The 51,063-nt window shown below is 72.0% G+C and carries 57 protein-coding genes, 1 pseudogene and 1 riboswitch (1 of these 59 cut by a window edge); of the genes and pseudogenes, 33 read left to right on the top strand and 25 right to left on the bottom strand.

Annotated elements, in window-relative coordinates:
* The 4 genes from ACFY1P_RS30155 to ACFY1P_RS30140 form a co-directional block, all read left to right on the top strand.
* The coding region (locus ACFY1P_RS30155; RefSeq protein WP_390752418.1) for a transglycosylase SLT domain-containing protein at positions 1 to 518 on the top strand (518 nt) is incomplete at its 5' end.
* A 110-nt stretch (positions 519 to 628) separates the two neighbouring features.
* Positions 629 to 874 carry a hypothetical protein gene (locus tag ACFY1P_RS30150; protein WP_390752417.1) on the top strand — a complete coding sequence of 82 codons (246 nt, stop codon included), beginning with the start codon at positions 629 to 631 and terminating at the stop codon, positions 872 to 874.
* A gap of 115 nt (positions 875 to 989) precedes the next feature.
* The gene (locus tag ACFY1P_RS30145; protein ID WP_390752416.1) at positions 990 to 2,042 is read left to right on the top strand and encodes a chitinase; all 1,053 of its coding nucleotides are present in this window, start codon (positions 990 to 992) and stop codon (positions 2,040 to 2,042) included.
* Between the two features lie 139 nt (positions 2,043 to 2,181).
* Complete coding sequence (locus tag ACFY1P_RS30140; protein WP_361529085.1) at positions 2,182 to 3,306, top strand: amidase domain-containing protein; 1,125 nt, start codon at positions 2,182 to 2,184, stop codon at positions 3,304 to 3,306.
* A 49-nt stretch (positions 3,307 to 3,355) separates the two neighbouring features.
* Here the strand turns inward: ACFY1P_RS30140 and ACFY1P_RS30135 are convergent, their stop codons facing one another.
* On the bottom strand, positions 3,356 to 4,357 hold the full coding sequence (locus ACFY1P_RS30135; protein ID WP_390752415.1) for an aldo/keto reductase: 1,002 nt from the start codon (positions 4,355 to 4,357) through the stop codon (positions 3,356 to 3,358).
* 221 nt (positions 4,358 to 4,578) lie between these two features.
* Between ACFY1P_RS30135 and ACFY1P_RS30130 the strand changes: the two genes are divergently transcribed.
* The 3 genes from ACFY1P_RS30130 (at position 4,579) to ACFY1P_RS30120 (ending at position 8,288) form a co-directional block, all read left to right on the top strand.
* Positions 4,579 to 5,217: a hypothetical protein gene (locus tag ACFY1P_RS30130; RefSeq protein ID WP_390752414.1), complete on the top strand. Its 639-nt coding sequence runs from the start codon at positions 4,579 to 4,581 to the stop codon at positions 5,215 to 5,217.
* Between the two features lie 94 nt (positions 5,218 to 5,311).
* Entirely contained in the window at positions 5,312 to 6,682 is a 1,371-nt protein-coding gene (locus tag ACFY1P_RS30125) for a cryptochrome/photolyase family protein (protein ID WP_390752413.1), read from the top strand.
* 82 nt (positions 6,683 to 6,764) lie between these two features.
* Positions 6,765 to 8,288 (top strand): SDR family oxidoreductase, encoded by a 1,524-nt coding sequence (locus tag ACFY1P_RS30120; RefSeq protein WP_390752412.1) that lies wholly within the window; start codon positions 6,765 to 6,767, stop codon positions 8,286 to 8,288.
* A 21-nt stretch (positions 8,289 to 8,309) separates the two neighbouring features.
* On the opposite strand, the gene ACFY1P_RS30115 is transcribed toward ACFY1P_RS30120, so the two are convergent.
* Positions 8,310 to 8,864: a PH domain-containing protein gene (locus tag ACFY1P_RS30115; RefSeq protein ID WP_361529070.1), complete on the bottom strand. Its 555-nt coding sequence runs from the start codon at positions 8,862 to 8,864 to the stop codon at positions 8,310 to 8,312.
* A gap of 48 nt (positions 8,865 to 8,912) precedes the next feature.
* Positions 8,913 to 9,263 (bottom strand): zinc ribbon domain-containing protein YjdM, encoded by a 351-nt coding sequence (locus tag ACFY1P_RS30110; protein ID WP_390752411.1) that lies wholly within the window; start codon positions 9,261 to 9,263, stop codon positions 8,913 to 8,915.
* Between the two features lie 389 nt (positions 9,264 to 9,652).
* Between ACFY1P_RS30110 and ACFY1P_RS30105 the strand changes: the two genes are divergently transcribed.
* Positions 9,653 to 9,862 (top strand): hypothetical protein, encoded by a 210-nt coding sequence (locus ACFY1P_RS30105; RefSeq protein ID WP_390752410.1) that lies wholly within the window; start codon positions 9,653 to 9,655, stop codon positions 9,860 to 9,862.
* Between the two features lie 224 nt (positions 9,863 to 10,086).
* Here ACFY1P_RS30105 and ACFY1P_RS30100 read toward each other — a convergent pair whose 3' ends face one another.
* Together ACFY1P_RS30100 and ACFY1P_RS30095 are read right to left on the bottom strand one after the other, a co-directional pair.
* The gene (locus ACFY1P_RS30100; RefSeq protein WP_390752409.1) at positions 10,087 to 10,806 is read right to left on the bottom strand and encodes an MBL fold metallo-hydrolase; all 720 of its coding nucleotides are present in this window, start codon (positions 10,804 to 10,806) and stop codon (positions 10,087 to 10,089) included.
* A gap of 62 nt (positions 10,807 to 10,868) precedes the next feature.
* The gene (locus ACFY1P_RS30095) at positions 10,869 to 11,354 is read right to left on the bottom strand and encodes a hypothetical protein (RefSeq protein ID WP_390752408.1); all 486 of its coding nucleotides are present in this window, start codon (positions 11,352 to 11,354) and stop codon (positions 10,869 to 10,871) included.
* A 143-nt stretch (positions 11,355 to 11,497) separates the two neighbouring features.
* Here ACFY1P_RS30095 and ACFY1P_RS30090 point away from each other — a divergent pair, with 143 nt between their 5' ends.
* Positions 11,498 to 12,040 carry an FHA domain-containing protein gene (locus ACFY1P_RS30090; protein WP_390752407.1) on the top strand — a complete coding sequence of 181 codons (543 nt, stop codon included), beginning with the start codon at positions 11,498 to 11,500 and terminating at the stop codon, positions 12,038 to 12,040.
* Positions 12,041 to 12,098: 58 nt separating this feature from the next.
* On the opposite strand, the gene ACFY1P_RS30085 is transcribed toward ACFY1P_RS30090, so the two are convergent.
* The 3 genes from ACFY1P_RS30085 to ACFY1P_RS30075 form a co-directional block, all read right to left on the bottom strand.
* On the bottom strand, positions 12,099 to 12,566 hold the full coding sequence (locus ACFY1P_RS30085; protein ID WP_390752406.1) for a hypothetical protein: 468 nt from the start codon (positions 12,564 to 12,566) through the stop codon (positions 12,099 to 12,101).
* A gap of 79 nt (positions 12,567 to 12,645) precedes the next feature.
* Complete coding sequence (locus ACFY1P_RS30080) at positions 12,646 to 13,233, bottom strand: GNAT family N-acetyltransferase (RefSeq protein WP_361529046.1); 588 nt, start codon at positions 13,231 to 13,233, stop codon at positions 12,646 to 12,648.
* A 22-nt stretch (positions 13,234 to 13,255) separates the two neighbouring features.
* Entirely contained in the window at positions 13,256 to 13,867 is a 612-nt protein-coding gene (locus ACFY1P_RS30075) for a flavodoxin family protein (RefSeq protein ID WP_390752405.1), read from the bottom strand.
* A 102-nt stretch (positions 13,868 to 13,969) separates the two neighbouring features.
* Here ACFY1P_RS30075 and ACFY1P_RS30070 point away from each other — a divergent pair, with 102 nt between their 5' ends.
* The 5 genes from ACFY1P_RS30070 (at position 13,970) to ACFY1P_RS30050 (ending at position 17,151) form a co-directional block, all read left to right on the top strand.
* A complete protein-coding gene (locus ACFY1P_RS30070) occupies positions 13,970 to 14,320 on the top strand; it encodes a MerR family transcriptional regulator (protein WP_361529040.1) in 351 nt (116 codons plus the stop codon).
* A 262-nt stretch (positions 14,321 to 14,582) separates the two neighbouring features.
* Complete coding sequence (locus ACFY1P_RS30065; RefSeq protein WP_361529037.1) at positions 14,583 to 15,098, top strand: N-acetyltransferase; 516 nt, start codon at positions 14,583 to 14,585, stop codon at positions 15,096 to 15,098.
* Between the two features lie 127 nt (positions 15,099 to 15,225).
* Positions 15,226 to 15,474 carry a cupredoxin domain-containing protein gene (locus ACFY1P_RS30060; protein WP_390752404.1) on the top strand — a complete coding sequence of 83 codons (249 nt, stop codon included), beginning with the start codon at positions 15,226 to 15,228 and terminating at the stop codon, positions 15,472 to 15,474.
* A gap of 58 nt (positions 15,475 to 15,532) precedes the next feature.
* The gene (locus tag ACFY1P_RS30055; protein WP_390752403.1) at positions 15,533 to 16,483 is read left to right on the top strand and encodes an NAD-dependent epimerase/dehydratase family protein; all 951 of its coding nucleotides are present in this window, start codon (positions 15,533 to 15,535) and stop codon (positions 16,481 to 16,483) included.
* A gap of 164 nt (positions 16,484 to 16,647) precedes the next feature.
* Complete coding sequence (locus ACFY1P_RS30050; RefSeq protein WP_361529028.1) at positions 16,648 to 17,151, top strand: LURP-one-related family protein; 504 nt, start codon at positions 16,648 to 16,650, stop codon at positions 17,149 to 17,151.
* An 11-nt stretch (positions 17,152 to 17,162) separates the two neighbouring features.
* Here ACFY1P_RS30050 and ACFY1P_RS30045 read toward each other — a convergent pair whose 3' ends face one another.
* Positions 17,163 to 17,732, bottom strand: a complete 570-nt coding sequence (locus ACFY1P_RS30045) for a TetR/AcrR family transcriptional regulator (protein WP_390752421.1) — start codon at positions 17,730 to 17,732, stop codon at positions 17,163 to 17,165.
* Positions 17,733 to 17,931: 199 nt separating this feature from the next.
* Between ACFY1P_RS30045 and ACFY1P_RS30040 the strand changes: the two genes are divergently transcribed.
* Positions 17,932 to 19,152, top strand: a complete 1,221-nt coding sequence (locus ACFY1P_RS30040) for a cytochrome P450 (protein ID WP_390752402.1) — start codon at positions 17,932 to 17,934, stop codon at positions 19,150 to 19,152.
* A 20-nt stretch (positions 19,153 to 19,172) separates the two neighbouring features.
* A complete protein-coding gene (locus tag ACFY1P_RS30035) occupies positions 19,173 to 19,364 on the top strand; it encodes a ferredoxin (protein WP_390752401.1) in 192 nt (63 codons plus the stop codon).
* Positions 19,365 to 19,413: 49 nt separating this feature from the next.
* On the opposite strand, the gene ACFY1P_RS30030 is transcribed toward ACFY1P_RS30035, so the two are convergent.
* Positions 19,414 to 19,893 carry a DUF6314 family protein gene (locus ACFY1P_RS30030; protein ID WP_390752400.1) on the bottom strand — a complete coding sequence of 160 codons (480 nt, stop codon included), beginning with the start codon at positions 19,891 to 19,893 and terminating at the stop codon, positions 19,414 to 19,416.
* 215 nt (positions 19,894 to 20,108) lie between these two features.
* Between ACFY1P_RS30030 and ACFY1P_RS30025 the strand changes: the two genes are divergently transcribed.
* Positions 20,109 to 21,791 (top strand): enoyl-CoA hydratase-related protein, encoded by a 1,683-nt coding sequence (locus ACFY1P_RS30025; RefSeq protein WP_390752399.1) that lies wholly within the window; start codon positions 20,109 to 20,111, stop codon positions 21,789 to 21,791.
* Between the two features lie 201 nt (positions 21,792 to 21,992).
* Here ACFY1P_RS30025 and ACFY1P_RS30020 read toward each other — a convergent pair whose 3' ends face one another.
* From ACFY1P_RS30020 to ACFY1P_RS29985, 8 genes are all read right to left on the bottom strand, one after another.
* Positions 21,993 to 22,634, bottom strand: coding sequence for a DUF4360 domain-containing protein (locus tag ACFY1P_RS30020; protein ID WP_390752420.1), 642 nt, complete (start codon positions 22,632 to 22,634; stop codon positions 21,993 to 21,995).
* A gap of 149 nt (positions 22,635 to 22,783) precedes the next feature.
* Positions 22,784 to 23,440, bottom strand: a complete 657-nt coding sequence (locus tag ACFY1P_RS30015) for a DUF4360 domain-containing protein (RefSeq protein WP_361521955.1) — start codon at positions 23,438 to 23,440, stop codon at positions 22,784 to 22,786.
* Between the two features lie 145 nt (positions 23,441 to 23,585).
* Positions 23,586 to 25,181 (bottom strand): hypothetical protein, encoded by a 1,596-nt coding sequence (locus tag ACFY1P_RS30010; RefSeq protein ID WP_390752398.1) that lies wholly within the window; start codon positions 25,179 to 25,181, stop codon positions 23,586 to 23,588.
* A gap of 192 nt (positions 25,182 to 25,373) precedes the next feature.
* On the bottom strand, positions 25,374 to 25,778 hold the full coding sequence (locus ACFY1P_RS30005; protein WP_361521961.1) for a hypothetical protein: 405 nt from the start codon (positions 25,776 to 25,778) through the stop codon (positions 25,374 to 25,376).
* Between the two features lie 53 nt (positions 25,779 to 25,831).
* Entirely contained in the window at positions 25,832 to 26,350 is a 519-nt protein-coding gene (locus ACFY1P_RS30000; protein WP_361521963.1) for a hypothetical protein, read from the bottom strand.
* Between the two features lie 454 nt (positions 26,351 to 26,804).
* Positions 26,805 to 28,067 carry a CAP domain-containing protein gene (locus tag ACFY1P_RS29995; RefSeq protein WP_390752397.1) on the bottom strand — a complete coding sequence of 421 codons (1,263 nt, stop codon included), beginning with the start codon at positions 28,065 to 28,067 and terminating at the stop codon, positions 26,805 to 26,807.
* A gap of 186 nt (positions 28,068 to 28,253) precedes the next feature.
* Positions 28,254 to 30,917 carry a pyruvate dehydrogenase (acetyl-transferring), homodimeric type gene (gene aceE, locus ACFY1P_RS29990; protein WP_390752396.1) on the bottom strand — a complete coding sequence of 888 codons (2,664 nt, stop codon included), beginning with the start codon at positions 30,915 to 30,917 and terminating at the stop codon, positions 28,254 to 28,256.
* Positions 30,918 to 31,200: 283 nt separating this feature from the next.
* Entirely contained in the window at positions 31,201 to 31,899 is a 699-nt protein-coding gene (locus tag ACFY1P_RS29985; RefSeq protein WP_361521969.1) for a DsbA family protein, read from the bottom strand.
* A 417-nt stretch (positions 31,900 to 32,316) separates the two neighbouring features.
* Between ACFY1P_RS29985 and ACFY1P_RS29980 the strand changes: the two genes are divergently transcribed.
* The 5 genes from ACFY1P_RS29980 (at position 32,317) to ACFY1P_RS29960 (ending at position 35,971) form a co-directional block, all read left to right on the top strand.
* A complete protein-coding gene (locus ACFY1P_RS29980) occupies positions 32,317 to 33,471 on the top strand; it encodes an aminotransferase class I/II-fold pyridoxal phosphate-dependent enzyme (RefSeq protein ID WP_390752395.1) in 1,155 nt (384 codons plus the stop codon).
* Positions 33,461 to 33,958, top strand: a complete 498-nt coding sequence (locus ACFY1P_RS29975; RefSeq protein ID WP_361521975.1) for a DUF6190 family protein — start codon at positions 33,461 to 33,463, stop codon at positions 33,956 to 33,958. Before ACFY1P_RS29980 ends, ACFY1P_RS29975 begins: the two co-directional genes overlap by 11 nt.
* The gene (locus ACFY1P_RS29970) at positions 33,945 to 34,769 is read left to right on the top strand and encodes a dihydrodipicolinate synthase family protein (RefSeq protein ID WP_390752394.1); all 825 of its coding nucleotides are present in this window, start codon (positions 33,945 to 33,947) and stop codon (positions 34,767 to 34,769) included. The genes ACFY1P_RS29975 and ACFY1P_RS29970 overlap by 14 nt, the downstream gene beginning before the upstream one ends.
* Positions 34,770 to 34,864: 95 nt before the next feature.
* Positions 34,865 to 35,695: an iron-containing redox enzyme family protein gene (locus ACFY1P_RS29965; protein ID WP_361521981.1), complete on the top strand. Its 831-nt coding sequence runs from the start codon at positions 34,865 to 34,867 to the stop codon at positions 35,693 to 35,695.
* On the top strand, positions 35,696 to 35,971 hold the full coding sequence (locus ACFY1P_RS29960) for a Rieske (2Fe-2S) protein (RefSeq protein WP_390752393.1): 276 nt from the start codon (positions 35,696 to 35,698) through the stop codon (positions 35,969 to 35,971).
* 72 nt (positions 35,972 to 36,043) lie between these two features.
* Here the strand turns inward: ACFY1P_RS29960 and ACFY1P_RS29955 are convergent, their stop codons facing one another.
* From ACFY1P_RS29955 to ACFY1P_RS29945, 3 genes and pseudogenes are all read right to left on the bottom strand, one after another.
* On the bottom strand, positions 36,044 to 36,313 hold the full coding sequence (locus ACFY1P_RS29955; protein WP_361521987.1) for a DUF1876 domain-containing protein: 270 nt from the start codon (positions 36,311 to 36,313) through the stop codon (positions 36,044 to 36,046).
* 66 nt (positions 36,314 to 36,379) lie between these two features.
* Positions 36,380 to 37,012, bottom strand: a pseudogene (locus tag ACFY1P_RS29950) (phosphoribosyltransferase); the annotation flags it as partial.
* 70 nt (positions 37,013 to 37,082) lie between these two features.
* Positions 37,083 to 37,493, bottom strand: coding sequence for an HIT family protein (locus tag ACFY1P_RS29945; protein WP_361521990.1), 411 nt, complete (start codon positions 37,491 to 37,493; stop codon positions 37,083 to 37,085).
* A gap of 53 nt (positions 37,494 to 37,546) precedes the next feature.
* Here ACFY1P_RS29945 and ACFY1P_RS29940 point away from each other — a divergent pair, with 53 nt between their 5' ends.
* From ACFY1P_RS29940 to ACFY1P_RS29925, 4 genes are all read left to right on the top strand, one after another.
* The gene (locus tag ACFY1P_RS29940; RefSeq protein WP_361521993.1) at positions 37,547 to 38,311 is read left to right on the top strand and encodes a DUF72 domain-containing protein; all 765 of its coding nucleotides are present in this window, start codon (positions 37,547 to 37,549) and stop codon (positions 38,309 to 38,311) included.
* A gap of 118 nt (positions 38,312 to 38,429) precedes the next feature.
* Complete coding sequence (locus ACFY1P_RS29935; protein ID WP_390752392.1) at positions 38,430 to 39,836, top strand: serine/threonine-protein kinase; 1,407 nt, start codon at positions 38,430 to 38,432, stop codon at positions 39,834 to 39,836.
* Between the two features lie 203 nt (positions 39,837 to 40,039).
* On the top strand, positions 40,040 to 41,338 hold the full coding sequence (locus ACFY1P_RS29930) for a DUF6777 domain-containing protein (protein ID WP_361521998.1): 1,299 nt from the start codon (positions 40,040 to 40,042) through the stop codon (positions 41,336 to 41,338).
* Positions 41,339 to 41,408: 70 nt separating this feature from the next.
* Positions 41,409 to 42,719: a TerD family protein gene (locus tag ACFY1P_RS29925; RefSeq protein WP_361522000.1), complete on the top strand. Its 1,311-nt coding sequence runs from the start codon at positions 41,409 to 41,411 to the stop codon at positions 42,717 to 42,719.
* Positions 42,720 to 42,725: 6 nt separating this feature from the next.
* Here ACFY1P_RS29925 and ACFY1P_RS29920 read toward each other — a convergent pair whose 3' ends face one another.
* Positions 42,726 to 43,895, bottom strand: coding sequence for a glycosyltransferase (locus ACFY1P_RS29920; RefSeq protein WP_390752391.1), 1,170 nt, complete (start codon positions 43,893 to 43,895; stop codon positions 42,726 to 42,728).
* 111 nt (positions 43,896 to 44,006) lie between these two features.
* On the opposite strand from ACFY1P_RS29920, the gene ACFY1P_RS29915 reads away from it, so the two are divergent.
* The 5 genes from ACFY1P_RS29915 (at position 44,007) to ACFY1P_RS29895 (ending at position 47,878) form a co-directional block, all read left to right on the top strand.
* Positions 44,007 to 44,804 carry an aspartate/glutamate racemase family protein gene (locus ACFY1P_RS29915; RefSeq protein ID WP_361522006.1) on the top strand — a complete coding sequence of 266 codons (798 nt, stop codon included), beginning with the start codon at positions 44,007 to 44,009 and terminating at the stop codon, positions 44,802 to 44,804.
* A 79-nt stretch (positions 44,805 to 44,883) separates the two neighbouring features.
* The gene (locus ACFY1P_RS29910) at positions 44,884 to 45,489 is read left to right on the top strand and encodes a hypothetical protein (RefSeq protein ID WP_361522009.1); all 606 of its coding nucleotides are present in this window, start codon (positions 44,884 to 44,886) and stop codon (positions 45,487 to 45,489) included.
* A 39-nt stretch (positions 45,490 to 45,528) separates the two neighbouring features.
* A complete protein-coding gene (locus ACFY1P_RS29905; RefSeq protein WP_361522011.1) occupies positions 45,529 to 46,008 on the top strand; it encodes an NUDIX domain-containing protein in 480 nt (159 codons plus the stop codon).
* Between the two features lie 507 nt (positions 46,009 to 46,515).
* Entirely contained in the window at positions 46,516 to 46,716 is a 201-nt protein-coding gene (locus ACFY1P_RS29900) for a hypothetical protein (RefSeq protein WP_361522014.1), read from the top strand.
* Positions 46,717 to 46,834: 118 nt separating this feature from the next.
* Complete coding sequence (locus ACFY1P_RS29895) at positions 46,835 to 47,878, top strand: cation diffusion facilitator family transporter (RefSeq protein WP_390752390.1); 1,044 nt, start codon at positions 46,835 to 46,837, stop codon at positions 47,876 to 47,878.
* 30 nt (positions 47,879 to 47,908) lie between these two features.
* On the opposite strand, the gene ACFY1P_RS29890 is transcribed toward ACFY1P_RS29895, so the two are convergent.
* Positions 47,909 to 48,673, bottom strand: a complete 765-nt coding sequence (locus tag ACFY1P_RS29890) for a CbtA family protein (RefSeq protein WP_390752389.1) — start codon at positions 48,671 to 48,673, stop codon at positions 47,909 to 47,911.
* A 21-nt stretch (positions 48,674 to 48,694) separates the two neighbouring features.
* Positions 48,695 to 48,919, bottom strand: coding sequence for a CbtB domain-containing protein (locus tag ACFY1P_RS29885; protein ID WP_361522020.1), 225 nt, complete (start codon positions 48,917 to 48,919; stop codon positions 48,695 to 48,697).
* Positions 48,920 to 48,982: 63 nt separating this feature from the next.
* Positions 48,983 to 49,066: riboswitch (cobalamin riboswitch) on the bottom strand.
* Positions 49,067 to 49,216: 150 nt separating this feature from the next.
* Between ACFY1P_RS29885 and ACFY1P_RS29880 the strand changes: the two genes are divergently transcribed.
* Together ACFY1P_RS29880 and ACFY1P_RS29875 are read left to right on the top strand one after the other, a co-directional pair.
* Positions 49,217 to 49,804: a histidine phosphatase family protein gene (locus ACFY1P_RS29880; RefSeq protein ID WP_361522023.1), complete on the top strand. Its 588-nt coding sequence runs from the start codon at positions 49,217 to 49,219 to the stop codon at positions 49,802 to 49,804.
* Positions 49,805 to 50,028: 224 nt separating this feature from the next.
* Positions 50,029 to 50,895: a 3-hydroxybutyryl-CoA dehydrogenase gene (locus tag ACFY1P_RS29875; RefSeq protein ID WP_390752388.1), complete on the top strand. Its 867-nt coding sequence runs from the start codon at positions 50,029 to 50,031 to the stop codon at positions 50,893 to 50,895.
* Here ACFY1P_RS29875 and ACFY1P_RS29870 read toward each other — a convergent pair.
* Positions 50,792 to 51,063, bottom strand: the 3' portion of a protein-coding gene (locus ACFY1P_RS29870; RefSeq protein WP_390752387.1) for a Rieske (2Fe-2S) protein. 250 nt of this gene lie beyond the right edge of the window; 272 of the gene's 522 nt are visible here — the last part of the coding sequence; its start codon lies beyond the right edge, outside the window; it ends in the stop codon at positions 50,792 to 50,794. The genes ACFY1P_RS29875 and ACFY1P_RS29870 overlap by 104 nt on opposite strands.

Below are 51,063 nucleotides of genomic sequence, written 5' to 3'. Positions count from 1 at the left end.
ACCAGCGCACCACCACCGCCGCCACCCAGGCCAAGACCGAAGCCGCCACCAAGGCCACCGACACCGCCAAGGCAGAAAAGGCCGCCAAGGCCAAGACCGAAGCCGACAAGGACCGCGCCAGCCGCTCCGAAGCGCGCAAGCCCATCCAGGCCCCCGCCCCCGCACCGGCCACCCCGGCCCCCGCCCCCAAGGCCTACAGCGACAACCTCGACGGCTGGATCAACCAGGCCCTCGACATCATGCACACCAAGGGCATACCCGGCACCTACGACGGCCTCAAGCGCAACATCATGCGCGAGTCCACCGGCAACCCCCAGGCCATCAACAACTGGGACTCCAACGCCACCGCCGGCATCCCCTCCAAGGGCCTCCTCCAGATCATCGACCCCACCTTCAAGGCCTTCCACGTCGACGGCACGTCCTGGAACATCTACGACCCGGTCGCCAACATCGTCGCCTCCTGCAACTACGCAGCCCACACCTACGGCTCCATGGACAACGTCAACTCCGCCTACTGATCCAGAGCGGTTGAGCGCGACACCCGAGGGCGGCAGCACCACCAGGTGCTGCCGCCCTTCGGTCTTGATCGGCCGGGACCACAGGTGTTTGATCGCTCCGGGGGCGGCCTGTGACCCGCGGTTTCGGCCGGCCCACTGCCGGGGTTCCGACCGGCAACGCGACCTATAACGTCGCCGACGGCGCCTTGATCGCCTTGACCGAGGCCCGGGAGGCCGACCGGACCGGGCGTGTCCACGACGGGCCGATCGCGCCTGACGAAGGCGTTCCCGAGGCTACGTCGAGAACCCTTCAGGACCGCACCCTCGATGCCGCCGTCCGCTGGCTGGCCGCGCAACACCCGCGCCCCGCCACCTGAAGCGCCTTGGTCCAGACCTATTGACGCCCCATCCGCCCCGTCCTACCTTCTCGGAAAACCGGGACACGGGCGCGACGTGCGGTCGCCCGTGGCCGGTCGCGGGAGGGGGTTCCGCATGAACCGTCGCGTGTCGCGTCTGCTGGGGGTTGCCCTGGCCGTCGCCTTCGTCGCGCAAGTGCCGGTCGCCGGTGCGGTGGACGCGCCGCGGGAGGACACCTGCGCGGTCAAGCCGAGACCGGCGGGCAAGGTCCTCCAGGGGTACTGGGAGAACTGGGACGGCGCCGCGAACGGCGTTCATCCGCCCCTCGGCTGGATCCCGGTCACCGATGCCCGTATCCAGGGCCACGGTTACAACGTCGTCAATGCCGCGTTCCCCGTCATCCGTTCCGACGGCACCGCCGTGTGGGAGGACGGCATGGACGCGACCGTGAAAGTCGCCACCCCCGCCGAGATGTGCCGGGCGAAGGCGGGCGGAGCCACGATCCTGATGTCCATCGGCGGCGCGGCCGCCGGAATCGACCTCGGTTCCAGCGCTGTCGCCGACCGCTTCGTCGAGACGGTGGTGCCGATCCTGAAGGCGTACAACTTCGACGGCATCGACATCGACATCGAGACCGGCCTCACGGGCAGTGGCGACATCACCAGGCCGTCGGAGTCCCAGGCCAATCTCATGCGCATCATCGACGGCATCCTCGACCGGATGCCCGCGGGCTTCGGTCTGACCATGGCACCCGAGACCGCCTATGTCACCGGAGGTAGCGTGACATACGGCTCGATATGGGGCGCATACCTGCCGATCGTGAAGAAATACGCTGACAACGGCCGGCTCTGGTGGCTGAACATGCAGTACTACAACGGCAGCATGTTCGGCTGTTCCGGGGATTCGTACGAAGCCGGCACGGTCGAGGGATTCACCGCGCAGACCGACTGCCTGGACAAGGGGCTTGTCGTGCAGGGCACCACCATCACGGTTCCCTACGACAAACAGGTCCCCGGATTGCCCGCCCAACCTGGCGCGGGCGGCGGTTATATGTCCCCGGATCAGGTCTCTCAGGTCTGGACCAATTACGGCGGAGCGTTGAAAGGCATGATGACCTGGTCCCTCAATTGGGACGGCTCGCGAGGCTGGTCGTTCGGCGACAACGTGAAGGCGCTGCAAGGCCGCTGAAGCCACCGGGACGGGCGCCGCGCGGGCAAGGGGATCCGGTGTCCGATCCGTGATACGGGCATGCGTCCACAGTCGCGGAAATCTGTGCGAAGATCCCTTTTCCCCGGTCCGCCCGGACCGGGGGTAAAGGGGAAACACGTTGAAAGCAAACACGCTGAGAATCGCCGTCGGCGCCGTATTGGCAGCGACCATCTCGACCGCGTTCCTGCCCTCGGGCGCGGGCGCCGCGGAGCCGAAGTCCGCGGACAGCAAGACGGTGAAGTCCTTCGGCCGCGTCGCCGGCGCCGTGCTCGAAGAGCGCACCGCCGCGCTGCTGGACAACCGCTCCACACGGCGAATAGCCGCGCCGCTCCACGACGGGAACGTGAGCGTCTCGTCCGGTCTGACCCGCAGCGAGGACAGCGCGCTGTCCTCGCTGCGCAGCCGCAAGGCGAAGCTCGCCTCCCTGGGTGAGGCGTACACCGCCTCCGACACCCAGGTGTCCGTGGACAGGACCCAGGTCAAGCACGGGCGCGCCACGGTCGAGGTCACCGAGACCACGACGCTCACCTACAAGAAGGTCCGTGGCGACGAGCCCACGACGACGGGCTTCAAGGCCCACCACGAGCTCAGCTTCTCCGGCAACGCGAAGGGGAAGTGGGAGCTGACGGGCATCAGGCCCACGGACGGCGGCCCCCGGGCGATCAACGAGCCCCGCACCGCGGTCGCCGCGGACAACGGCGTCGCCCCCACCGGGACCCCCGCCGACATCTCGTGGCCCGCCCCGGCGAAGCCGAAGAAGATGAGCGGCACCGGTTACAACTACGCGGCCATGGCGGCCTACGCGGAGAAGTACTGGCGGAACTACAACCCGGACTACCGGCAGTTCAACGCCGCGGGCGGCGACTGCACCAACTTCATCAGCCAGTCCCTCAAGGCCGGCGGCTGGAAGGCGGCGCCCGGTTCGTACTCCGACTACCACAACTGGGCGTACGGGCCCTCCGGGCAGACGGATTCCTGGGTGGGTGCCAACGAGTGGGCGTGGTTCACGCTGTCGTCCAAGCGGGCGTCCAACCTCGCCAACGTCTATCAGATGGACGTCGGCGACATCCTGCAGATGGACTTCGACGACGACGGGTCCAAGGACCACTCGATGATCGTCACTTACCGGAGCCGGATGGGCGTCCCGTATCTGACGTACCACTCCACGAACACCTACCGGAAGTCGGTGGCGAGCATCATCGCCTCCAACCCGGACGCGGTCTACTACGCCTACCGCACCTGATGAACCGACGGGCCCCGGCCACGGGCCGGGGCCCGTCGCGCGGTGGAATTCAGTGCCCGAGCCGCGAGAGCGCCTGCTCGGGATAGCGGGTTCCCGACACGGAACCGTCGGGCACCGCTCGCCGCAGCAGTTCGGCCTGCTCGGCGGTCAGGGAGATTCCGGCGGCCGCGGCATTCTCGGCGAGATAGCGGCGCTTCTTGGTGCCGGGGATCGGGACGATGTCGTCGCCCTGCGCGAGAAGCCACGCCAGTGCCGCCTGGGCGGGGGAGCATTCCAACTGCGCGGCGACACTCCGCACGGCATCCACGAGCGCGAGATTGCGATCGAGGTTCTCCTCCGCGAAACGCGGCCAGCGCCTTCGGTTGTCCCCCTCGGCCAGATCGTCGCGCGAGGTGACGGATCCGGTCAGCATGGCGCGCCCCAGCGGCGAATACGCCACCACGCCGATTCCCAGCTCCCGGCACACCTCCAGCATTTCCCCCTCCACGACATCGCGCGTGAAGAGCGAGTATTCCAACTGGACGGCGCTGATGGGGTGTACGGCGTGCGCGCGGCGGAGCGTCCGCGGACTGACCTCGCTGAGCCCGAGGAAGCGCACGTCCCCCGCCTCGACCAGCGCGGCCATCGCGCCGACGGTCTCCTCGATCGGCACCTCCGGATTGCGGCGGTGCGCGTAATAGAGGTCGATGTGGCCGGTGCCCAGACGGCGCAGCGAGGCGTGGCACGCGGGCCCGACGTACGCCGCCGAGGTGTCGACGTCGCCCACCCGCCCCGTCGTCGTGTCGTGCCGCAGGCCGAACTTCGTCGCGAGCACGACCTTTTCCCGGCTGCCCGGCCGCTCGCGGAGCCAGCGCCCCAGCAACTCCTCGTTCGCACCCCGGCCGTAGGCGTCCGCGGTGTCCAGCAGGGTGATCCCCGACTCGGCGGCGAGGTCGAGCGTGCGCAAGGACTCGGCATCGTCCGGAACGCCGTAGGCGACCGACATCCCCATGCAGCCGAGTCCGATGGCCGACACCTCCGGACCCTGGTTTCCCAATACGCGCCGCTTCATCCGCTGTTCTCCCCCTCGGCTCGTGGCTCCCGCGAAGCCTGACTCCTTTCCGGGCTCGCCGCAACCTTTTGATCTTGTTCCGGGGGGCGGCGGACCGGCCTTGGAAGGCTCAGCAGTCGGCGCCCCTCGTTTTCCGCCCGGGAGGAGCGGGGGCCACATGAGTAGCGGTCTGAGTACGAACGCTCAGGGCCGAGCCGGACCGCGCGGGGGATGCTGGGTTCATGATCACCCCCGCCCCCGTGCCTCTCCCGCCGTACCCGCCGCACCCGCCCGTACGGCCCCGCAACCGCGGGATCGTCGTGGCCGCCGTCGTCGCGGCACTGGTCCTCCTCCTGGCGGGCGGCAGCGCCGCCGCGTGGTGGCTGACCCGGAGCGAGGACACCTCTCCCTTCGCCGGGCGGCCCCGGGTGACGGACGACGCGGCGGGGATCTCGTACGCGATACCCAAGGGCTGGGACACCAGCCGGAAGCGCCTGATCGACGCCTTCACCTCGTCGATCGGCGCGCAGCGCGCGGAGGGCGCGGGTGGCGGCGTCGTGCTCGCAGGCAAGGCCGGGGATGTCCCGGAGCAGGGCCTGCGGCGGACGACGGAGCGAGCCGCCAGGTCGAACGCGGAATTCTTCTACCCCGACGGAAGCTCCACCCTCGAGGAGACCCGGCCGACGACGGTGAGCGGCCGCCCCGCGCACACCGTGGCCCTGAAGGTGAACGACGGCAAGGGCGCCACGGTCCACCTCCGCATGACCGTCATCGCGGCACACGCGGGACGCGGGGCCTTCCTCCTCGGCATCACCCAGTCGGCCGACCCGGCCGCGCGACAGGAGATCGACGCGGTGCTGGAGAGCGCTTCGGTGACGTGAGCCGACCGGACGCACCCGTCCCGCGCGGCCCGGCGGCCAACCGTACGGTGGCCGTACGCGCCCACCGGCCCCGGCCCACGGAGAAGACGCCGCCATGACGGTTTCCGTTGTCCTGTTCACCTCGGACCTCCGGCTGCACGACCACCCGCCCCTGCGCGCGGCCCTGGCGGGCGCGGACGAGGTCGTGCCGCTGTTCGTCCGCGACGACGCCCTCGCCGCCACCGGATTCGCCGCGCCCAACCGGTGTGCATTCCTGGCCGATTGCCTGACCGATCTCGAGGCGGGGCTGCGCGCGCGGGGCGGCCGCCTGGTGGTGCGCTCGGGCGAGGTGGCCGACCGGGTGCGCGAGGTCGCCGCCGAGGCGGGTGCCCGGGAGGTGCACATGGCCGCGGGTGTCAGCGGATTCGCCCAGCGCAGGGAGCGGCGCCTGCGCGACGCCCTGTGGGCCGACGGCCGCCACCTGCGCGTCCACGACGCCGTGAGCACCGCGCTGCCGCCCGGCGCCGTGACACCGGCGGGCTCGGACCATTACGCGGTGTTCACCCCGTACTTCCGCCGCTGGTCACAGGAGCGGCCGCGCGACGTCCTGCGCGCCCCGCGCGCCGTACGCGTCCCGGACGGCATCGGCTCCGAGCCGCTCCCCGCCCGCGAGCACACCGACGGAGTGTCACCGGGCCTCGCGGCCGGCGGGGAGAGCGAGGGCCGCAGGCGCTGGTCGGCCTGGAAGCGCAGCGGGCTCGCCGCCTACGAGGACCGCCACGACGACCTGCCCGGCGACGCCACCTCCCGGCTCTCCCCGCACCTGCACTTCGGCACGCTCTCGCCCGTCGAACTCGCCCACGGCGCACGGGAGTCGGACGGTCCCGGCGGCGCGGCCTTCGTCCGGCAGCTGTGCTGGCGCGACTTCCATCACCAGGTCCTCGCGGCCCGCCCCGGCGCGGCCACGGCCGACTACCGCACCCGGCACGACCACTGGCGCACCGAATCCACCGCCCGCGAGGAGATCACCGCGTGGCAGGAGGGACGCACCGGCTACCCCGTCGTCGACGCGGCGATGCGCCAGCTGCTCCACGAGGGCTGGATGCACAACCGCGGCCGCCTGCTGACCGCGAGCTTCCTCACCAAGACGCTGTACGTCGACTGGCGCGTCGGCGCCCGCCACTTCCTGACCTGGCTGGTCGACGGCGACGTGGCCGACAACCAGCTCAACTGGCAGTGGGTGGCAGGCACCGGCACCGATACCCGCCCCAACCGGGTCCTCAACCCCGTCGCCCAGGGCAGACGCTTCGACCCGGACGGCGCCTACGTACGCCGCTGGGTGCCCGAACTCGCCGGGATCCACGGACCGGCCGTGCACGAACCGTGGAAGCTGCCGACGGCGGAGCGGGCCCGCTACGACTACCCCGAGCCGCTCGTCGCCCTCTCCGACGGCCTGGCCCGCTTCCAGCGTGCCCGCGGAAGGTGACGCCGCCGCGCGGGTCCCTCCGTGCGGCACCCGGCGACCGGTGCGAGGGTTGAGGGAGACGACGAGGAAAGGCGCCGAGCCCATGGCCGCACCATCAGCGCGACCCGGACAGCTGTGCCTGGTCACCGGCGTGACCGGATACATCGGCGGGCGGCTCGTGCCTGAGCTGCTGCGCGCCGGCCACCGCGTGCGGTGCCTGGTCCGCGATCCCGGGCGGGTGCGCGACCAGCCCTGGGCGGCCGACGTGGAAGTGGTCCAGGCCGACGTGACCCGCCCCGACACCCTGCCGCGAGCCTTCGAGGGGGTGGAAGTCGCCTACTACCTCGTCCACGCGCTCGGCACCGGCCGGGACTTCGAGGAGACCGACCGGCGCGCCGCCCACGCCTTCGCCGGCGCGGCCGAGGCCGCGGGCACCCGCCGCATCGTCTACCTCGGCGGCCTGGCCCCGGCGGGCGTCCCCGAGGCGGACCTCTCCCCGCACCTGCGCTCCCGCGCCGAGGTCGGCCGCATCCTGCTGGCCGGCGGGGTGCCGGCCGCCCACCTGCGGGCCGCGGTGATCATCGGCTCCGGCTCCGCCTCCTTCGAGATGCTGCGCTACCTCACCGAACGCCTGCCCGTCATGGTCACACCCCGCTGGCTGCACACCCGCATCCAGCCGATCGCGGTCCGCGACGTCCTGCGCTACCTCGTCGGCGCGGCCGGCCTCCCGCCGGACGTCAACCGCGAATTCGGCATCGGCGGGCCCGACGTGCTCACCTACCGGGAGATGATGCGGCGCTACGCGGCCGTGGCCCAGCTGCCGCACCGGGCCGTCCTTCCCGTACCCGTGCTCTCCCCGGCCCTGTCCAGCTACTGGGTGGGGCTGGTCACCCCCGTGCCGCACACCATCGCCCGCCCGCTGGTCGAGTCCCTGCGCCACGAGGTGGTCTGCCGCGAGCGCGACATCGCCGCGTACGTCCCCGACCCGCCCGAGGGGCTGACCGGCTTCGACGGGGCCGTACGCCTCGCCCTCCAGCGCATCAAGGACGCGGACGTCAGCACCCGGTGGTCGTCCGCCGCCCTCCCGGGCGCGCCCAGCGACCCGCTGCCCTCCGACCCCGACTGGTCCGGCGGCAGCCTCTACCAGGACCGTCGCGGCCTGCGCGTCGCCGCGGACGCCGCCATGCTGTGGGACGTCATCGAAGGCATCGGCGGGGAGAACGGCTGGTACAGCTTCCCCCTCGCCTGGGCCGCCCGGGGCTGGGCGGACCGCCTCCTGGGCGGGGTCGGCCTCCGCCGGGGCCGCCGCGACCCGCGGCGGCTGCGGGCCGGCGACGCCCTCGACTTCTGGCGCGTCGAGGACATCGTCCCGGGCAAGATGCTGAGACTACGGGCCGAGATGCTGCTGCCCGGCCGCGCCTGGCTGGAACTCACCGCCACCCCCGACGGCTCCGGCCACTCCCGCTACGAACAGCGCGCCCTCTTCCACCCCCACGGCCTGGCGGGCCACGCCTACTGGCACTCCATCGCGCCCTTCCACGCCCTCGTCTTCGGGGGCATGGCCCGCAACATCGCCCACCGGGCGGAAGCCCTGGCGGGCGCCAGGGACGAGGAACGCCAGGGGTGAGGAGCGTTCAGGACTGAGTTTTCAGGACCGAGGAACCGCACCGTGCCCGTCGCCCAGCCAGGAACCGTCCGGTCCGGGGGTGACGTGGGCCGCCTTCCAGCGGGCCACGATCTCGGTGCGCGGGCCCGTGAGGTTGCCCTCGAAGACGTCCTGGATGCCCGGCAGGCACAGCCGCTTGCCGCTGTGGAGCCGGACCTCGAGATGGTAGTAGGCACGGTGGCCGTGCCCGTGCTCCCTGACGTCGATGCCGGCGATGCTCAGCCAGGGGAGGGACCGGCGCCGCAGGATGCCGCGCGTGCGGATGCCCTCCGGCGTGGTCCACGTGCGCCAGATGCCGGTGAGGGCGGAGAAGGGGGTGAGCAGGAGGGGAAGCATCCCGAGGCCCAGCAGGAGATCCGGGCTCGGGTAGTTGGCGACGCTGGTCTCGCGGGGGCTGCCGTCGAAATGGCTCACATAGTGCGCCCACCCGATGCCGAAGGTCACCCAGATCAGGCAGAGGACCCCGCAGAGAGTCATGAGGGCGACCCCGATCCACTGGGCCCTGCTGACGGAGATCCGGTATTCGTTCACGTCCACGGCGGGAGCGTACGCCGTGGGTGCACCGGTGTACGCGCCGGTATCGCCTCAGGCCTTCCTGACCACACTGGACTTGAGCTGCATGGCGCCGAACCCGTCGATCTTGCAGTCGATGTCGTGTCCGTCGACGCCGTCGACGAGCCGGATGTTCCGCACCTTGGTACCGGCCTTGATCCCGCTGGGGCTGCCCTTGACCTTCAAGGCCTTGACCACGGTCACGGTGTCCCCGTCGGCGAGCACATTGCCGACCGAATCCCTGATCACCGTGCCCTCACCACTCCCGGCTTCGGCGGAGGAGGGCGACCACTCGTGCCCGCACTCGGGGCAGATCAGAAGGGAGCCCATCTCATAGGCGTAGGCGCTGGAGCACGCGGGGCACGGGGGCAATGTCTCGTTCACCGGGAAAGTGTATTTCAGCGGAGAGAGTGCGACGGCGCGTGCGCGCGCCTGACGTGGGCCTACCCGGCTCGCAGGGCCCGTGCCGGCAAGGTTCGGTCGCCGCTTTCCCGCACGAGGCACGGGCCCCCGTCGGTCACGTGTGAAGAGCACGGCCCCGCTCCTCGGCCGGAGCCGCCGCCGGACGCGGGATGAGCCGGCCTCCAAGGCCGCTGTCGCGCTCGTCCGGTGCCACTTACGTGGACTGGACATCGCCTGATGCCTGTCCCTCGCGGGGTGGCAGGTGATGTGTGACGAGCTCCTCGACCACGTTGCCGCCGGTGTCCTGCGGACCCCACGCTCGTCCCACCTCGCGTGTCGCCCTGCGGACCGCGGCGGAATGCGCTTGCGGGGTGCTCGACCTCGGCATGTGCCAGGAGCCGTCGCGCGTCATCGACGTGACGCTGCGCGTGGACCACGCGCCCGGACTCCGTGCCGGGGAGCCGGAGGCGGCCAGGCTCGCGGAGACGGACGCGTTGTGCGGCTACCTCGGCCGCTGGGCAAGACGGGCGCCGAGGAGCGCGGTCGTGCGGCGCGGTGGCTGGGCGGTGCCGGTGCGCTGACGCCGGATCAGCGTCTGCTGCGCGTGCTGCTGGACGACGACCAGCCGGCTTTCGAGGAGGCCCTGATGGAGCGGCTCGTCAGGCACCGCCAGCCGCGGGCCCGCAGAGGAATCTCGTCCAGGCCGTCGTCCTGGCCACTTCGGCGCACGGCTGGCGGCTAGGCACCCGCTCCGGCTACGTGACCGAAGCCCTGGTGCGCGGCCTCTCGGGGCCGGTGCGGTAGCTCACAACCAGTCACTTTCCGGAGTGGCGGCCCGGAGCGCCGTACCCCCGTCCTTCAGCAACGGCTCACCGTGGGGCACGCACACCGTCCCTACCTCCAGCGCGGCCAGCCGCCGGAAGGTGGCGATGGCCTCCTCCCGGTCCACGTTGAACGGGCCGAGGAGCGGCCGACCCTCGACGGTGGCGATGGTGTCGCCCGGGAACAGCACGCCGCTGGACGTGAGATGGAGCGCGATGGATCCCGGCGTGTGACCGGGCACATGCGGGACGCGGACGGGTTCGGCCCAGCCGCCGAGGGTGTCGCCGTTGCGCAGCTCGACGTCCACCGGCACATGCTTCAGCGGCGGCAGCCCCGCCTCGGCGAGTCCGGCCAGGGCCTGCTCGTGAACACGCCGTTCCTCGGGAGTATGCACCGGCTCCGGTCCGGGCACGGTGCCGCTGATGAACGGGGCGTCCTGCGCACCGGCCAGCACCCGGGTGCCGGTGGCCGCGACGAGATCCGCGGCGGAGCCGGCGTGGTCGAGGTGGAAGTGCTTCAGGACGATCTGCCGTACGTCGCCAGGGCGCGCGCCGAGCTGCTCCAAGGCGCTCAGGATCGCCGGGGCGGATCCCGGCACACCGGTGTCGACCAGGGCGTATCCGTCCGCCAGCCGCACGATGTGAACGTGCCCGACAGGGAAGGTCAACTGCCGGACGGCAGAGGTGATCTGAATGGGTTCCATGCCGCGACGCCAGGCGGCGGCCGGGGTACGGCCAACCGGTTTGTGCTGCGGGCGGATCACGCTCACAGCGCGGCGGCCCGGCCGCGCACCAGGAGGTTCTGTGTGCCGACGCCGATCGCCAGGTACGCGTACAGGGAAGCCACACCCAGCACCCCGGTCCCGGCCGCGTGGTCGATCCACAGGCCCAGCCCGAAGTGCACGCCCGCCGAGGCCAGCCACAGCCCGGTGGTTGCCGCCGTACCCTTGCGCAGCACCTCGCCCTGGGGCCCGCGCCAGACCCGTACGGTCCGCGACCTGGCCGCACCCAGGCCCGCCGCGACGGCCAGGCTCGCCACCAGGAGGGCGACGGGGAGCGCGGTCAGCGGGCGGTCCTTGACGACCGAGGCGACGCCGAAGGCGATCCCCGAAATACCCAGCACACCGAAGACCGCCGGCGTGATGAGCGAGCCGTAGCGCCGCACCGGGCGGGTGCGCAACTGCTGCCGTACCACCAGCCCGACGACGAGCGCCGCCGCGACGAGAACGGTCCCGCTGTTCGTACTCTGCATCTCGATCCCCCGTTTGCGGCACCGCACTCGGACGCCAGTGCCCCGCCACCATTGTGTGCGGACGTCCCAAGGCGCCGCTCCCGGGGTGCCGCGGCCCCGCGGGACGTGGACAAGGAAGCCCCGGCAGACCGAAAATCCTCTTCATGACCACACCTGACTTCCGTACGCGCGTGACCAGGCCTTCCGAGGCCGAGAAGAATCAGGCGCTGGTCGTGCTGAGGGACGGGGCCGTCGACGGCAGGCTCTCCCACGACACCTTCATGCGGCGCATGAACATCGTTCTGACGGCCCGCAGCCGGGCCGACATCGACCACGCCATGGCCGATCTCCGGACGCACGGCCGCCTCTCGGAGTTCATCGTGCGCACGGTGAACCGCGTGGCCACCCTGACCGTGCGAATACGGCGCGCCTGGCACGGGTCACGGCTGCCGGGGCTGCGCCTCCCCGAGCCGGGCACGGAGCCGCTGAGCATCGGCCGTGCCCCGCTCTCCGGCCTCCGCTTCGACGACGACTCGGTCTCCCGGCGGCACGCCGAGCTGACCTACGCGGACGACCACTGGCGCCTGTCCGACCTCGGCTCACGCAACGGCACGTACGTCAACGGCCTGCGCATCGCCGGCACGGTACGAGTCCATCCGGGCGACCATGTCGCGTTCGGGAACCTCCACTTCCGTCTTTCCGTGTGAGCGGGGCCGAAGGAACGCGGCCGGCCGCGGTCGCCGAGGTGAGTTGTGCGGTGCGGCCTCAAGCCCTGCGGTAGCTGTCCGTGGGGCCGCCCCAGCCGTCCTTGGGGCCGTCGAAGTCGATGACCAGGGCCGAGCCGTCCGGCTTCACCTCCAGGTGGCCGAGGCCACGGCCGCCGTCCTTGTCGCCCTCGCAGGTGTAGGTGATGGTCGCCGACTCGTGACCGTCCTTCTCGGCCGGCGCGAAGGTGCCGGTGCACGAGAGCTGGGCGCCCTTGGCGGTGGCCTTGCCGTCGGCGACCGTGAGGGTGTCGAGGGTGTCCTTGCCGGGGGTGCCGATGTACTTCCAGGTGCCGGTGGCCCGTTCGACGAGCGTTCCCTTCGCCGACTTCCCGGCCCCCGTGGAGCCCGCGGCGGCGCTCGCCTTCGGCTCCGGCTTCTTCTCGCCCGCGTGACTGTCGTTGCCGCACCCGGCGACCGTCACGGCGATGATGAGGGACGCGGCTGCTGTCCAGACTGCCTTGTGCACGACTTTCCTTTGCTTGCCTTTCAGAGTGCATGCCAAGGTAACAAGCGCGGCCGGCCGGTATACCCGCTGGTGGGCCCGCCTAGATGTCGCCCTGGACGAGAGCGTGCAGGTGTTGGTCGTGCCAGCCGTCCGCGTGGAGCAGTGCGCTGCGCATGGTGCCTTCGAGGGAGTATCCGGCCTTGACCGCCACCCGGCAGGAGGCGGGGTTGGCCACCGAGTGGCACAGTCGCAGGCGGTGCAGGCCGAGGTCGTCCAGGGCCCACTGGCTGAGGCGTCGTACGGCCTCGACCACGACACCGTTGCCGCGCGCCGGAGGCAGGACCCAGTAGACGATCTCGGCGCTGCCGCCCCGGAGATCGAGGTCGCCCCACCCGATGAGACCTATGGCCTCGCCGCCCGTTCGCGCGATGGCCCAGATCGCGCTCTCCTCGGCCTGCCGGCGCCGGTGCATGCGCTCGATGCGCCGGCGCGCGGCTTCCGTCGAGTCCACGTGCAGGAGGTTCCACCGGCGAATCGCCGGATCCTGACCGGCGGCCAGCAGGGCGTCCGCGTCGTCGGGACGCCAGGGGCGCAGCTCGAAGCCGCGCGGGAGGCCGAGCACCGGCTGCGGGTTCCGGGCCATCCGGCCCGGTGGGACGACGGCCGGCACGGGCGAATCGGAGATCATCGCGGCCCTCGTGCCACAGCCTTCAGGTGAGCGAGCCGGCGGCCGGCGTGGTCCCGCTCTGGAAGAAGGTCTTGGCGCGGCTCATCGCCCGCTCGTCGTCCCGCACTTGGCCGGGCCGGGAACCGTTGCCGAGCAGTACGCCTCCCAGACGCATCCGCATGTACGCCGCCGAGTGGCCGAGGGTGGTCACGAGCCCGTCGGCGGCGGACTCGTCCTCGTCCGCCATGACCGTCACCGCCCACAGTGTCCGGCCCGCCATCCGCTCCTTGAAGTCGGAGCCGGGCGCGGTCAGCCAGCCCGACCAGTAGTCGAGGTAGCGCTTGGTGTGTGCGGAGACGGTGTACCAGTACAGGGGCGTGGCGAGGACGATGTCGGTGGCCTCCACCGTGGCCTGCCGCAATATCCGCTCGTTCTCCCCGGCCTGCCAGGTGCCGGTGTCGTGGCGCCCGTCCTGGAAGTCGGGCAGGGGCAGGTGGGTCAGGTCCACCCACCGCTGGGGGACACCGGTGGGCAGCTGCTCGGCGGCGGCGCGGGCGAGCGCCTCGGTGTTGCCGTCGGGGCGGGAGCTGCCGAGGACGAAGAGGAACGAGCGGCCGGTCGCCGCCTCGTCGTGGGGAACGGCAAGAGAGGTCATGGGTCACTCCAGGGGTGTTGGCGAGCGCGGAATGTTCGCTCGCGGGGTGACGTTAGGGCTTCACACCAATGGCAAGGTCAACATCGGACGGGGGAGGGGCACATGCTGATCGGGGAGTTGTCCCGGCGGACCGGGGTCAGCCCGAGGTCGCTGCGGTACTACGAGGCGCAGGGGTTGCTCACCGCCAGGCGTGGTCCCAACGGATACCGCGCGTACGACGAGGAGACGGTGGTCACCGTCCGGCAGGTGCGTGCCCTGCTGGACGCGGGGCTGTCCACCGAGGTGATCCGGTCGGTGCTGCCGTGCGCGCGGGGTGAGCAGCCGGAGTTCGCGTGGTGCGGGGACGTGCGGGACATCCTGGGCAGGGAGCTGGCCGCCGCGGAGGAGCGCCTCGACGGCCTCCGCCGCAGCCGCGACACACTCGCCGGCTTCCTCGCACAGGCGCGGACGTGAGCCGTCAGGCGGCTCGTAAATCGGGAGGACGGCTTCCGCACGGTCTGTTACGTTGCTGGGGTTCGTGTTGATCCGGATCGAGGACGAAGGGGAGGTGGGGCTGATGACCGCGCTCAAGGCCACTGCGACGAGCAGCGCCCGGGCCGCCCGCACGTCCCGGGCGACGGCCTGACCGGCCGTTTCCCGCCTCGCCGAGAGCGTGCGCTCGCGAGGCCGTCCTGACGCATACGAACCTCACCATGAAACGGATCCGCATCCCGTCATGCGTACACACGACAACTGGATCACCCGCGCCGAGACCGGTGCCGACGTCCCCGTCATCCGGGACATCGTCCTCGCGGCCTTCGAGACATCGCTGGAGGCCGACCTCGTCGACGCGCTGCGCGCCGGCCCCGCCTGGATCGACGGCCTCTCCGTCGTCAGCGCCGGGGAGGACGGCGAGCTCGTCGGCCACGCCCTGCTGACCCGCTGTCACATCGGTGACACCCCGGCCCTGTGCCTGGCCCCCGTCTCCGTACGGCCCGAGCGCCAGAGGAGCGGTGCCGGCTCGGCCGCGATCCGGGCCGCTCTGGCGGCGGCCGGGGACATGGGCGAGCGTTACGTCACCGTCCTCGGACATCCGGCGTACTACCCGCGGTTCGGCTTCGGCCGGGCCTCCGCCTACGGCATCGGTCTGACCGTCGACGTCCCGGACGAGGCCATGATGGCCATGGCCCTGGACGCGGCGCACCCGCTGCCGAGCGGCACCGTCCGCCACGCGGCTCCCTTCGGGATCTGACGGCACGCCGTGCGAGGGGCACCTGCCTCTCGCACGGCTCGTCCGAGTGGGCCGGTGATTCACACCTCCGGGGTAGGGAAGGCGTCGCGAGTGGTCGGTATTCGGCGATGCCGGGGAGGTAGCAGTCATGCCCGACGTATCGATGGCGAACCACGCGTTCGCTCCCGCTGAGCTTCCCGTCCTGGCGGGTGAGACGGTGACCTGGACCAATGACGAGGACGGTGAGCCGCACACGGTGACGTCCGACACCGGTCTGTGGGATTCGGGGGTGATCGAGGCGGGGGCCTCGTTCTCGCGGATGTTCTCGGCCCCCGGGATGTTCCGGTACCACTGCGGCATCCACCCGGAGATGACGGGCGCGATCCTCGTCACCTGAGGCGGGCCACCGGAAACTTGGTGGAGGCGCCGCGCGGGCGCGGATATCGTCGGGCGCCATGCGGATTCTGGTGTTGGGCGGAACGTCATTCGTGGGCCGGGCCGTCGTCGAGGACGCGCTGGGACAGGGCGCCGAAGTGACCTTGTTCAACCGGGGCAGGACCGGCGCCTGGCTCTTCCCGGACGTGCCGCGGCTCGTCGGCGACCGGGAGACCGGCGACTGCACCGCGCTGCGTGAGGGGAGCTGGGACGCGGTCGTCGACGTGAGCGGGTACGTACCGCGGCACGTCGGGCAGGCGATGGAGGCGCTCGGTGACAGGGCCGGCCGGTATCTCTTCGTCTCCAGCCACGCGGTGTACGCGCGGACGGGCGTGGGGCCGGGTTCCGACGAGGACACCCCGCGCCGGGCGCCGGTCCGCGACACCGAGGAACTGACCGAGGCCACCTACGGCCCCCTCAAAGCGGCGTGCGAGGACGACGTGCTGGCCCGGTACGGCGCGCGGGCCACGATCGTGCGGCCGGGGAAGGTCATCGGGCCGCACGACACTGCGGACACCTTCCTGTACTGGCTGCGCCGGGCGGCGCGCGGTGGCCGGGTTGCCTTGCCGGGCAGCCCCGAGCAGCCCGTGCAGGTCGTCGACTCGCGCGACGTGGCCCGTCTGGTGGTGCGGCTGCTGCTAGACGACCGGCCCGGTGCCTTCCACGCCGTGGGCCCGGCCGAGCCGGTCACGCTCGGTGGGCTGATCGAGACCTGCGCCCGGGTGGCGGGCAGCGAGGTCGAGATCGTGCCGGTGGACCCCGCGTCGGCGCCGCCGGGGTTCCCGCTCGTGCGGCCGGACTGGTCCACGCAGCAGCGCAGCGCGGCGCGCGCCCGTGCGGCGGGAATGCCCGCGACCCCGCTCGCGGTGACGGCGGCCGACGTGCTGGCCTGGGACCGGGGCCGCGGCGAACCCCCGCTGGGCTGCGGCCTGTCCGCGGCGGACGAGGAGAGGCTGCTCGCCGGAGCGTGACCGGCGCCGGGCGGGCGCGGGCGGGTCACCTGGCCGGGGTCCCGCCAAGGTCTCATCCCTGTCTCGGCGCGAAGGTCGGCTGGCCGACCGGCGGCACCGATCACTACGCTCTGTGGCGGCACAGCGCCAACGGCCTGGCGGACATGACGTGGACGGGGGTTTCCATGCGCTACCTGGTACGCGATCGCGTGCTGGCGTTTCACGAAGAAGCCTGGATCGAGACCGAACACCGCGAGAAGATCTACAAGGTCAACAGGAAGCTGCTCCGGCTGCGCACCACCTTCACCTTCGTGGACACCCGGGGCAGGGAGGTGGCCAGCATCGTCAAGAAGGCGTTCACCCTCCACCACACCATCCTGGTCAAGCGGGACGGCTGGCTGGACGCCCGGATCAGCAAGCGGGCGTTCTCCCTGCTCGGCGACCGCTTCAAGGTGACGCTGCACGACGGGCGGCGGCTGCGGATCGTCGGCAACTTCTGGGACCGGGAGTTCGACATCCAGCACGAGGGCACCACGCTCGCGCACGTCTCCCGGCGCTGGTTCAGCATGCGGGACGCCTACGCGGTCGACGTGCTCGACCCCGAGGACGAGATACTGATGATCATCCTCGCGGTGTGCGTGGACCACACCTTGCAGGACCGCAAGCGGGAGCACCTGGCCCACCGCTGAGGCGGGCCGGCCTACTCGCCGCCGGGGGTGGCGCCGCCCGCCCGTCCCGGGGCGGGGCTCAGGATCAGCGGCAGATACACGTCGTCGACGATCTCCGTGATGGTGTGGTCGTCGACGGGCGCGCCGAACAGCAGGAACTCGTTGCGCAGCAGATCCGTCGCGACCGTGACCCGCCGGGAGCCGAGGATCCAGGGTTCGACCTCGCCGCGTTCCACGGCTCGCTCCAGGAGGGTGCGGATGGCCACGGGGCCGCCGGTGTGGACCCGCTCCCGGACCAGCCTGGCGAACTCGGGGTCGCTCGTCATCTCGGCGAGCAGGCCGCGCAGGATGCCCCCGAAGGGGCTGTCCATCTGCGCGGACATCTGCCGCAGCAGACCGATGACATCCGTGCGGAGCACGCCGGTGTCGGGGAGGTCGACGTCGGCGAGGGTGCGGAACTTGCAGGCGTCGAGGACCAGTTCGGCCCGGCCGGACCAGCGGCGGTAGAGGGCGGCCTTGCTGGTGCGGGCGCGGGAGGCCACCCGGTCCATGGTCAGCGCCGCGTACCCCACCTCGGTGAGTTCCGCGAGGGTCGCCGTCAGGATGGCGTGCTCCAGTGCCGCACCCCGCCGACGGGGGCCTTTTCGGTGGTCGACGGCCGATTCGACGGCTTGGCCGGCGTTCGGTGACAGCGCGGACTCCCGAGAGCTCGACGAACGGTCATTGCGTTCCCTGTGGGGACACCTTAGCCTCCAATTAGAGAACTGACCGTACTTTAACTGTCAGAGATCGAGGGGACCGATGACCGAGACCGCCGCGACGCGCACGACCGAGGACGCCCCCGCCTTTCCCGACGACCGCACATGCCCGTATCGCCTGCCCGACTCCTACACCGGCTGGCGGGACGAGCCGGGACCGCTGCGCAGGGTGACCCTCTACGACGGCCGCCAGGCATGGCTGGTGACCAAGCACGAAGCCGCGCGGAAGCTGCTGGCCGACCCCCGGCTGTCCGCCGACCGCACCCACCCCGGCTTCCCCGCCGCCTCGCCGCGCATCGCGACGTTCCGGGACAATCGCCCGGCCTTCATCGGCCTGGACCCGCCGGAACACGGCCCCCTGCGGCGGATGACGATCAGTGAGTTCACCGTGAAGCGCATCAAGGCCATGCGCCCGGACGTCGAGCGGATCGTGCACGGCTTCATCGACGAACTGCTGGCCGCGGGCCCGCCCGCCGACCTGGTCAGCCGGTTCGCGCTGCCGGTGCCCTCCATGGTGATCTGCCGGCTGCTCGGCGTGCCCTACGCCGACCACGACTTCTTCCAGGACGCCAGCAAGCGGCTGGTGCAGGCGTCGGATGCGCCGAGCACGGTCGCCGCGCGTGAGGAGCTCGAAGCCTATCTGGACGGGCTCGTCACCCAGTTGCAGGCGCGGCCCGGACCGGGCCTGCTCGGCAGCCTCGTCGCCGGACAGCTGGCCAAGGGGGAGATCGACCGCGAGGAACTGGTCGTCAACGCGATGCTGTTGCTCGTCGCCGGCCACGAGACCACCGCCTCCATGACCTCGTTCGGCGTGATCACGCTGCTGGAGCACCCCGAGCAGCTCGCCGCCCTGCGCGCCGACCCCGGCCTCGCTCCCGGCGCGGTCGAGGAGCTGCTGCGCTACCTCGCCATCGCCGACCTCGCGGGCGCCCGCGTCGCTACGGCCGACATCGAGATCGAAGGGCAGACCGTCCGGGCGGGCGACGGCGTGATAGTCGCCAACTCCATCGCCAACCGCGACGGTTCGGTCTTCGCGGACCCGGACACCTTCGACGTACGCCGCTCGGCCCGCCACCACATCGCCTTCGGCTACGGAGTGCACCAGTGCCTCGGCCAGAACCTGGCCCGCCTGGAGCTCGAAGTGATCATCACGGCGCTGTTCGACCGCATTCCCACGCTGCGCCTGGCCGTCCCGGTCGACTGGCTGGAGCTGCGGCCGGGCACCACCATCCAGGGTGTCAACGAACTGCCGGTCACCTGGTGACCGCGGCGAAAGGAGTGGCCGTGCGGGTGACCGCCGACCGAACCGTCTGCATCGGTGCCGGGCTGTGCGCGCTGACCGCGCCCGACGTCTTCGACCAGGACGACGACGGCCTCGTCACGGTGCTGGACTCCGCGCCCGGCGCGGACAAGCGGCCCGCGGCGCGCCAGGCCGGCGGCCTCTGCCCGTCCGGCGCCGTCCGGATCACCGAATAGGGAAGCGGCCGGGACCCGGCTCCTCCGCCGGCCGGGTCCCGGCCGCTTCCTACCGCTCCTGCCGCCGGTAGACCGAGCGCAGGAGCTGGTCCTTGGCCGGTCCGGCGGTGTGCCAGCGCACGTGCCACTCGCCGGGTGAGACGACGGTGAAGGTGCCGTCGTAGAGGTCCTGGCCGCACGGGTGGCGGGTGGTCCAGGAGCCGCCGCGCAGGTCCAGATCATGGAAGAACCGCCCGTCGGCGAACGTCACTTCGGCGGTGCCGTCCGCCTGGGGGAACAGCTTGAGCGTCCGGCCCGCGCGGTTGACCGCGCCGTTCCAGCTCAGCTCGCCGTCCTCGACGTGCAGGAGGGACGCGTCGTCGAGCCGCCGGAACTCGGTCGTACCGCGGAACACCCCGCAGGAGCCCGTCCTGAGATCGACAAGGGTGCGGTCGACCGTCCACCAGCCGGCCAGATAGGCCGCGGCGTCCTGGACGGGCAGCGTGTCCGGCGACCCGGACGGCGGGGGAGCGGGGGCGAGGGAACTCACCCCCTCAGTATGACGAGCGACGCCGCGATGGCGAGCACCGCCGTGCGGGCGTGAAGCCTCCCGTGGCGGGCTCGGGCGTGTGGGTGACATAACGGAGCGTTCCGGACACGTCTCGACGGTGGCGGGGCGAGCGGGCGTAAGGATCACCGATGGCGGGCCCGCCGACGAGGCCGCCCGCCGCTTCCGCTCGACGCGAGACCTGCCCGGAGGCCGCCATGAACATCCTGCTGCTCGCCGACGCGTTCGACGGACTCACTCAGCGCGTCTACGCCGAGCTGGGTGACCACGGGCACGCGGTGGTGGCCGAGCAGGTGCCGCACCGGGCGGACGTGAGCGGCATCGTGGGACGGCACCGCCCGGAGCTGATCCTCGCGCCGTCGCTCACGGCGGTGATCCCGCGTGAGGTGTGGTCCGCGTACCCCTGCCTCGTGGTGCACCCCGGCCCGGTCGGCGACCGCGGCCCGTCCTCCCTGGACCGGGCGGTGCACGAGGGGGTACGGGAGTGGGGCGTCACGGTCTTCCAGGCGGACGCGGAGATGAACGCCGGTGACGTCTGGGCCTCGGTCACCTGCCAGGTCCCGCCGGTGGCCAAGAGCGACCTCTACCGCAACGAGATCGCCGACGCCGCGCTCGAAGCGGTCCTGCTGGCCGTCGAGCGCCTCGCCTCCGGCACATACAGGCCCGTCCCGCAGGAGGCCCCGGCGCCCGCGCGCCCGTACTTCCGGCAGGAGCTGCGGCGCATCGACTGGGAGAGCGACCCCACCGAGACCGTCCTGCGCAAGCTGCGCGCCGCGGACTCGCGGCCGGGCGTGCTGGACACCCTGCTCGGCGAGGAGTGGTACCTCCACGGCGGCCACTTCGAGGACCGGCTGACCGGCCGCCCGGGCGAGCTGCTGGCCACCCGGGCGGGCGCCGTCTGCCGGGCGACCGCCGACGGCGCGGTGTGGATCCCGCAGCTGCGGCAGCGCCGCGGGCCGGACGACCCGCCGGGGCTCAAGCTGCCCGCGACGCTGGCACTCGGCGGCAGGCTGCCGCGCCTGCCCGAGGCGACGGCCCCGCTCGACCTGGGGGACGACCGCCGCACCTGGACCGACATCCGGTACCGCGAGGAGGGACGGGTCGGCTTCCTGCGCTTCTCCTTCCCCGGCGGCGCGATGAGCACGACGCAGTGCCGCCGACTGCTCGCCGCCTACCGCTACGCCCGCTCCCGGCCGGTCTCCGTGCTGGTCCTCGGCGGCGGCCGGGACTTCTTCTCCAACGGGATCCACCTGAACGTCATCGAGGCGGCCGCGGACCCGGCGGAGGAGTCCTGGGCCAACATCAACGCCATGGACGACCTCGTCCACGCCGTGCTGACCACCACCGACCGGCTGGTGGTCGCCGCGCTGGGCGGCAACGCCGCGGCCGGCGGGGTGATGCTGGCCCTGGCCGCCGACGAGGTGTGGTGCCGGGCCGGTGCCGTGCTCAATCCGCACTACCGCCTGATGGGGCTGTACGGCTCCGAATACTGGACCTACTCCCTGCCGCGCCGCGTGGGCGCCGGTACGGCCGAGCGCCTCATGGACGACGCCCTGCCCGTCAGCGCGGTGGCGGCGGAGCGGATCGGGCTGGTGGACCGCGTCGTCGACGCCGCCCCCGGCGCGTTCGGCAAGGAAGTGGCCGCGCTGGCCGCGCACCTGGCCGGCACGCCCGCGGCCCAGGCCCGGATCGCGGCGAAGAAGGCCGAGCGGGAGCAGGACGAGGCCCGCAAACCACTGGCCGCGCACCGGGAGGAGGAGCTGGCCCGGATGCGCGCCGTCCTCCACGACCGGGCCGCGCCCTACCACGCCAGGCGCCGGGCCTTCGTACGCAAGGAACCGGCCGGGTCCAGGGCCCGCACGGTGGCCGCGACGCGCTGAGGAGAGGGGCTCACCGGGCTTTGCCGTGGCCGGTTTTCGCCTGTGCGCCGACCGCACGCGCGAGTACGTGGAACGGGTCGGGCGGGCGGGAAGAGCGGCGGTGAACGCCGGGGGAAGGACTGGAGGCCGGGAGCGGCTGCTCGCCGTCACCACCGGCCTCCACGTGCGGTGCGCCCGGGTCGACTGCCTCTCGTGCGGCGGTCATTGGCCGGGCTGGGGACACTTCTTCCAGGCGAAGTGGTAGAGCGTGTTGATGTTCCCGTCGGTCGAGTCCATCGCCAGGAGGCTCGTCGTCTTGGTGGGGTCCGAGGTACCGGCGTCCACGCGCAGCTCGGTGTTGATGTTGAAATACCGGATGGCCCCGCAGGGCGCGTAGATCAAGGCGTCGATGTCGGTGGTGTCGGAGGTCTGCCAGTCGTCATTGACCGGGCCGGAGAAAGGATGGTTCATGAAGGCCGTCTGCGACATGCCCTGGAAGTAGTAATTGGCCCGCTCCAGGCCGGTGGCGCCGGGTTCGAGGCGGGCGTAACCGCGGTAGTCGGCCTGGGCGACCGCGTAGGTGAAGCCTTGCGGTACGTGCACGTTGAGGCCGAGCTGGCAGTTCTTGCGGGCGTCGGTCGGCTTCGCGCCGACGCCGACCTGCGCGACGTAGTTGCTGTAGGAAACGGTGAAGGCGGTGTTGTCCGGCGAGACCGCCACGTTGGCCGTGCCGGCGGGACAGCCGGATCCGTTGACGGACACCACATCGATCACGATCTTGTCCGGCGGAGGCACCCCGTCCAGCGCCGCCGCGCGCGGCGAGAACGACGTGGCGAGCAGCGCCGCCGCCGCACCACACATCATCACCGGTCTGATCACGGAAGACCCCTTCCCTTGCCGTGGAAGTGCCCTGGAGCCGGACGGAGAACGTGCCGCACACCCGGCGCCGGGCCGGCGGCACATCGCTCTCCGCCGGCCCGGTCCGGGATCACCTCATGCGCCGGGGCGTGCGCTCAGGGGCACTGCTTCCAGGCGAAGTGGTAGAGGGTGTTGACGCTGCCGTCGGTCGAGTCCATCGCCATGTAGCTGGTGGTCGTCGACGGGTCCGACGTCCCGGCGCCGACTCGCAACTCGGTGTTGACGTTGAGGATCCGCGAGGCGCCGCACGGGGCGTAGACGAGAGAGCTCGAGTCCGTGACGTCGGTCGTCTGCCAGTCGTCGTCGGCGGGTCCGGCGAAACGGTGGCTCACGGCGGTCGTGTTCGACATGCCCTGGAAGTAGTAGCTGGCCTTCTCCAGACCGGTGGCCCCCGATTCCAGGTGGGCGAAGCCGCGGTAGTCGGCCTCGGCGATCGCGTAGGTGAAGCCTTGCGGTACGTGGACGTTGAGGCCGAGCTGGCAGTTCTTGCGGGCGTCGGTCGGCTTGGAGCCGACACCGACCTGGGCGAGGTAGTTGCTGTACGAGACGGTGAAGGCCGTGTTGTCGGACGCGACCGCCACGGCGGCCGTACCGGCGGGGCAGCCCGATCCGTTGACCGTCACCACGTCGATGACGACCCGGTCGGGCGGTGGCACCCGCTCGGCGGCCGACGACGGTGTGAACGACGCGGCCACGAGTGCCACCGCCGCTCCGCCGATCATCAGCGGTCTGATTGCCGATCGTTGGAACATGGAGACCTCCCACACTGCTGCACGGACCCCCCTTGAGGACGCCCATGCCACCACCGGCGCTCGGGCGTGTACAGGTCAAGTTGAGCCGTCCCTGAGCGGGCGACCGGCCTCCGCTTTACCTCGCCCCGGCGTGGGTGATCCTCCGTCAGCCGCCGGCCGCCATCCGCTCCAGCGCGGCGAGCCGCTGCCGCAGTCCGCCGACCACACCGGCCGTCCCGCCGGTAGGGAGGGAGGGGCGCAGGCCGGTGCGGCGCGCCAGGAGCGCGGTCTCCAGGTCCCCGCCGACGCGGTCCAACTCCCGCTCCACCGAGCGCCGCAGGGCCCCGGTCTCCCGGCGCACGGCCGCCGGCACGTCGGCCACGAGCCCGGCGACGCGCTCCCGCACGGCGGCCCGGCCGTACGCGGTGGCGCGACCGATCTGCAACTCCGTCCGGCGGTGGTGGAGCACACCGCCGGCCGCTGCCCCCATCCCCGCACCGAGCAGGGTGCCCAGCCCGCTGGTGAGCACGGCCCCGGCCGCCGCACCGAGCGCACCGCCCACCACCATCCGCGTGGGCACCCCGGAGGGCTTCCCGCCCCGCGGCCTGCTGCCCGGGCCCGAGGCCGGGCCGTGCGCGGCGCCGTCGAGGCACACCGACGGCGGGGCACCGACCGTGACACCCTCCACGCCCTGCCGGGCGAGCGCCTCCTCCAGCTCCCGGAACGCCTCCGCGGTCGCGCGGTTGATCCGGGCCGCCCGGGCCCGCAGTCCGGGTGCGGTGGCACCGGCCCAGCCTCCGGTGCCACGGTCGAGATATCCGGCGACGAGACCCCGCGCCCGCCCCGGTTCGGCCACCTCCTGACGGTGCCGCTCCAGGAAGGTGTCCAGCCGCCGCAGCAGCTCCCCCTCCGCGGCCCGCAGCGAGGCCACGACCTCCCGCTCCGCCGCGGCCGTCTCGGCGTCCACGGCGCGGAGCACCTTCCGGCGCCCGGTCTCCAGCGCCGTACGGGCCTCGGTGCCGTCGCTCAGCCGCCGGCGCGGATCCTTGCCGCGGTCAGGGCCGGCGAGCAGCCCGGCGGCGAGATCCAGCAGGTGGACGACGCGGTCGTGGAGCAGCTGGGGCGACACCGGCGCCCTCGAGCGCAACCGCCCCTCCAGTGCCGCGGCGTCGCGGACGAGCAGGCTGTGCAGGGGCTCGGGGACGTCCGCGAGGTCCTCGGCACTCCACAGCAGACAGCCGAGCTCCGCCGGGCTGCGGCCCGTCCACTCCTCGGCGGGACCGGCGTGCAGGACGCGCCGCATCCGCCGGGCCACCAGGGCGAGTTCGTCGTCCCCGGACAGGGTGTCGGCTCCCGTGAGGACGACCAGGACGGTGCCCGGCGGGCGGGCCGCCAGAGCACCGGCCGCGGCGGTCGCCACGGGGCTGAGCAACTCGGCACAGCCCAGGGCGAGCACGACGCGGTCCGCGCGCAGCGCCTCCGCGGGATCCGTGTGCAACGCCTCCAGCGGGAACGTGCGCAGATCCAACTCCGGCAGCCGGGCGCGCAGATGCGCGGTGAGGGCCGCGCTGTCGGCCTTGGGCGAAGCGCACAGCAGGGCGCTTCGGTCGTCCCGGCCCGGCAGCGCGGCGGCGGCCTCGGCCACGGCGGTCCAGCCGTGGCGCGCGGCGGCGCGGGCGGTGTCCTCGATGAGCGCTCGCAGCTCGGTGACGAGCGCGTGGTGCGTGCGGTCCGCCGGACCAGGGGTGTCGGGATCGGCCATCACTGCTCCATCCGGGAGTGTGAGTCGGGTGTGCGGAGCCGGGCCCCGGGCACGGCGCCGCCCCTCCTGGGCGGAAGTGTGACCCGCCCGGGGGCGCGCCGGACCCGGAGCGCGGCATGGCTACGCGTGCTCGGCGTAACGGAATTCAGCGGTCCGGCCCTGCGCGGGCCGGACTGTGGAGGGCACGCTCCTTCAGGGAGCGCCCTGGCCGTCGCTGTCCGGTCCGTTCGCCGCGTCGCCGTCCTGGGAGTGCGCGGTGGGGGAGGCGTCACGGCCCAGCAGTCTGGAGACCTGACGCGACAGCTGGCCCATGGCCTGGGAGGCCGGCATCTTCTTCAGGGCGAAGATGGAGGCGACGGAAGTGACGGGCATTCCGCACAGCAGCACGCAATATCCCGCGTCGCCGCGCTGCACCATCTGATATCCCACCCAGAGATAGGCGAGGACGAGCGTGCCGGAAAGGCATTGCCCCAGCGCCGTCGTGGCATTTCCCAGGATGACGTCAAGACGCTGATTTCGGGCCTCCATGTTGATGGATCGCATGGCGCGCCGCAGATTTCTTGATTTCACATGTTCGAGATTCTTCACCAGCTCCATCAACTGATCGACAGCTACCGTCGATCCACCGGTACTTCCCCCGTTGTCCGCCATTAACGTGCCTCGCTCACGTCCACGTCCACGTCCGAGGCCAGCCGCCGAAGTGTACGGGCGATCAGATGGTCCTGGTTGGCCGGGTTCGTCACCTTGCCCACCAGAACGGCGATTTTATGATGCCGGCCTAATTCCGTGTGCTTCTCGGCTGACTGCTCGGCGTCGGTGTACTCGCGGACGATACCCGCGAGGATGGCGTTCGCCAGCTCCGGATCGTCCTGGCTGCGCCGCAGCAGCTGCTTCGCCTCCAGGTTGAGCACCTGATCCTCGGCCATGCCGCGCAGGGCGGCGCAGAACATCGAACGGGAGACCTGGAGTTCGTGCTCCCGCTGTTTGGCCAGCGCTCGGCGCAGCGCGGTGAAGAAGAGCAGGATGGCCAGGGTGGCCCCCGCGGACATCGCCCAGACCCCTATCAGCGGCCATTCCGCGTGGCTCGCGTAGGCGAGCGTGCAGAAGGCCAGGGTCGAGACCGCGGAAAGAAAGCTCCCCGTCACGGCCGCGATGCGCAGCCTGGTCAATTCCGGGTGTCTGCCGAGCTCTCCCTTGGCGGCCGTCGGTGCAGTCCCGGATATCCATTGGCCCTCTTCTTGTCGCAACGCGGATAAGAGAGCCCCGGCGCCTTTGTCGAAGGGCCGCGGCCGCGTCACGCGAGGGGCCGAACGTGCCGGAAAGGACCGGCCTGTCGGATCGGTCAGGCTGCGCACGCCAACAGCGAATTCTTTTCTCCGCACGGCGCCCCCCTGAGGTATCTCGAGCGTACCCAACGTAGCAGATCGTCAACCGTTGGTGAAGCTGTGTCGAAAGATTTAGGGGGAACGGAAAAGGTGCGTGCCCGTGTGCTCCGTCAATCCTCGCACCATGGGCCGGATTACTCGGTGGTAGAACGATCAAGTAGCTGTGAAAGAACGATTCTGTAGCGGAAATTCCGGCATCCCCGGACTCCTGTGCTAATCGCGGGGGATGGGGGACGATTCACCGGGACAGGCCGAACAGCTGTGTCCAGTAGGTACCCGCCCGGCCGCCGCCGGCAAACCCGACGCCGATGTGGGTGAAGCCCGGATCGAGGATATTGGCCCGGTGTCCAGGGCTGTCCATCCAGCCCTGGACGACCTCGGCGGGGGAGCGCTGGCCGCACGCGATGTTCTCGCCGATGCCGCGGTGGGCGCAGCCGGCGGCGGCCGCCCGGTCCCAAGGGCGGCTCCCCTCCGGGGAGATGTGCGCGTAGAAGTCGCGCGCGACCATGTCCGCGGAGTGCGCCTGCGCGGCCGCGCACAGGAGCCGGTCGTCGGCCAGCGGCGGCAGACCCGCTGACGCCCGCTCGGCGTTGGTGAGCGCGACGACCTCGGCGGCGGTCCGCGCCAGGCCCGCTTCGCTGAACGGGCTCGCCCACAGGGCCGTCCAATAGGTGGTGCCGGAGCGTGAGTCCACGGCCTGGGCGAGGCCCACGGCCGTGAGCGTGGGATCCCGCAGCGGCCGCCCGGCGTCCGCCTCGCCCAGGCAGTAGTCCAGGAACTCCTCGGGTGTACGGGGACCCGCGACCAGTTGCTCGGCCATCCCCAGATAGGCGTAGCCGCTGCCGGTGACGCGCTGGAAGACGGAGAGCCCGTCGGCCCCTTCGGCGCCGAGGTACCCCTGGGCGGCCATGGCCGCCGCGTGGCTCCGGGCGGCGGCCATGAGCCTCGGGTCCACGGTCACGGGCGGGGCGCCGGCGCTCGCCCGCCTCGAATCGACCAGCGCCGCCAGGGGATCCGGGTCCTCCTCCAGCACGTCGACACCGAAGTCGCGGGCGATCCCGGCCAGCCCGTCCGCGTATCCCTGACCGAGCGCGCGCAGCTTCCACTCGCCCCCGCGCCGGTAGATCTCCGCCAGCAGCAGCACGGTCTCGCGCGTCGGCCGAGGCGGCGTGAAACGGGCGAGCACGCCCTGGCCGCCGTCCGTCACGGACAGAGCGGGCGCGGGCAGCCGGCCGAGCGGGGTGCCCGGCGTCGCCGGGCTGACCACGAGCGTGACCCGGCTCGCTCCGGCCCGCAGCCGCGCCGGTTCCACGGTGAGCCCACCGTCGTGCAGCCGGGCCCCCGGGGCGGACGGCTGGTTGTAGAACACGAAGTCGCCGTCGCCGGTGACCTTCCCGGTGTCGTCGGTGATGAGAGCGGAGAGGTCGAAGGGGCCGGAGACCCGGAGCGACACGGGGCCGTGGGGGAGCGGGGTGTTGCCGCCGGGTATCAACTGGGTCATCGCCGCACCTGTGTCTTCTTCGTCCGTGGAAACCGGTGGAAGAACGGCTCGTGGGCGATGCGGGTTCCCGTCGGGGGCTTGCGGCCGGGGGCGGGTGGTCCCGTCCCCGCACCACCGCTCCCGAGCTACCCCTGGCCCCGCCCGGTCGCCGTCACCGGGCGGAGCCTGTTCCACGCGGCGTGCGGGTCAGCCCTCCAGGCCGTAGCGGCGCGCGGCCTCGCGGACCGTCTCCGGCTTGACCTCGCCCCGGCGGGCCAGCGCGGCGAGGGCCGCGACCGTCACCGACTGCGGGTCCACGCCGAAGTGGCGGCGGGCCGCCTCGCGGGTGTCGGAGAGGCCGAAGCCGTCCGTGCCGATGGACGTCCAGTCCTGCTCGACCCAGGGGGCGATCTGGTCGGGGACCGCCCGCATCCAGTCGCTGACGGCGAGGACCGGGCCCGGCGCGCCGTGCAGTGCCTGGGTCACGTACGGGACCCGGTCCTCGCCCTTGAGCCGCGCCGCGTCACAGGACAGGGCGTCGCGGCGCAGCTCGGTCCAGGAGGGGGCGGACCACACGTCGGCGGCCACCCCCCAGTCGTCGGCCAGCAGCCGCTGGGCGTCCAGGGCCCAGTGGACGGCCGTGCCGGAGGCCAGCAGCTGGAGGCGCGGGGCCTCGGCACCGGGACCGGCGGCCTCCTTGAAGCGGTAGAGACCCTTGAGGATGCCCTGCTCCACGCCCTCGGGCATGGCCGGCTGGACCTTGGTCTCGTTGTAGACCGTCAGGTAGTAGAAGACGTTCTCGGCGTCGGGGCCGTACATCCGGCGCAGGCCCTCCCGGACGATGACCGCGATCTCGTACGCGAACGCCGGGTCGTAGGAGACCGCCGCCGGATTGGTGGAGGCGATCAGGTGCGAGTGGCCGTCGGCGTGCTGGAGCCCCTCGCCCGTCATCGTCGTACGGCCGGCCGTGGCGCCCACGACGAAGCCGCGGCCCAACTGGTCGGCCAGCGCCCAGAACTGATCGGCCGTCCGCTGCCAGCCGAACATCGAGTAGAAGATGTAGAACGGGATCATCGGCTCGCCGTGCGTGGCGTACGAGGTGGCGGCCGCAGTGAAGTCGGCTAGCGAACCCGCCTCGGTGATGCCCTCGTTGAGGATCTGACCGTCCTTGGCCTCCCTGTAGTAAAGGAGCTGGTCGCGGTCGACGGGGTCGTAGTTCTGGCCCACGGGGGAGTAGAGCCCGGCCGAGGGGAAGAGCGACTCCATGCCGAAGGTGCGGGCCTCGTCGGGCACGACGGGCACCCAGCGCGGGCCGGTCTCCTTGTCCCGCATGAGATCCTTGACCAGTCGGACGAACGCCATGGTGGTGGCGATCTCCTGGCGGCCCGAGCCCTTGTGGAGGGCCTCGAAGGGCTTCGCCGAGGGCTCCGGCAGCGGCTTGGCGACGACCTTGCGGGCCGGGGCCGGGCCGCCGAGCGCCGCGCGGCGCTCGCGCAGATAGCGCACCTCGGGGGAGTTCTCGCCGGGGTGGGCGTACGGCACCAGCTCGCTGTCCAGCGCGCTGTCGGGGATGGGGAGGTCGAGCAGATCGCGCATCGCCCGGAACTCCTTCCCCGTGAGCTTCTTCATCTGGTGGTTGGCGTTGCGCGACTCGAAACCCGGGCCCAGCGTGTAGCCCTTGACGGTCTGCACGAGGATGACGGTCGGCGCGCCGCGGTGCTCGACGGCCGCGCGGTAGGCGGCATACACCTTGCGCGGCTCGTGGCCCGCGCGGGAGGTCCGGAAGAGCTCCAGGAGCTCGGCGTCCGCGAGGCCCGCGCCGAGGGTGTGCAGAGGGGAGCCGGGACCCTCGGCGCCGAAGAAGTGCTCGCGGAGGTAGGCCGGTTCCACGGTGGCGTACGTCTGGAACTGGGCGTCCGGGACCTCGCGCAGCCGCTTCAGCAGCGCGCCCTCGGTGTCGCGGGCGAAGAGCTTGTCCCAGGCCGTGCCCCACAGCGACTTGACGACGTTCCACCCGGCCGCGCGGAACTGGGCCTCCAGCTCCTGCACGATCTTGAAGTTGGGGCGGACCGGGCCGTCGAGGCGCTGGAGGTTGCAGTTGATGACGAAGGTGAGGTTGTCCAGCCGCTCCCGGCCCGCGAGGGCGAGGGCCGCGGTGGACTCCGGCTCGTCCATCTCGCCGTCGCCGAGGAAGGCCCAGACGTGCGACCGGGAGGTGTCCTTGATGCCGCGGTGCTCCAGATAGCGGTTGAACCGCGCCTGGTAGATGGCCGAGAGCGGGCCCAGGCCCATGGAGACGGTGGGGAACTCCCACAGCCAGGGCAGCCGGCGCGGGTGCGGGTAGGAGGGCAGTCCGTCGCCGCCGGCCTCCTGCCGGAAGCGGTCCAGCTGACCCTCCGTCAGGCGGCCTTCCAGGAAGGCGCGCGCGTAGATGCCGGGGGAGGCGTGGCCCTGGATGTAGAGCTGGTCGCCGGAGCCGTCGGCCTCCTTGCCGCGGAAGAAGTGCTGGAAGCCCGTCTCGTAGAGCCAGGCCGCCGAGGCGAAGGTCGCCATGTGGCCGCCGAGGCCCGCGCGCTGGTTGCCGCGGGTGACCATGGCGGCCGCGTTCCAGCGGTTCCAGGCGGTGATCCGGGCCTCCAGCTCCTCGTCGCCCGGATAGGCGGGCTCGGCGGAGGTCGGAATGGTGTTGAGATAAGGAGTCTCCAGGAGCGGAGGGAGGTCCAGCCCGGTCCGCTCGGCGTGTTCGGCCATACGGCGCAGCAGGTACGCCGTCCGGTTGGCTCCCCCGAACCGGGTGGCGGAGTCCAGGGACTCGCGCCACTCGGCGACCTCTGACGGGTCCTTGTCGGGCAGTTGGTCGAGCTGGGACACGGGTGATCCTCTTTCACGATCCCGGGTGGGGGACCGGGGGCACCACGTGCGGCCGCGGTGTCCCCGGCGGTGGTGACGCGCGACCGGGCATGCGGGTGAACCGGCCGCCGGAGCCCGCCGGCGAGCCCCGTCGGAACCTCTGATTCCGTGTGGTGGAACCTTGTTTCCGTCCAGCTCACGCTAGGAGCGTCAAGTTGCTGTAGTCAACATCTACCCACCGGTAATGAACGATGATCGATCATTTTTCCCCGCAGGCCCCGCCCGGGCCGTGCTGACCTGTGAGTCAGCCGGCCGCCCGCTCCAGCAGTGCCTCGTAAACGCCCCGGTCATTGGCCGTTACCTCGGGAAAGCCCGTTCCGTACGCGCCGTGCCAGCGCGCCGCGACCCCGGGATTGGCGTGATCTGATCCATCGGGGAGATAGAAGTGCGGGCTGCATGTGACGCCGTGTTCCTTCGCGCAGAGGAAGTCGCGCGCGATGAGCGCGCGGGCGCGGCCCTCGGCCAGCCCCTCGGCGATGGGCTGCGGATCGACTCCTTCCGTCTCCTTGGCGACGGCCAGCACCACCGCGTACGCCCCGATCGACCGGCTCTCCGCCCAGAAGGCGCGGCGCAGCGCCAAGTCCAGCCGCTCGGAAGCCTCCAGGCTCTGCTCCTTCGCGAGCTGGACCGCTTCCAGGGCCGGCAGGGAGGTGGAGGGGAACTTCCAGTCGGGCGCGCGCCAGAGCTGCCAGCCCGCCTCCGGCTCGATGTGTGCCACACCGCCGACCTCGGAGTCCGTGCCGGGGCGGGGGCTCGGGCCGTTGTTGAACATCTCCAGCGGGAAGGCGCGGTGGTTCAGTCGCACGCGGTCCTCCAGCCCGAGCCGCTTGCGGGTGGTGTGCAGCCGGTGCATCGCCACGTGCGCGAACGAGCACCAGATGTCGGAGAAGACGGTGATGACACCAGGACGTGTCTCGTCCCGGGGTGCGGGTGTGGTGGTCATGACGCTCCGATCGGTTTCCTGGGCGCAGCCGGGTATGTGGGTCGCGGCCGACGCCGGGTTTGTCGGATCCTGCCGCCGGAACGGCTCGCCGACAAGCCTTGAGCGATGATCGATCGTCGGTTAACGTCTGTTCCGACGGGGGTCAATTCGCGGGTGCTGCACGTCACTTCGCCGACGGGACCTCCGGCCAGGCCGGATGCGGGTCCGGCGTCATACACACGTGGTCAACGCGTTCCTGTCCAGCGCGATCCCGTTCCGCCATGTCGTGCGACTTCCTGGTTCGCAATTCCACTCAGCCGCCGTCGCCGCCCGTGCGTACCACCGTCCGGACGCCTCGGTGTGCCTTCACCGCGGGAGCCCACCGGCCCCGTGGCACCTGTCTGTTGCCCACTTGCCGCAGCCTGCGAAGGAGAACCCGTGACCGAGCAGCTTCTCGACCTCACCCAGCACGAGATCGAGGCACTCAAGACCCGTTTCAACCTCGCCGACGCCCACACACACCAGCAGCAGTCGCCGGGCCAGCGGGAGATCGTCGCCGCCCTGCCCGCTCTGTGGTACGAGGCCGAGGCGACCAAGCAGGCCGAACTCGAGGACCGCTTCAAGGAGGTCTTCTTCCGGCTGCACGGTCAGAACAGCGTCCGCGCCGAATCGACCATGCTCTCCTACGCGGCCTCCATATCGACGCTCGTCGCCGGCATGTATCTCAAACGCCACGACATCAGTGTCACCCTCGTCGAGCCGTGTTTCGACAACCTCCCCGACGTGCTGCACAACGTCGGTGTGCACCCCGTGCCCGTCCCCGAGGACGCCCTGCACGACGCCGACCGCATCTACGAGCGGCTCGCCGAGTCCGTCACCACCGACGCGCTCTTCCTCGTCGACCCCAACAACCCCACCGGCTTCAGCCTGCTCTCCCACGGCCGCAAGGGATTCGAGGAGGTCGTCCGCTACTGCGTCGACCACGACAAGCTCTTCATCGTCGATCTCTGCTTCGCCGCCTTCGCCCTCGCCGACCCCCGCTTCGGCCGCTTCGACCTCTACGAACTGCTCGACACCTCCGGTGTCCGCTACATCGCGCTGGAGGACACCGGCAAGACCTGGCCGCTCCAGGACGCCAAGTGTGCCCTGCTCACCTGCAGCCGCGACCTCTACGAGGACGTCTACAACATCCACACCAGTGTGCTGCTCGACGTCTCGCCCTTCATCCTCAACTTCCTCGCCCGCTATGTGGAGGACTCCATCGAGGACGGCATGGCATCGGTCCGCGACGTGATCACCCGCAACCGGGAGACCGCGCAGAAGGCCCTCGCCGGCAGCCTCCTGGAGCACATCGAACCGGCCGTCAATGTCAGCGTGGCCTGGTTCCGCATCCAGGACGCGGACATCAAGGCGACGGACCTCCAGCGCCACCTCGCGCAGCACGAGGTGTATGTGCTCCCCGGCACCTACTTCTTCTGGAACGAGCCCGAGCGCGGCGAGTCCTACGTCCGCCTGGCACTGGCCCGCGACCCCGGAGAGTTCCTCGCCTCGGTGACCCGCCTGCGCGAGGCGGTGGACGGCTATGGCGTCTGAGCTCTATGTGGACGCCTCCCTCTTCATGGGGATGCACAGCACCGACGCGTCCGTACGGGCCGCCTGCACGGCCTTCTTCGCGTCCCACCTGGACCGGCCCGTCGTGATGACCTACGAGGAAGTGGGCCGCTGCGACGACTACGTATGGCACGCGCCGCGCGAGGTGCAGGACGACTACTACCCCTTCATGGACGTCCTGCACTCCCTGATGCCGATCTCCCGGCGTGCCTACACGGACGCCGGCCTGGCCGCCGCCGCGGCCCTCCCCGCGGACGGGCTGCGGGTGCGCGACCGGCTGCTGCTGGCCTCGGTCGTCACCGCCGGCGGCCAGTTGGTCACCGTCAATCCGCGGCTCACCGCCCTGACCGGACTCGGACCCTCCGTGCGGGAGCCCGAACCGGCCACGGCGCGCGGTGTCTTCCCGGACGAACTCGACAAGCTCTACGAGCGGTCCCTCGTCCTGGAGGCCGACCATGCCGAACTCTGAGCGAGCGGCGGCGGTCGAGCGGCTGAAGGGCCTGCGCGGCACGCTCGTGCCGCTGGTCACCCCGGTCGACGACCGGCGCCGGGTCTGCCCGGCGAGCGTCGGGAAGCTGGTGCGGTCCCTGCGGGACGACGTCACCGGCCTCGTCCCGGCCCTCAGCACCGGCGAGGGCTGGACGCTCTCGGCCGAGCAGTGGACCGACATGGTGCGGCTGACCGTCGAGCACGCGGACGGTCTCCCCGTACTCGCCGGAGTCGCGCTCGGTGACGTGGACGGCATCCTGGCCCGCGCCCGGCTGGCGGCCGGCCTCGGCGCCGACGCGGTCGTGGTGCCCCCGCCGTTCCCCGCCGCCGACGGCACCCGCCGGGGGCTCGTCGACCACTTCGCCGAGGTCCTCGACGGCAGCCCGCTGCCGGTGTTCGTCTACCACGAGCACGTGGAGTCCAAGGCGCCCCTCGACATCGACGCGCTGCGGAAGGTCTGCGACCTGCCCGGCGTCGTCGGCGTCAAGGACTCCAGCGGCTCGGCCGAGTTCACCCGGCAGCTGCTGGACAACCCCGCGGGCGTGCCCGTCTTCCAGGGCTGGGAGCACCTGCTCACCCAGGCACCCGGGGTGCAGGGCTTCGTCGGGCCGCTGGCCAACCTCGAACCCTCCGTCTGCGCCGCCGCGCTCGCGCGGGGCGATGCCGAGGCACAGGCCCGCGTCGACGCGCTGTCCGAACACCTCCGGCTGCTGACGGACGACTGGTATCTGCACGTCAAGGCGGAACTGGTCCGCCGGGGCGTCATCGGCACCGCGCTGGCCGTCAACTGACCGTACGCGCCGTCCCGGACGCGCCGCCCACCGCGGGTGCGTCCGGGCCGGGGCCCAACCGAATCCGTGAATCCGTGATCCGCCGGGAGTCTTCCGTGACCACCACGACCCGTACGGCCGGCAGCCGCCTCTTCGTACTCAACCGCTCCATACCCACCCCCGATGAACTGCGCGAACTGCACGACCTGGAGGAGCGGCTGATCGTGAGCCGCGCCCGGGAGATCGAGGCGGCCGCCCCGGAGATGCCCGACCGCGCGGCCCTGAGCCGGCAGATGAAGGCCCTGCTCGACGCGGAGAAGGCCGACGCGCCCGAGTTCGAGCGCGTCATGGCCGAGGACCTCGACCGCGAGCAGTTCAAGGAGGTCGTCGCGCAGTTCGCCGTGGACGGCCTGACCGAATCGGAGTCCTTCCTGCCCATCGTCTGGCGGCTCCCGAAGAAGGCCAAGATGGCGGTCTTCCGGGTGCTCGTCGACGAGTTCGGCTGCGGCAACCTCGACCAGGCGCACTTCAACATCTACCGCGACCTGATGACCGAGCTCGGCATGTCGCTGGAGGTCGGCGACTACCTCGACCGCACCAACGAGGAGACGTTCGCCTACGTCAACACCTTCTTCTGGGCGGCCGCCCGGGCACCGCGCCCGGAGTATTTCCTGGGAGCGCTGTGCTATCTGGAATCCAGCATCCTCTACGCGTTCCAGTGCTTCGCCGACGCCGCCACCAGGCTCGGCCTGAGCGGTGCCCGCTACTACACCGAGCACCTGCACATCGACAACTTCCACGCCAAGGAACTCCAGGTCGCCATCCGGGAGTTCGACGCCGAGGCCGACCTGCACCCGGCCAAGGTGTGGACGGGCTTCAAGCTCGCCAGCGACGTCATCGGCGGTGCCACCGAGGCAGCCGTCGCCTCAGCGCTGAAGGTGGGCTGAATGCCGGACACGACAGAAGCGGTCTCGGTCGAGCAGATCAGTGAGGACCGCATCCGGATACGTATCGGTGACCGGGAATTCGAATCCGATTCCCTGTGCCCGCACCGCAAGGGATTCCTCGCCCACGGCTATGTCAACGCCGCCCGGCTGCGGATCACTTGCCCCCTGCACCACTCGAGCTTCTCCCTGGAGACCGGCGAGGCCGTCACCGGCCCCACCCGCACCCCGCTGTGCGTACGGGAGACCACCGCGCGGCTGACCGAGCCGGTGAACTGACGGGCCGGGCCGCACCGGTCGCGCGGAAGCACGCCCATGTGCTCCCGCGCGACCGGATCGCCGGCGGTCCGGTCAGTGCGTCAAATGCGCGGGCTCGTGGGTGAGTTCCTCGATGTCGACCCCGGCCTTCTCCAGCAGCTGTTCGGCGAGGCCGTACAGCGCGCGGGCCGCCGCGACCTCCTCGCCGACCCGCTGCTGACTCGGGTCGTCCGGATTACGGTTGGTGACTCCGTGCGCCGTGAAATCCGTGCCGTCGCGCATACGCAGCCGCGCCGCCGCCTGTGTCAGCGGCCCGGCCTCACGGAATTCCAGATCGATGGTGCACTCGACGATCGTCTCCATGGCAATCACACCTCCAGCGATTCACGGCCCGGCGTCGTCCCGGCCGCCGCCGGGGCCGGGCGGTGCCGTGCTGCTGCGCCGCAGCAGTTCGACGACCTCCTCGTCCGATGTCTGGGAGAAGTCCTGATACCACTCGCCGACCGCGAAGAAGACGGCCGGCGTGGAAAGGCAGACCAGCTCGTCCACCTCCGCGCGCAGCTCCTCGGCAGCGTCCGGCGGGGAAACCGGCACCGCGAGCACCACCCGGGCGGCGTCATGGACCCGTGCCACCCGGCAGGCGGCCGCCGCGGTCGCGCCCGTCGCGACGCCGTCGTCCACCACGACCGCCGTACGGCCCGCGAGCGGGATCCGCGGCCGTCCGGCGCGGAACCGGTCGGCCTGCCGGGCGAGTTCGGCCTCCTCGCGGCGCTGCACCTCCGCGAGGTCGTCCTCGTCCACCCGGCCCATCCGGATGATGCTGTCGTGGACGATCCGTACGCCGTCCTCGCCGATGGCACCGAAGCCCAGCTCCGAGTGGCTGGGCACGCCGAGCTTGCGGACCAGGATCACATCCAGCGGGGCCGCCAGGGCCTCGGCCACCTCGAAGGCCACCGGCACACCCCCGCGGGGCAGCCCGAGCACGATCGTGCTCCCGTCCCGCAGGTGCCCCAGCCGCTCGGCGAGCCGCCGCCCGGCGTCCACGCGGTCGCGGAACCTCACGCTGGTCATGTATCCAATATGGCCAGCTTCGCCCGGATAGTCCATGGCGGGCCCGTCATCCCCGGCACAGCTAGCCGAAAGCGTCCCGCACCCGCGCCGCCACCAGCGCCGCCTCCTCCCGCGACGCGTAGCGCGTCCGCGGCCAGAAGAACCCCCGCAGGCCGTCCTTGCGATTGCGCGGCACGACATGCACATGGAAATGCGGCACCGACTGGCTGATCCGGTTGTTGGCCGCGACGAACGACCCGGCGGCGCCCATGCCCCGCTCCACGGCCCCCGCCACCCGCTGCACCCGGGTGAAGAACGGGCCGACCTCCTCCACCGGCAGATCGGTGAGCGTCTCGGCGTGCCGCTTCGGCACGACCAGCACATGCCCGGGGAAGAGCGGCCGGGCGTCCAGGAAGGCCACCGCCGTCGCGTCCTCGAAGACCCGGTGGGCGTCCGACCCGCCCGCCGCGATGGCACAGAAAACACAGTCCACGACGTCGCACCTCGCTGGTGGCGGATCCGGTCTCCCCGGGCAAGGATCATGCCATGCCCCTGCTCGTCGGAACCTCGGGATGGCAGTACAAGGACTGGCGCGGCGACCTCTACCCCGCCGACGTGCCGCAACGGCTGTGGCTGGAGGAATACGCCCGCCACTTCACCACCGTCGAGAACAACAACTCCTTCTACCGCCTGCCCGAGACGACCACGTTCGCCGACTGGCGCGAGCGCACGCCCGACGGCTTCGTGATGGCAGTCAAGGCCAGCCGCTATCTGACCCACATCAAGCGGCTGCGCGAACCCGAGGAGCCGGTCGACCGGCTGATGCGGCGCGCCGCCGGCCTGGGGGAGCGGCTCGGGCCCGTACTGCTCCAGCTGCCGCCCACCCTGCGCGCCGACCCCACCGCCCTGGACGCCACGCTCCGCTGCTTCCCCGCCGGCACCCGGGTGGCCGTCGAACCCCGCCACGCGTCGTGGTGGACGGACGAGGTGCGGGCCGTGCTGGAGGACCACGGCGCGGCGCTGTGCTGGGCGGACCACGACTCCCGGCCCGTGACGCCGCTGTGGCGGACGGCCAACTGGGGCTACGTCCGCTTCCACTGCGGCCGGGCCCGGCCGTGGCCGCACTACGGGCGGCAGGCGCTCGCCGGCTGGGCGCGGCGGATCGCCGAACACTGGCCCGACCAGGCCGATGTCCACGCCTACTTCAACAACGACCCCGGCGGAGCGGCCGTCCACGACGCCGCTGCCTTCGCCCGCGCCGCCACCGCGCGTGGCCGCACCGTGACCCGGACGCCGGACCTCCGCGGCTGAGCGCCACAGGAAGCCGTACCACCGGGAACGGGAACGCGGGCCGCGTCGTCAGAGCAGGTGTGGCCCGAACGCGCACGGCCCGGAAACGCGCCGTCCGTACGGGGAGGGGGCATACGGCATGGACGCGGAGCATGGACCACCACTGCTCGCCGGGCGGTACCGGCTGATCGACCGGCTCGGCAGCGGCGGCATGGGAACCGTCTGGCGCGCCGTCGACGAACTGCTCGACCGGGAGGTCGCCGCCAAGGAGGTCCGGGCCCCCGAGCACCTGCGGGAGCAGGACGTACGGATCCTCTACGCGCGCCTCAAACAGGAAGCCCGCGCCGCCGCCCGCGTCAGCCACCCGAACGTCATCACCGTGCACGACGTCGTGGAGCAGGACGGCCGCCCCTGGATCGTGATGGAGCTGGTGCGCGGCCGCTCCCTCGCGGACGTGCTCCAGCACGAGGGCGTGCTGCTGCCCAAGGAGGCCGCGAGGGTCGGCTCGATGGTGCTCCAGGCGCTGCGCAGCGCGCACTCCTCCGGGGTGCTGCACCGCGACGTCAAACCGGCCAACGTGCTGCTGGAACCCGGCGGCAGGGTGGTCCTCACCGACTTCGGCATCGCCCTCGTCGAGGGCTCCGGCACCCTGACCCGCACCGGTGACCTGGTCGGTTCCCCCGACTTCCTCGCCCCCGAGCGCGCGCTGGGACAGCGCCCCGGGGCCCCCTCCGACCTCTGGTCGCTCGGGGCGACGCTCTACGCGGCGATCGAGGGCGTCTCGCCCTTCCGGCGCGGCTCGCCCCTGAGCACGCTCCAGGCCGTGGTCCAGGACGACCCGCCGCCGCCCCGGCGCGCCGGCCCCCTCACCCCGCTGCTCGACGGCCTGCTCCGCAAGGACCCGCAGACCCGGATGGGCTCGGCGGAGGCCCAGCGGATGCTCGACGCCGTGGCCGCGGGACACATGACCACGCAGCCCGGCTGGACCGGCGCCGGGGGATACGTCCCCACGGAGCGGGCGGCGCCGACCCCCCAGCCGCCGCTTCCCCCGAGCCCGCCCGCCCAGGGCGACGCGTCGGTCTCCACCTTGGGCTCGGGACCGGTCGCGCCGCTGTACAGCGCCGGCCCGGCGGCGTACTCCCCGGCCCCGCCGCCACCGCCGTACGCGGGCGGCGCGGGCGGTCCGGCGGTGGGTGCCGGGTATCCGGCGGGCGGTGCCTACCCGGTGCTCGTCACGCCCCCGGGCGGCCGGCGCAGGCTGGTCGCGCTGCTCCTCGGCTCGCTGCTGGCCCTGCTGCTCATCGGCGGCGGCACCGCCGCCGTGCTCGCGGCCCGGGGCAACGGCGACTCCGGCACGCAGAACCCCGCGGGGGTGTCGAGCTCGGCCTCCGACTCCGCGGGCGACGGGGGACAGGAGAGCCCGGCCCCCGCCACGGACTCGCCGGACTACCCCTCGCCCGCTGCCACCCGGCCGACGACCCCGGCGGGTGGCAGCACGCCCGGGTCCTGCAACGGGGGGTGGCTGTCGACATGCGGACCGGGGTGAGGCTTCCCCGCGCGTAGGACTCATGTGCAGGACCCAGGATCAGTTCATGCCGGCTATCGGGGGGTGCGTTCATGCGGCTGGTGTCAGTTCCCATCGCGAGTGTTCGGTTCAGGCGGGCTCCGTTCGGGCGGGCAACGCACATATCCACCGCGCCACGCGCGGCCCGAAGGCGCCGGAGGCTGCGCGCCGTCGCGCTCCTCACCGTGCCCGCGCTGCTCGGCGGCTTCGCCGTGGCGGGGTGCACGACAGCACAGAAGAAGAAGGCCGCCGAGCTCACGCTGGAGGCCGTGGGAGCGATGGGCGACCACCCGTTCCTGCGGAACCCCGGCACCGACCTCAAGGGCGTCAACTCCCCGACGGGCGGCGGCGGTACGAAGCCGGTGGACGCCCGCGGTGCCTTCGGCGGCACCCCCGGCACCGTGCACTGCGACAAGGCGCTGCTGATCAAGCAGATCACCGGGGACCCCGTCGAGGCGAAGGCGTGGGCCCAGGCGCGCGGCATCGACCAGAACAGCATCGCCGCGCACATCGAGAGCCTCACCGAGGTGGTCCTGCTCGACGACACCCTCGTCGAGAACCACGACTACCAGGGCGACGGGCAGACCAGGGAGTATCTCTCGGTGCTCCAGAAGGGCGTCGCCGTCCTCAACGACCGGTACGAAGGGCCCGCGGTGAAGTGCAACTGCGGCAACCCGCTCGGGGAACCCGACCACGACGTGGATCTCAAGGCGTCGACCTACATCGGGACACGCTGGGAGACCTTCAGCGAGACCACGGTCACCGTCATCGCGCCCCGGGACCCGCAGAAGGGCCCGGTCAAGGAGGTTCCGCTGGTCGACCCCTTCGAGAACGACAAGGCCTTCGACCGGGGAGCGGGCACGGACGGCAACCACGACTCGGCGACCTTCCACTGGACCCCGCCGCCCCGCAGCACGCCGTCCTCACCGGGGCACACGTCCGGCACGGGTCCGGCCTCGCCGGAGGGTTCGGCCGGCATACGTACACCGGACGGCACCGCTACGCGCACTCCCACAGGCGGGCAGGAGCCCTCACAGGCGGCCGAGCCACCCTCGGGCGCCACCGCACCGACCACCGCGCCGCCGACGGGCGGCTCCCGGCCGCCCGCGAGCAAGGCCCCGCCGACCGGAACCCGCACCAGCACTCCGCGGCCACCGGCCTCCGCGGAGGAGGTGGCCCCGACCAAGGCTCCGCCGACCAAGGCCGTCAAGTCCCCGCACGCCGCGACCGAGGAGCCCTCCGCGAAGGTCAAGTCCCCGCCGCCCAAGGAGGATCCGCCGCCCGCCAGGACACCGCGCGCGGAGGCCAGGACGCCGCCCACGGCGGCCGAGCCCGTGCGGCCGACCTCCGCGGTGAAACCGGAAGCTCCGCCGCACCCCGGGACGGTGCACCCGACCGCACCCGCCGAGCCCCCGGCGGAACCCAGGCAGTCAGCCGACGCGCACGGCACCGGCTCCTCCGGGACGCATCACGGGAATCAGTGATTCCGGGGACAAACCGCCGTCAGGGTACGTTGGGTGCCGGAAACGACGGGACTGTTCAGAGGGGTGGAGCATGGGGATGCTCAAGGGCACCAACATCCGGATTCCGGCACCGGCCGTGCGGATCGAGCTGGGCTGGCGCACAGGCCCCGGCATACCGGACGTCGATGCCTCCGCGCTGCTCCTGACCACCGGCAGGGTCCGCTCGGACGCGGACTTCGTCTTCTACAACCAGGCCGTCCACCCCTCCGGCGCCGTCCGTCACGAAGGCAAGCACCCCATGGGTGACGCCGTGACCGACACCCTCACCGTCGATCTCGCCTCCGTCGAGCCCGCGATCGAGACCGTCGTGCTCGCCGCGTCCGCCGACGGAGGCACCTTCGGCCAGGTGCCCGGACTGCACATCCGCGTCCTCGACCAGGCGACCGGCGCGGAACTGGCCCGGTTCGACAGCTCGGACGCCACTGTCGAGACCGCCTTCGTCCTCGGCGAGCTCTACCGCCGCCAGGGCGAGTGGAAGTTCCGGGCCGTCGGCCAGGGCTACGACACCGGCCTGGCCGGCCTCGCCACCGACTTCGGGATCTCCGTCGACGAACCCCGGCCGACGCCTCCGGCACCGGCTGTCCCGGCCGCCCCGCCCGCGCCGTACGGCCAGCCCGTCCCGCCCGCGCAGGCGGCCGTGGCGCCTCCGGCGCCGCCCGTCGCCCCGCCGCCCGCGGCCCCGGCCCCCACGCCCGTGCGCCTGAGCAAGGTCACGCTCACCAAGGACAAGCCGACCGTCTCCCTCACCAAGCAGGGCGGCACCTCCGGCGCGCTGCGCGTCAACCTCAACTGGCAGATGCGCAAGCAGGCCAAGAGCGGCTGGCAGGCGAAGCTCGGCCAGGCCATGGCCATGGCCACGCAGGGAGACCTGGACCTCGACCTCGGGGCCCTGTTCGAGCTCAACGACGGCCGCAAGGGCGTGGTCCAGGCCCTCGGCAACTCCTTCGGCTCGCTGCACCAGCCGCCCTACATCCACCTCGACGGCGACGACCGCACCGGCGCCTCCGCGGCCGGTGAGAACCTGACCGTCAACCTCGACCACATCGCCGACTTCCGGCGCATCCTCATCTTCGTGACGATCTACGAGGGCGCCCGCAGCTTCGCCGGTCTGCACGCCACCGTCACCCTCCAGCCGCAGCACGGCGCACCCGTCGACTTCTCGCTCGACGAGTGCACCGTGGCCTCCAACGTCTGCGCCCTCGCCCTGATCACCAACAACGGCGGTGACCTCGTCGTCCAGCGCGAGGCCCGCTACCTCGTGCCGGACCGCGGCGTCAGCCCGCAGCGCACGCTCGACCGCGCGTACGGCTGGGGCATGAACTGGACACCCGGCCGCAAGTGACCCCGCTCAGGGCGCGGCCTCCGGGCGGGCGTACGTCCGTCCCTTCCAGGCCGCGCCCCGGCCGCGGTAGTGCTGCACCGCGGAATCCACCGTCATCAGCAGATAGAGCAGACCCGTGAACGGCAGCAGCGGCGCCAGCGCCGGCGACTGCCGGTAGTAGCGCAGCATCGGCACGTACGTACCGGTCATCGCCGCCCACGCGGCCGCTCCCGCCGTGAGCGTCACGGTGTGCCCCGTCAGCGCCCCGGTCAGCACGGCGGCCGGCGGCGCGAGATAGATGACCGCCATCCCCGCGACGGTGCCGGCCAGCAGCAGCGGATTGTGGCGCAGCTGTGCGTACGCGCTGCGCGAGACCATCCGCCACAGCGGAGCGAGCCCCGGATACGGCCGGACGCTGTCCACCCGCTCCGCCAGCCCCAGCCAGATCCGGCCGCCGCTCCGTTTCACCGCCCGCGCCAGCGACACGTCGTCGATCACCGCCTGCCGGATGCTGTCGGGGATCTGGGCCCGCTCCGCCGCCTCCCGGCGCAGCAGTACGCAGCCGCCCGCGGCCGCCGCCGTGCGCGCGGCCGGCCGGTTGATCCAGCGGAACGGATAGAGCTGGGCGAAGAAGTACACGAACGCCGGGACCACGAGCCGCTCCCAGAAGCTCGCCACCCGCAGCCGCGCCATCTGCGACACCAGGTCCAGCCCGCCCGACCGCGCGGCCGCCACCAGCTCCCGCAGGCTGTCCGGCTCGTGCGCGATGTCCGCGTCCGTCAGCAGCAGATACTCCGCGTCCGTACGGGCACGGGCGAGCGCCATGCCGTGCCGCACCGCCCACAGCTTGCCGGTCCAGCCCGGCGGCGGCTCGCCGGGCGAGTCCACGGTCAGCGGCAGACCGCCGCGGCCGTCCGCGAGGGAGCGGGCCAGCGCGCCGGTGCCGTCCGTACTGCCGTCGTCGACGAGGAAGATCTCCGCCCGCCCCGGGTAGTCCTGCGCGAGCAGCGACGGCAGGCTCGACGGCAGCACCTCCGCCTCGTCGCGGGCCGGGACGACGATCGCCACGGACGGCCAGTCGTCGGGCGGCGTGCGCGACGGGAGTCGCACGTCCGTACGCCAGAAGAAGCCCTGCCCCAGCAGCAGCCAGACCCACGCGGCCAGGGAACCGACAGTGATCCACATCAGCGTGCTCATCCGTCGCAGTCTGCCGCACGGCATCCCTGACCGGGGGACTTTCGCCGCTCCCGCTTCGCCCCGGTCCGCCGCGGCCGGGGCCCGTCGGCGCCCATCCATTAAAGTGACCGGGTGAAGATCGCGCTCATTGACTCCGGAAACGGCCTCCTGGCGGCGGCCGCCGCTGTGCACCGCCTGCGGCCCGACGCCGATCTCGTGCTCTCCTCCGACCCCGCGACGATGCCGTGGGGCCCGCGGACCCCCGAGGACCTCATCGAGAAGGCGCTGAACTGCGCCCGCGCCGCCGCCGCGCACCGTCCGGACGCGCTGATCGTCGCCTGCAACACCGCTTCCGTGCACGCCCTGGCCGCCATACGCGCCGAGCTGGAGCCCGCTCTCCCGGTGATCGGGACCGTGCCCGCGGTCAAGCCCGCCGCGGTCGGCGGCGGCCCGTTCGCCATCTGGGCGACCCCGGCCACCACCGGCAGCCCCTACCAGCGCGGACTCATCCGTGACTTCGCCTCCGGCGTCCGGGTCACCGAAGTGCCCTGCCCCGGTCTCGCCGACGCCGTCCAGCACGCCGACGCGGCCGGCATCGAGGCCGCCGTGGCCGCCGCAGCTGCCCTCACCCCGCGCGATGTAAGGGCCGTCGTCCTGGGCTGCACCCATTACGAGCTGGTCGCGGAGCGTATCCGTGAGGCCGTTCAGCCGCTCCTGCGTCCCTCGGACGAGCCCCTCGTGCTGCACGGTTCCGCCGAGGCCGTCGCCGCCCAGGCGCTGCGCCGGATCGGTGCCGCGCCTGCCCCCGACGCCGACCCGTCGGGCAGCCTTACGGTGCTGTTCGGCGGCCGTGAGGCGGCCCTGGAGCCGTCCTCCCTCAGCTACGCGGAGGGCCGCTCCCTGAGCGCGGTCGGCGCCGTACGCCCCTGACCGCGGCGCGGCCACACGATCCGGTTCCGTCCGCGCAGCACCCCTGCCGCGGTGGCGGAAGGTGAGTAGGCTGCGTCATATGAGGGACCACTCCAAGGGCCCGCAGGGCCACGAGGGCGACGAGAAGCCGGACGCGGTCGGAACCCCTTCCCCAGCCGACAGCGGCACCGAACTCGGCGTCTGGACCGGCCGTGCGACCAACCGGATCCAGTGGCTGCTGGCCGCCGCCGGCGCAGCCTGCTTGGCGCTGGGCGTCGAGCTGGCCGTCGACAGCGCGTGGACCTCGGGGCTGGCCCCTCTCGTCATGTCGGTCGTCGGCTGCGTCGCCGCGGGCCTGCTGATGCTCTACGGCACCCTCGCGTTCGTCCATGTGGCGGTACGGGTGGACACCGAGGCGCTGGAAGTGCGCTGCGGCCACATCGGGGTGCCCCGCACCCGCATCCCGCTGGCCCACGTGGTCGGCGCCGACTTCGCACCCCGCGTCACCCCACGCCAGTGGGGCGGCTGGGGCTATCGCTGGCGACCCGAGAAGGGCACGGCCGTGGTCGTGCGCCGGGGCGAGGGCTTCGTGCTCCGTCTGGGTGACGGGCGTTCCTTCACCGTCACGGTGGACGACGCGGAGGCCGCGGTGCGGGTGATCCGTGACGGCCTGCGCCGGGCCGCCGGGCGCCGGGCCGCCGCCTGACCGGGGAGAGCACCCCCGGGCACCCTCTAGGCTCGACCCATGCCGACGCCCGACTTCATCACAGACCTCCGCGCCGTCGCGGGCCACCAGCTGCTCTGGATGCCCGGGGTGAGCGCCATCGTCCTCGACGACACCGGCCGGGTCCTCCTCGGCCGCCGCGCGGACTCCGGCGAGTGGTCGATCATCGGCGGCATCCCCGACCCGGGCGAGCAGCCCGCCGCGGCGATCGTCCGTGAGGTCTACGAGGAGACCGCCGTCCACTGCGTCCCCGAGCGCGTCCTCCTCGTCCAGGCCCTGGAGCCCGTCACCTACCCCAACGGTGATCATTGCCAGTTCATGGACATCTGCTTCCTCGCCCGCGCGGTCGGCGGCGAGGCGCGCGTCAACGACGACGAGTCGCTGGAGGTCGGCTGGTTCGAGCCGGACGCGCTGCCGCCGATGGAGGACTTCGCGCTCTCACGCATCAAGCAGGCGACGGCGGGCGGCCCGACGTGGTTCGAGGGGATCGGGGAGCGCTGAGGCGGGGCCGCCGATCCGTGCCCGGCGCCGGCCGGTTGCCATGTCAAGGTTGCGACAAGTAGACGCGCCCGTACGCAAGTACGGGACTATGCTGCTGAACGTTCCACCGAACCTGACCAGGCAGCGGTGAACCAGCCGTGCGGGCTGGACCTCTCGGCGCCCCCGTGCGCCCCGGCCGGAAGGAGGCGAGAGACATGAATGCCAATTGCGCGAGTCCGGGCCACAGTAGGCCCCCCACCCGCATGTCCTCGCTGACTTCCGGCACGCGGTAACTCCCGCTCCCTGCGCGCGCCTTCGCGCCCGCTCCCGCCCCGGCACCCGTGCGGCCCTCTGCCGCCCCGGGCCGTCGGGCTGCGCGCTCGCGGTAGGGGTGGCCGCCGCGTGCCCCGAAACCGCCGGGCCTTCGCGCGCCTGAGCCAAGGGCCCCGGCTTCTCCGCCCACTTTCCGCAGCCACCGGCTGTGCCATGCCTTCTTCCGGCATGCCGCTTCATGGAGGTGACCTTCGTATGTCCGTCCTTCCCGCCATCCGCACCCGCTGCGCGCCGCCGCACGTCGTCCCGGCCGTCCGCGCCTTCCTCGGCGAGGTCGTCCGGCGCGTGGCGGCCGGGGCCGTCGACAGCCCCGTCCTCCAGGTCCTGGGCGCCCCGGCCTACGCCCGCACCGCGATCGGCCACACCACGCCCGGGCGGCCCCGTGGCGGCGGCTGACCCGGCCCAGCCGGTGCCACGGACGTTCATGCAGGTCAGAGCGTTCTTATGGGTGTTGATAACGGTCACCAGTGCAGCCTTTGGATCTTTCGCCGATATGCGCTTCACTCACTGCGTCATGACCACCGGCAAGCGGGGAGGGCGCGCCATGGGCGGCCGGCACGAACACGAGCACGACCATGAGCACGAGCACGGAAGCGGGCACGGCGGTCACGCGCACGGGGTGGCCGCCGATGCCGACCGGCGCTGGCTGACCATCGCGCTGGCGCTGATCGGGACGTTCATGGCGGTCGAGGTCGTCGTGGGTGTCCTCGCCGGGTCACTGGCGCTGCTGTCGGACGCCGCGCACATGCTCACGGACGCCGCCTCGATCGTCCTGGCGCTGGTGGCCATGCGGCTCGCGGCCCGCCCCGCGCGCGGGAGTTACACGTTCGGCCTCAAGCGCGCCGAGATCCTCTCCGCGCAGGCCAACGGCATCACCCTGCTGGTGCTGTCCCTCTGGCTGGCGTACGAGGCCGTGTGGCGCCTGCTCGCCCCGCCCGAGGTCGACGGCGGCCTGGTGCTGACCACCGCGCTCGTCGGCATCGTGGTCAACGTCGCCGCCGCGTGGTGCCTTTCGAAGGCCAACCGCAGTTCGCTGAACGTCGAGGGCGCCTTCCAGCACATCCTGACGGACCTCTACGGATTCATCGCCACCGCGGTCTCCGGAGCCGTCGTGCTGCTCACCGGCTTCGCCCGCGCGGACGCGATCGCCTCGCTGATCGTGGTGGTCCTGATGCTGCGGGCCGGCTACGGCCTGGTGCGCGCCTCCGGCCGGGTCTTCCTGGAGGCCGCCCCGGCGGAGATCGACCCCGACGCGGTCGGGGACCGCATGGCCGCCGCAGCGGACGCGGTGGAGATCCACGACCTGCACGTATGGCAGATCACTTCGGGTCAGACGGCCCTGTCCGCCCACGTCCTGGCCGCACCCGACGCGGACTGCCACGCCCTGCGGCGCGAGCTGGAGCACATACTGGAGCGCGAGTACCGCGTCACCCACACCACGCTTCAGGTCGATCACGCCACCGAAGAGGTCCTGGCCCTCGCCGCGCCGGGGGAGCGGCACCCGCACTGCGGGGGCTCCCACGGCACGGCCCATCACAAGGGCGCACACGCACACTGATCCCCAGGTCCTACGCCGGGGACATCGCGGTCAGCTCACCGGCGCGGCCGGCCTGGCGGGGGTGTCGGTCCGGTGGTCCGGGGTCGCCTCGGGGGTCAGGACGCGTTCCGCGAGGTGGCCGAAAAGGAGGCCGAAGACGGCCCAGAGAGTGCACTGGACGGCGAGGGCGGCGAGGCGGAACTGCCACAGCACGGTGGCCGGGAAGCCCTTGGGAACCTCGTTGACCGCGGGCAGGAACGCGTACGCGAGACCGGTCACGAGGACGAAGGCGGCCGAAGCCACCACCGTCGCGTGCCAGTTGCCCAGGCGCGGAGCCAGTCGCTTGCCGAGGATGACCGCGGCGACGCCGAGCAGGACGCTGAGCGCGATCATCAGGAAGTAGAGCGTGGTGCGTTTGGTGATGGTGTCCGGGTCGCCGACGGACGGCGGGTTGGCGGGGTATTTCAGGAACGGCACCACATAGACGGTCAGCAGGCTGCCCACGGCGACCAACAGCGCCGTCGCGCGCGGGCCGAACCGGCCGATGCGGCCCAGCGCCACGCAGAACGCCAGGGCGGCGATGCCCCCGAGCGCGACGCCGTAGATCAGCACGCCGGTGGCGAGCCCTGCCGTGGACTGCAAGGACCGGCTGACCAGCTCCACGCCGTGGTCGTGGCTGTGGGCCTCCTCGAAGTCGATGGCGGCGTCCACCCGGGGCTCACCCAGGAGATAGGCCACCACCAGGGCGAGGAGCCCGGCGACGAGGCCGGCCAGCATGCCGCGTACGAGCAGCACGCGTACGGAGACGGGATTCACGGGACGTACCTCCTGCCGTCGTCAGTGGCAGGGGAAGCCGAGGAGGTGGCGCCCGTCGTGGACCCACTCGTGCACGTTCTCACCGGAGATGACCGACGTGGCCCCCTGCTCGGCGCCGACGAAATAGAGCAGGACCAGCATGAGGACGCCGAAGAAGACCGCCCACGGGGCGATCGCCTTCAGGGATATGGGAGTGACCGCCGGTGCGGCGGAAGAGCTGGATGCGGTGGCAGCGGACTGCGCCATGGCCAAACCTCCTGGGGAAACTCGCGTCCCGGACTTCGGGGGGTCGTCAACGACGGTGAGTGGGTCTGACTCACCGGCCATCACCGCGAGTTGCGGCTGTGGCCGGATACACAGTGGCGCGACCGTGCCGGAATTCCACCGGCTTCCATCACACCGTCGTCATGTTCACGCGACCGTACCGCGCGCCGGTCCACCTGGCTACGGCGTGCGACACACCCCCGCACGCCCCCGTCGGCAGCGCCATGATGTGCTGGAGCGCGAGGCAGGCCGTCGAGGGAAACCGAGGGGGAGGGCAGGGTGACCGTGCGAGTGATGCTCGTATCACCGACGATGAACATGGCGCTGCGGCAACCGCGTTTCGACGACGGTGCCTCGCTCGACGACATCGGCCGGCGACAGGCGCGGGCCGTGGCGGGCGCGTTGCCCGAGGCCGGCCGGTATCTCAGCGCCCCATCCGTACGCTGCCGCGAGACGGCGGACGCCCTCGGCCTGGACGCCGAACAGGCGGGCGACCTGCGCGATCTGGACGTCGGGCGCTGGCAGGGCCGGACACTGGACGACGTGAGTGCCGCCGAACCCCGAGCCGTCGCCGCTTGGCTGTCGGACCCCCTCGCCACACCCCACGGCGGTGAGTCGCTCTCCGACCTGACCGCACGTGTGGGCGAATGGCTCGATGCCCGAAGTGTCGAGAGCGGCAGGATCCTGGCCGTCGTGGAGCCGGCTGTGGTCCGGGCGGCCGCCGTGCACGCGCTCGGCCTCCCCCTGCGCACCTTCTGGCGCCTCGACGTTCTCCCGCTGTCCTTGACCACACTCACCGGCCGCGCCGGGCGATGGAACCTGCACTGCGGACAGCCCCTGCGTCCAGCCCCGGTTCCCACGGACTGAGCCCGCGCGACAGGCCGCGCCGTCGGCTTCGCAGACTTGGCGAACACGGCCCGGAAGATTAGCGGAAGTTGGCAACGAGCCACGGTTGATGGCCCCCGGCACCGCTGGCAGAGTCGTGGTGCGGCCGGCCCGTACCCGCCGAGGGGCAGCGCTCCCCTTCGCACTCTTCGCCCACCCAGCCACTGACACAGCCGCCACCTCGTGCGGCACGAAACGGAGCGGTCATGACCAGCGGCATCCAACGCGTAGGCGTCGTCGGCGGCGGACAGATGGGCGCCGGCATCGCCGAGGTCTGCGCCCGCGCCGGACTCGACACCGTCGTGTGCGAGGCCGACGCCACCGCCGCCCGGCGGGCCCGCGACCGGGTCGCCCAATCCCTGGAACGCGCCGCCGACCGCGGCAAGCTGGACCGCCCCGCCGCCGAGGACGCCCTGGCCCGGCTCGTCTTCACCGGCAGCCTCGACGACCTCGCCGACCGGCACCTCGTCGTCGAGGCCGTCATCGAGAACGCCGAGGCCAAGACGGAGATCTTCCACGCCCTCGACAAGATCGTCGAGGATCCCGGGGCGATCCTCGCCACCAACACCTCCTCCATCCCCGTCATGCGCCTCGGCATGGCCACCGGGCGGGCCGACCGCGTCCTGGGCCTGCACTTCTTCAACCCCGTGCCGGTCATGCCGCTGGTGGAGATCGTCACCTCGCTCCACACCACCGCCGAAACGGCCGCCGCGGCAGAGGAGTTCGCCCGTCAGACGCTGGGAAAGACAGCGATCCGCTCCAAGGACCGTGCGGGCTTCGTCGTCAACGCCCTGCTCATCCCCTACCTCCTCGCGGCGGTCCGCATGGCGGAGTCCGGCTTCGCCACCGCCGCCGACGTGGACGCCGGCATGGAACTGGGCTGCGCACACCCGATGGGCCCGCTCAAACTCGCCGACCTGATCGGCCTGGACACCGTGGCCTCCATCGCCGAGTCGCTGTACGAGGAGTTCAAGGAGCCGCTGTACGCCCCGCCGCCCCTGCTCCAGCGCATGGTGGAGGCCGGGCTGCTCGGCCGGAAGTCGGGGCGGGGGTTCCACGTCTACGAAGGGTGAACTGGCGGCGGGGCGCCGGGATCCCGGGGAATCGGGGAGAAAGGCTGTGCTGCACGGCGCGGGCGGGGATCCGGTCCGCGCCGGGAATCTTCCGGCACACGCCGTCCGCGCCGAACTCCCAGGCGTGGAAGCCGCAGACCAGCCTCTCCTCGCGGACCTTCCCGCACC

It is taken from the genome of Streptomyces sp. NPDC001407 (genome assembly GCF_042895325.1).
Classification (GTDB): Bacteria; Actinomycetota; Actinomycetes; order Streptomycetales; family Streptomycetaceae; genus Streptomyces.
Note: the sequence above shows the minus strand (reverse complement) of the source record. Positions and strands in the feature narration are given on the sequence as shown.

Bases quoted from the DNA above. Each gene is read 5' to 3' on its own strand.
- ACFY1P_RS30060 (WP_390752404.1), top strand. From the start codon at position 15,226: ATGCCCGACGTATCGATGGCGAACCACGCGTTCGCTCCCGCTGAGCTT.
- ACFY1P_RS30010 (WP_390752398.1), bottom strand. From the start codon at position 25,181: ATGGCCGATCCCGACACCCCTGGTCCGGCGGACCGCACGCACCACGCG.
- ACFY1P_RS29935 (WP_390752392.1), top strand. From the start codon at position 38,430: ATGGACGCGGAGCATGGACCACCACTGCTCGCCGGGCGGTACCGGCTG.
- ACFY1P_RS30130 (WP_390752414.1), top strand. From the start codon at position 4,579: ATGATCACCCCCGCCCCCGTGCCTCTCCCGCCGTACCCGCCGCACCCG.
- ACFY1P_RS30135 (WP_390752415.1), bottom strand. From the start codon at position 4,357: ATGAAGCGGCGCGTATTGGGAAACCAGGGTCCGGAGGTGTCGGCCATC.
- ACFY1P_RS30070 (WP_361529040.1), top strand. From the start codon at position 13,970: ATGCTGATCGGGGAGTTGTCCCGGCGGACCGGGGTCAGCCCGAGGTCG.
- ACFY1P_RS29925 (WP_361522000.1), top strand. From the start codon at position 41,409: ATGGGGATGCTCAAGGGCACCAACATCCGGATTCCGGCACCGGCCGTG.
- ACFY1P_RS29970 (WP_390752394.1), top strand. From the start codon at position 33,945: ATGCCGAACTCTGAGCGAGCGGCGGCGGTCGAGCGGCTGAAGGGCCTG.
- ACFY1P_RS29920 (WP_390752391.1), bottom strand. From the start codon at position 43,895: ATGAGCACGCTGATGTGGATCACTGTCGGTTCCCTGGCCGCGTGGGTC.
- ACFY1P_RS30015 (WP_361521955.1), bottom strand. From the start codon at position 23,440: ATGTTCCAACGATCGGCAATCAGACCGCTGATGATCGGCGGAGCGGCG.
- ACFY1P_RS29885 (WP_361522020.1), bottom strand. From the start codon at position 48,919: ATGGCGCAGTCCGCTGCCACCGCATCCAGCTCTTCCGCCGCACCGGCG.
- ACFY1P_RS30005 (WP_361521961.1), bottom strand. From the start codon at position 25,778: ATGGAGCTGGTGAAGAATCTCGAACATGTGAAATCAAGAAATCTGCGG.
- ACFY1P_RS29900 (WP_361522014.1), top strand. From the start codon at position 46,516: ATGTCCGTCCTTCCCGCCATCCGCACCCGCTGCGCGCCGCCGCACGTC.
- ACFY1P_RS29995 (WP_390752397.1), bottom strand. From the start codon at position 28,067: ATGACCCAGTTGATACCCGGCGGCAACACCCCGCTCCCCCACGGCCCC.
- ACFY1P_RS29895 (WP_390752390.1), top strand. From the start codon at position 46,835: ATGACCACCGGCAAGCGGGGAGGGCGCGCCATGGGCGGCCGGCACGAA.
- ACFY1P_RS29955 (WP_361521987.1), bottom strand. From the start codon at position 36,313: ATGGAGACGATCGTCGAGTGCACCATCGATCTGGAATTCCGTGAGGCC.
- ACFY1P_RS30120 (WP_390752412.1), top strand. From the start codon at position 6,765: ATGGCCGCACCATCAGCGCGACCCGGACAGCTGTGCCTGGTCACCGGC.
- ACFY1P_RS30075 (WP_390752405.1), bottom strand. From the start codon at position 13,867: ATGACCTCTCTTGCCGTTCCCCACGACGAGGCGGCGACCGGCCGCTCG.
- ACFY1P_RS30125 (WP_390752413.1), top strand. From the start codon at position 5,312: ATGACGGTTTCCGTTGTCCTGTTCACCTCGGACCTCCGGCTGCACGAC.
- ACFY1P_RS29960 (WP_390752393.1), top strand. From the start codon at position 35,696: ATGCCGGACACGACAGAAGCGGTCTCGGTCGAGCAGATCAGTGAGGAC.
- ACFY1P_RS30065 (WP_361529037.1), top strand. From the start codon at position 14,583: ATGCGTACACACGACAACTGGATCACCCGCGCCGAGACCGGTGCCGAC.
- ACFY1P_RS30095 (WP_390752408.1), bottom strand. From the start codon at position 11,354: ATGCAGAGTACGAACAGCGGGACCGTTCTCGTCGCGGCGGCGCTCGTC.
- ACFY1P_RS30020 (WP_390752420.1), bottom strand. From the start codon at position 22,634: ATGATGTGTGGTGCGGCGGCGGCGCTGCTCGCCACGTCGTTCTCGCCG.
- ACFY1P_RS30100 (WP_390752409.1), bottom strand. From the start codon at position 10,806: ATGGAACCCATTCAGATCACCTCTGCCGTCCGGCAGTTGACCTTCCCT.
- ACFY1P_RS30050 (WP_361529028.1), top strand. From the start codon at position 16,648: ATGCGCTACCTGGTACGCGATCGCGTGCTGGCGTTTCACGAAGAAGCC.
- ACFY1P_RS30145 (WP_390752416.1), top strand. From the start codon at position 990: ATGAACCGTCGCGTGTCGCGTCTGCTGGGGGTTGCCCTGGCCGTCGCC.
- ACFY1P_RS30080 (WP_361529046.1), bottom strand. From the start codon at position 13,233: ATGATCTCCGATTCGCCCGTGCCGGCCGTCGTCCCACCGGGCCGGATG.
- ACFY1P_RS30090 (WP_390752407.1), top strand. From the start codon at position 11,498: ATGACCACACCTGACTTCCGTACGCGCGTGACCAGGCCTTCCGAGGCC.
- ACFY1P_RS29910 (WP_361522009.1), top strand. From the start codon at position 44,884: ATGAGGGACCACTCCAAGGGCCCGCAGGGCCACGAGGGCGACGAGAAG.
- ACFY1P_RS29940 (WP_361521993.1), top strand. From the start codon at position 37,547: ATGCCCCTGCTCGTCGGAACCTCGGGATGGCAGTACAAGGACTGGCGC.
- ACFY1P_RS30055 (WP_390752403.1), top strand. From the start codon at position 15,533: ATGCGGATTCTGGTGTTGGGCGGAACGTCATTCGTGGGCCGGGCCGTC.
- ACFY1P_RS29875 (WP_390752388.1), top strand. From the start codon at position 50,029: ATGACCAGCGGCATCCAACGCGTAGGCGTCGTCGGCGGCGGACAGATG.
- ACFY1P_RS29905 (WP_361522011.1), top strand. From the start codon at position 45,529: ATGCCGACGCCCGACTTCATCACAGACCTCCGCGCCGTCGCGGGCCAC.
- ACFY1P_RS29975 (WP_361521975.1), top strand. From the start codon at position 33,461: ATGGCGTCTGAGCTCTATGTGGACGCCTCCCTCTTCATGGGGATGCAC.
- ACFY1P_RS30025 (WP_390752399.1), top strand. From the start codon at position 20,109: ATGAACATCCTGCTGCTCGCCGACGCGTTCGACGGACTCACTCAGCGC.
- ACFY1P_RS30040 (WP_390752402.1), top strand. From the start codon at position 17,932: ATGACCGAGACCGCCGCGACGCGCACGACCGAGGACGCCCCCGCCTTT.
- ACFY1P_RS29985 (WP_361521969.1), bottom strand. From the start codon at position 31,899: ATGACCACCACACCCGCACCCCGGGACGAGACACGTCCTGGTGTCATC.